The sequence below is a fragment of the Geodermatophilus sp. CPCC 205506 genome, assembly GCF_051383635.1.
Lineage (GTDB): Bacteria > Actinomycetota > Actinomycetes > Mycobacteriales > Geodermatophilaceae > Geodermatophilus.
The window spans coordinates 112635-157134 of the sequence record NZ_JALPKP010000005.1 but is presented as its reverse complement, the minus strand read 5'-3'; the positions used below and the strand labels follow the sequence as shown (position 1 = coordinate 157134).

Genomic DNA, 44500 nt, shown 5'->3' with positions numbered 1-44500 from the left:
AACCGCCGCCCCGGCCAGCGCGGCTTCCTGCACCACGCCTGACCGGCACCGCCTGACCGGCACCGCCTGATCGGCCGTTTCTCCCGCCACCCCGGTCCGCAGGTGCGGGCCCGGTTCCGCCCGGCCCGCACCTGCGCCACCACGTCGACAGCGAACCCCTGCGTTCGAGGTCGACCCCATCGGTCCCGTCACCGGACGGGCACCGACATCGACCTCGAATCGCGCACTGGAGCTCGTCATGACATCGCTGGTCACCGGGAGCAGGGTCGACGACACCGTCGTCGACCCTGCCTCCACGCAGGCCCCCACGAAGAAGGCCCGCCGGCTCTTCCCGTGGGTCGTCTTCACCCTCACGTTCGCCCTGCTGTTGTCGGACTACATGTCCCGGCAGGTCCTCTCGGCCGTGTTCCCCTTCCTCAAGCTGGAGTGGGCCCTCACCGACACGCAGCTCGGGGCGCTCACCAGCGTCGTCGCGCTGACGGTCGGGCTCCTGGCCGTTCCGCTGTCCCTGCTCGGCGACCGATGGGGCCGGGTCCGCTCGATCGTCCTCATGGCCGTCATCTGGAGCCTCGCCACGGCCGGCTCCGCGATCGCGGCCAACTACGAGCAGCTGATGCTGGCCCGCGTCTTCATCGGCGTCGGTGAGGCCGCCTACGGCAGCGTCGGCCTGGCCGTCGTCCTCGCCGTCTTCCCGGCCTACAAGCGGGCGTCCTTCACAGGTGCCTTCATGGCCGGCGGCTCGTTCGGCTCGGTGCTCGGTGTCGCCCTCGGTGGCGCCCTCGCCGTCCAGTTCGGCTGGCGCTGGTCCTTCGGCGCGATGGCCGTCCTCGGCTTCGTCCTGGTCCTGCTCTACCGCATGTTCATCAGCGACAAGAAGCTCGACGCGCACCGGGTCGACGACGCCGCCGAGGGCGAGCCGGTCTCCGTGCCCGGCAAGCGGGCCCCGCTGCGCACGCTGTTCAGCACCCCGTCGGTCATCGCCGCCTACGTCGGCAGCGGGCTGCAGCTGTTCCTCGCCGGCTCGCTGTTCGCCTGGCTGCCCAGCTACCTCAACCGCGCCTACGGCCTCGCGCCGGACCGGGCGGCCGCGCTGGCGGCCCTCGCCATCCTGCTCATGGGCACCGGCATGATCGTCTGCGGCTGGGTCACCGACCGGCTGAGCCGGCACGTGGCCATCCGCAAGTGGACGACGGCGATCGTCTACTCGCTGCTGTCGCTGGTCCTCCTCGGCGTGGGCTTCGCGCTGGAGCCGGGTGCCCCGCAGCTGCTGCTGCTCGGCGTCGGCATCTTCTTCGCCGCCGGCACCACCGGTCCGGCCGGTGCGATGGTGGCGAACCTGACCCACGAGTCGATCCGGGCGACCGCCTTCGGCACGCTCACGCTGGCCAACAACCTGCTCGGTCTCGCGGCCGGACCGGTCGTCACCGGCATGCTGGCCGACCGGCTCGGTCTGGAGAGCGCGATGAAGATCGTGCCGATGGTCGCGGTCGGTGCGCTCGTGGCGCTGATCCTGGGCCGCCGGGCGTACCCGAAGAGCCTCCTCAAGGTGAACGCCCCGGCGGTCACCCGATGAGCGCGGCGACCGTCGTCCTCGTCCCGGGCCTGCGCGGCCACGTCGGGGACCACTGGCAGACGCGGCTCGCCGCCGCGCTGCCGGGCGCGCGGACCGTCCCGCCGCTGGGGCGGACCGACGCCGGCCTGCTGGTGCGGGTGACCCTGCTCGACCAGGTCGTCGAGCAGGCCCCCGGGCCGGTGGTCCTCGTCGCCCACAGCGCCGGGGTGCTGGTCGCGGTGCACTGGGCGGCGCGGTACAACCCCACGCGGGTGGTCGGCGCCCTCCTGGCCACCCCGCCCGTGTTCGCGGCCGAGCTGCCCGCGGAGTACCCCTCGATCGACCGGCTGCGGGCCCACGGGTGGCTGCCGATCCCGAGGGAGCCGCTGCCCTTCCCCAGCATCGTCGCCGCGAGCAGCGACGACCCGCTCGGCAACCCCGTGCGGCTGCGCAGCCTCGCGGCGTCCTGGGGCAGCCACGTGCACGACCTCGGTGCCGTCGGCCACCTGAACCCGGCCTCCGGGTTCGGCGAGTGGCCGGAGGCGGTCGAGCTGATCGACCGGCTGGGCGGGAGCACGGTGGAGCGCGACCCGAACGGGTTCCGCTCCTGCCGCCTGCCCGAGCCCGCACGGGCATGACCACCGTCGAGCAGGCCCCGGCCGAGACCGTCCCGGTGGCCGGCAGGGGCCGGGCCGCGGACACGGCCACCGGCGCGGCGACGCCGCCGCGCCGGTGGCCGGGCCTCGTCGCCGCGGCCCTCGGGCTCGGCGGCGCACTCCTCGCGCACCGGTTCGTTCCGGCGGTCGGCGTCCTGACCTGGGCGGTCGCTCTGGGCATGGTCGCCGGCAACACCGGCCTGCTGCCCCGGGTGGCGAAGCAGGCCCTCGCGGCCGTGACCAGGCGGTTGCTGCGGATCGGCATCGTGCTGCTGGGGTTCGCCGTGTCGTTCGGCTCCATCATGGCGCTGGGCGTCGGGACGGTCGCACTCGTCGCCGGCACCCTGGTGGTCACGCTGGTCGTGACCACGTGGCTCGGGAACCGGCTGCAGCTCGGCGCGGCCCGCAGCCTGCTGATCGGCACCGGGTTCGCCATCTGCGGGGCCTCGGCCATCGCCGCGATGGAGGACACGGCCAGGGCCGACGAGGAGGACGTCGCGGTCGGGATCGCCATGGTCACCCTCTTCGGCACCGTGGCCATGGTGCTGCTGCCGTTGCTGGCGAACCCGCTGGGCCTCAGCGACGTGCAGTTCGGCATCTGGGCCGGGGCGAGCATCCACGAGGTCGGTCAGGTGGTCGCGGCCGCCGGCGCCGGAGGTGCCGCCGTCGTGGCGATCGCGGTCGTCGTCAAGCTGACCAGGGTGCTGCTGCTGGCGCCCGTCGTCGCAACGGTCAGTGTCCGGCGGCGGCTGGCCGGGTCGGATCAGGGCACGGCTGCCAAGCGGCCACCGATCGTGCCGCTGTTCGTGCTCGGGTTCGTCGCCTGCGTCGCCCTGCGCAGCACCGGTGTGATGCCCACAGGGGTGCTCGACGCGATCTCGCACGTGCAGGTCGCGGCGCTCGGCGCCGCTCTCTTCGGCATGGGCGCGGCGGTGCAGATCCGCTCGCTGCTCCGCGGCAGCGGACGGGTCCTCCTCGTGTCGACGCTGTCGACGCTGCTCGTCACGGGGGTCGCGCTGGCAGGGGTGCTGGTCCTCGGCTGAGCCGCCTGGCCGAAGCAGGGCCCGGCAGGGCCCAGCGGGGAGCCGGGTGCTGTCAGCCCAGGGCGAGCCCCTCGGTCGAGCTCGACGGGACGGGGTCGGGCAGCCGGGCCATGCGGAAGGAGTTGGCCAGGCCCAGGAGGCCCGCGAGGATGGGGATCACCAGGGCGATCTGCAGCGCCGGGGGCCGGGCCTCGGTGTTGATGCGGACGATCTCCTCGCGGGTCGCCGCGGGCTGGTCGGCGAGCAGCTGTTCGAGCCCGGCGTTGCTCATCAGCTGCGCGTCGTCCTCCAGCACCTCCGCCACCTGCTGCTGCTCGGCGGAGGACAGGACGTCGCTGTCCTCGGCGCGGGTGGTGAACGTGATCGCGAGCGCGGCGAGCATGATCGCGCCGGCGAACGCCAGGCCGAAGGACAGCCCGAACGACCCGGCGGCGGAGTTCACGCCGGCGGCCTCGCTGACGCGTTCGTCGGAGACCGGGCTCAGCGTGTAGTTGTTCAGCTGCGAGACCAGCAGCCCCAGCCCGCATCCGGCGATCAGCAGCGGGACCAGGAGGTACCAGCCGGAGTCCGCGCGGGGCACGACCGGGAGCAGGATCACCAGCCCGGCGGTGAAGAGCGCGAACCCCCATCGGACGATGGTGGACGGGCGCCGCCGCCCCGCGCGCTGGCCGGCGAGCAGGGCGATCCCGAACATGCTCAGCGACAGCGGGGCGATGGACAGGCCGGCCTGCAGCGCGTCGTACTCCAGCACCATCTGCAGGTAGATGGGCAGCACGATCATCGTGCCGCCCAGGGCGATCTGCTGGAGGAGCTGCTCGGAGACCCCGAGCCGGAAGTACTTGGACGAGAACAGGTCCGGGTCGAGCAGCGTCGGCCGACCCAGGCGCTTGCCGCGCCGCAGCCACCACACCAGTGCACCCATCGCGACCAGGCCGATCAGCAGCAGCCCGCCGACGGACTCACCGCCCTCCTGCCAGACGAGGATGCTCAGCACGATGCCGCCCATCCCGAGGACGGACAGGACCGAACCGACGACGTCGACGTGCCGGGGACCGGTGTAGGGGACGTCGCGGACGAGCCGGAGGCCCGACAGCACGACGGCGATGATCACGGCCTCGAGCAGGAACCCGACCCGCCACGACAGGAACGTCGTGATGACGCCGCCCAGCAGCGGCCCCACCGCCGCGGCGATCGCCGCGGCCGCCCCGACCAGCGCGTAGACCTTCCTCCGCGCCGGGCCCTCGAAGTTGCCGTGGATGAGCGACTGCATGGCCGGCAGGAGCAGCGAGGCGCCGAGCCCGCCGATGATCGCCCAGAACACGATGATCGCGGTGAGGTTCTGGGCGAGCGTCATGGCGACGGCGCCGACGGCGTAACCGAGCAGCCCCAGCGTGTACGCCAGCTTGCGACCGGCCAGGTCGCCGACCTTGCCGCCGATCAGGATGAACGCGGCGGAGACCAGTGCCTCGAGCGCGATCGCGGACTGCACGCCGGAGACGGTCGTGTCCAGGTCACGGACGACCGCCGAGATCGAGACGTTCATCAGCGACGTGTCGACGACGAGCACGAACATCGCCATCGCCAGCAGCACGGCGAGCAATCGGCTCCGCTTCCCCTCCGGGGGAGGAGACGTGTCCGCGCGATCGCTCACCATCGTGTCATCGTGGGCGGGACCGGTGCGGGTGGTCCTCATCCGCTCGTGGTGAACGGCCACAGCGACCGCGCACCAGGGGATCCCACCCGGCCACCCGCCGGAGGACTCCAGCGGGACGGCGCTCCACGGCCGGCTGTCCGATGGCGAGCGCCGTGGTCACCTGGCGGGGCTCTGCGGTGCGTGCACGGGGCCGTCCGGCGCCGGCGCCGGACGATCGGGCCGTCGGCGCTTCCAGACGAGGTCGAGGGCGATGCTCACCAGCAGGATGGCGACCAGGGTGACCGCGGTCGCCGGCTCCTCGACCAGCGTGGTGAACGCGAAGGTCACCAGGACGATCACCGCGGACCCGACGGCGAGCACCAGCAGCCACGTCTTGGCCCCCGTCTCGCCCCGGACCCGCAGGTGGCCCGCCGACACCAGCGCGAAGACGATCAGGGCGACCGCGCTGCCGATCGACGCGATGGCGGTGAGCGCGAAACCGACCGACAGGGCGATGGCCACCACTGCGGTCAGCAGGATCCCCGCGGGCGCGCGGTCCCGGAACCGACGACCGAGCACCGGCGGGAACTGGCCGGTCGAGGCCATGTGCTCGCACAACCCCGCCGCGGGGTAGAGCCCCGAGTTGGTGGCGCCGGCGGTCGCGAACAGCGCCGTCACGCTCATCAGCCAGTACCCGGCGTCGCCCAGGACGGGTTGTGCGGCCACCGCCAGCGCCGTCCCGCCGGAGGCGACCACCTCGTCGACGGTCAGGGTGCCGAAGACGCCCACCGCGACCGCGACGTAGACCGCCGTCGCGATGCCGAGCGCCAGGTACACCGCACGCGGCAGCTCGCGGGCCGGGTTGGCCAGGTCCTTCGCCGTGAACGTGATGACACCGAAGCCGAGGAAGGCGAAGAAGGTGAGCGCCACGCTCGACACGACGGCGCGCAGCGAGGGGTAGCCGGAGAACGCGAGCAGCGACGTGTCCAGGTTCCACAGTGTCGCGACCGCGAAGACGGTGAGGATGCCCACCACCACGACGACCACGATCGTCTGCGCCCGTGCCACTGCCTGGGAGCCCAGGATGTTGAGCACGGTCATCACGAGCACCACCAGGACGGCGAACGCCTTCGTCCAGCCGGCTCCTCCGTCGGCGAACGCGGCGGAGGCGTAGCTGCCGAACGACACGGCGACCATCGCGGTGATGATCGCGTTGGCGGCCAGCAGCAACCAGGCCACGACTCCCGTGACGTGCCCGTTGCCGAACCCCCGGACGACGTACTCCAGCAGCCCTCCGGCCGACGGGTAGCGGGCCCCGAACTTGGCGAACGAGTACCCCTGCAGGACGGCGACGGCGCCGGCGATGAGGAAGGAGAGCCAGACGGCGGCACCGGCGACCTCACCGGCAGCCCCGAGGAGCGCGAAGATGCCGGCGCCCACCATGGCCCCGACCCCGATGAAGGCCGCCTGCCGCACCGACAGCCGGGCGGCGGGCTGGTCGCTGACGGTCATGGTCCTGACTACCGCGCCGCCTGGCCTGCGACCTCATCCGCGACGGAGGAGTCGCGGACCTCCCGGACGGTTCAGGTCGCCTGCCCGTCCCCGATCGCAGCGGGGAGGGATCCGGCGCGTGCGTTTCGACGCCACTCGCTGGGACTGGTGCCGAACCGCGCCTGGAACCACCGGGTGAAGGCGCTGGGCGCGCCGAAACCCAGCAGCTGGGACACCTCGGTCACCGAGTACCCGTCATTGGGCAGGTAGCGCTCGACCAGCCGGGCCCGGGTGGCGTGCACGATCGCGGAGAAGCTGTGCCCGTCCTCGGCCAGGAGGGTCTGGAGAGCTCTCGGGCGCATCCCCAGGTACCGGCTCACCGTCTTCAGCGAGCACCGTCCCGCCGGCAGCAGCAACTCCACCGTCTCGGACACCTGGGTGGCGAACGTCGGGTACCCGGGGGCGACGACGTCGTCGAGGAACTGCCGGCTGTAGGGCCGCACGGACGCGTCGGACGTGAGGACGGGGGCGACCAGGTCGCGCACGAGCAGTTCCAGGCCGGTGAAGTCCTGGTCGAACCGCACACCCGGGCCGAACGTGCGGCGGTACGACGCCGGGTCGCGCGGGCGCGGATGGGCGAAGGAGGCGGACAGGGGCGCCCAGTCGTTCCCGATCAGCGCCCGGATGATGCCCACCACCGCCCCCATGACGAGGTCGAGTGCCTGCCCGGCTGGGGCGGGCTCGCCGAACTCCAGCCACACCGTGATCCTCGCCAGTTCGTCGTGCTCGTGGAGGCGCATGTGCAGCGCCTCGTTGTAGACCCGCTCGTACCGGATCAACAGGTCCACGGCGCTGCGGAGGTCCGGTTCGTCGCGGAGCACCACGCTGATCGGCCCGAGGGACCCGAGCCGCCGGCGTTCGGCCAGGCGCACGCCGAAGTCCTCGCACGGGGCGCGCCGGGCGGACAGCTCGAGCAGTCTGGCCGCGGGCGCCGCGGCGATCCACCGGTCCGGGGTGTCGAGGTCGGTGAGGGTCAGGCCCACGTCGCCCAACAGCTCGGTCGGGTCCAGCCCCAGCGATCGAGCCAGGTCGGCGTACCCGGTCAGCGCGGCAGTCCGCACGCGAGGCCGCATGAGCGGTCCCCCCTCCGCGATCACGGGAAACCTAGGCGGCACTCGGCAGAACCGCAAAGTGCAATCGGTGTCTCCCGCTGGCGCATCTCCCCGGAGGCCGCGAACCCCGGGATCTCTCCTGCTTCACCCGCTCCGGACGATGCTCCCGGCCGCAGGGCGCAGGAGCGTCGCGGGGAGCGACTCCAGGGGACCGGGCAGGCAGGCCATGACGTCGATCGACCGCCGGACACGCACGCGGCAGGTGTACTTCCACGATCCGTCGGCGCCGGCCGCGAGCCTCGTCGTCCCCTCGGTGTTCGTCGCAGTGCGGTGGCGTCAGAGGGCGCTGCTCCTCGTCCGCCGGTGTGACAGCGGTGCGTGGGAGTTGCCGGGCGGCCGCGTCGAGGTCGGTGAGACCGCCGTCGAGACCGCCGTTCGGGAGACCGCCGAGGAGTCCGGTGTGCAGGTGGTGGTGACCGGGTTCGTCGGCCTGTTCAGCGATCCCGGTCACGTCGTCCGCTCCGTCGGCGGCGAGGTGCGCCAGCAGTTCGCGCTGATCTTCCGGGGCAGTGCCGTGGGTGGGGTTCCGCGCGGTGATCAGCACGAGACCAGCGAGGCCGCCTGGGTTCAGGTCGCGGACCTCCCGGGGTTGCCGATCGAGCCGCCGGTGCGGCTCTGGATCGCCCAGGCCATCTCCGTCGGAGAGCCGGTGTACCTGGGCTGACCGCGGGCGACCGGTCGTCCCGCGGTCCCATCCGGAAGGGAGGATCCGAGACCGCCGTCAGCCTCGGAGCATTCGCCGCGTGCATCTCAGCGAGGGCCAGGCGACCGGAGGAGTCGAGGACCTCTGGAGGGGACCGTCCCCAGCACTCCTGAGCCGTACGTCGAAGCGTCGTCAACGGCATCAGCGCCCAGGTCGGGCACGCGGGGATCGGACGGATCTCGTCAGCCTGATCGGCCACGAAGCACGGGGGATGCCGGCCCACGCACCCACGGAGGAGAGCGGCTCCGTTCTGCCCCTCGCCGGCCGAGGAGCGTCGGGCGCCGCTGTCCTCCGTGCCGCGACGGCCGTGTCGGGTCGCCGTCCAGGGACGCCAGGGAACGCGTCAGCCGTCTGGAGGAGCTGTCATGGGTGATTCTGTGCGATCTCAGCCCCGACGTGGGCTGGTGATCGGTGCGGGTGCTGCCGTCGGCGGCGCCTGGGCCCTGGGAGTGCTCTGCGCGTTGTCCGACACGGAGGGCCCGGACGGGATGGCGTTCGAGGTCGTCGTCGGCACCTCCTCCGGGTCGGTGCTCGCGGCGCTGCTCGGCTCCGGCGTGCCGCCCCGGGTCATGGCCGAGACGTTGTCCTGTGGTCCCGTCCGAGCGGTCGAAGGTGACGCGGTCAGCCCCGTCGACGTGCCCGACCGGGTCCACCGCGCGCTCACCGACATCCCCTGGCCCGTGCCGTTCCCGGGCAACCTGCGGCTGGCCGCGCGGACCCTCGGCCAACCCGGACGCCACACCGTGCGGGCAACGGCCGCGGCGTTGGCCCCCCGCGGCCGGGGCAGCCTGGCGCCGGTCGGCGAGTTGATCGCGGAGGTGTGCGGTCACGGGGGATGGCCCGCCCGTCCCCGGACGTGGATGGTCGCGATGGACTTCGACTCCGGGCGACGCGTCGTCTTCGGAGCGGCGGGGCACCCGGTGACGTCGCTCCCCGAGGCGGTGATGGCCTCGTGCTCGATCCCCGGTGTGTTCCCGCCGCGGCTCATCGGTCACCGCCGCTACGTGGACGGGGGCGCGGTCTCGGTCACCAACGCGGACGTGCTGGCGGACGAACGACTGGACGAGGTGCTCGTACTGGCGCCCATGGCGACCACGGCACCGGGTCCGCGCAGGTCCGCGGCGGCCCGCCTGCGCCAGCACCCGAACCAGCGGTTGGAGTGGGAGGTGGCTCGGCTCACCGCTGCAGGAACGACCGTGCGCGTGGTCGCGCCCACCGCCGAGGACCTCGCCGTCATGGGCCCCGACGTGATGGACGCCCGGCGACGCCGCCACGTCTTCGAGACGGCGGTGCGAACAGGCACGACCCGGTTCGTCTCGGCCGCGCCGTCACCCGTCGATGGTGTCGCCTGACGCGCAGGGCCGTCGCTCCATCGACGATGGTCATGTCCCGCGCCGGCCGACGGCGCCGCCGTCGATCAGCCACGCCAGGGGCCTCGGCGGAGAGCGAGGTCCTGCCCGGGCGGCCCTGCCGGTGGTGGTCGGCGAGCGGGGTGCGGGGCGAACTGTGCGCCGGCTCAGCTGATGACGTGCTCGAGAGGTATCGGCGCCTCGCCTTCGGCTTCGTAGCGGCCGATCCAGGTCCGCACGCACGTGCGCGAGATGCCCATCGCCGCGGCGATGTGCGCCTGGCGCCAGCCGGCCCGATACGGGGCGACGATCAGCTTCCGGGCGTGAACGGTGGTGCGGGCATCACCGTGGGACGCGAGAACCTCCGAGCGGATGTGGGCCTTCGACAAGCCACAACCCACTCGGAGGTTCTCCTGCGTTCAAGGCGGACCGCTGTCACCAACGTCCCCGGGTACAGCCAGCCGGCAGGACGAGGATTCCAGGCCGCATCACCCGGGGCCCAACTGCTGTTGGATGGCCGCGAGATCGATCCAAGCGCTCTCCCGGCTGATCAGGCCGTCGCGGAAGTCGAAGATGTGCAAGAAGCGGGTCTGGACCGGTCGGCCGCGCCCGTCCAGTCCAAATGGGTGCCCCATCGCGGTGGCGTGCAGGACCGACTCGTCAACGACGTGGTCGGCGCCGTACCAACGGCGGACCGGTTCGAACCGGTCGATCCGCAAGTCGGCGAAGAGAGCCCGGTAGAAGTCCTCGATCTGCGCCGCACCGTGCAGCGTGGGGCCGGGGCGCCCGACGACGTCGTGCTCGGCATCGGGCTGGAATCCCGCAACGATCGCGGCCAGGTCGCCGGTCTCCTCCGCCCGGTAGTGGCCGTCGACGAGTTCGTCCATGCGCTCCCGGGACATCTGAGCTCCGGGCACGGGCGTCGTGGTGGTCATGCCGTCCTCCTTGGCAAGCCCTCGTTACCAGGACGTGGCCATGGTGGCCTCCTGAGCAGCTCGCGCCCAGTCCTCCGGGGCCAAGGTCGTGGATTGGTGAGGGAATCTCCCGCTCGGCCCAGCAGTGAGCGGCCTACTCGGCAGCGTCGAGTTCCGGGGCGGCGGCCTGTCCTGAGGCGGCGGTGAGCGCGGGGAGAGGTCGAGGCGAAGATCAGGTCGCCCCGTCACGCGAGACGACCTCCCGATGGACCTGGACGCGACCTCTCCGCACGGGGCTGGGTCCGGTAGCGGTACACGGCCATGCGGGAAGACTGCGGAGCGACGTCGCGGTGGTGTGGCCACCACGCACGGCTTTGGCGCCGGTCGGGGACGACCTCGAGCCGTGCTCGGAGCTACTCCTCGGGCTGCGCGACCTCGGGAGCGACTCGTTCGGCAGGGACTCGTCTGGAGACCGGGGCGTGACGTGTGCTCGGTTTTCGTCGGGGTGGTTCACACCGCGGTTCTCACTTGCCAGCGGGGGCGCCACGCCCGTGCCGACAGCTGTCAACGGCGGCCGAGGGTTGACCCCCTGGCGACGTGCGGGTTCTACGTCGCGTGGGGGTCAGTTTTCAGGCGTCGTCGACGACAGCAACGCAAGGCGTGCGAAGTACGCCTTGCGGGCGTGCCCGGCCCTACGGGCCCGCTCGGCCCTACGGGCCCGCTCGGCCGGTGACAACTGAAGACCGAACTGGGTTCCGCGGTCGACCACATCACCGAGGCAATTGCTCGGGGCAGTCGGTGGCTGGTCGGGCCGCACCGGTCGTTCGAGATGACAGCTGCTGGGCGCGCCTCACCCTGGCGGTCGGCTGCGACCGACACAATGCGCGACACCCGACCGAGGTCGGTGACCTGAGAGGAACGCCGGTGAGTGACCCTCGCGGCGGCCAGTTCTGGGCCGGTTCCGAACCGTCGGCAGTAGCCGCTGCCCTGGCGGCGTTGGCGGCGAGCTACACGGTGGCCATGGATAGACCGGTTACCACGCGGACGATGTGGCTGGACAGCTTCGACCTGCGGCTGTACCGCCGCGGGATGGCGCTGACGGCCGTCCAAGCCCCCGACGGCGACGGTTGCATGCTGGGGCTCAGCCGCACCGACGGTGCGACGGTCACGGCGGGGCCCGACACCCTCGGCTGGCCGCGCTTGCTGGCGCGTCTTCCCGACGACCTTCGCCCGCACCTCGAGCCGGTCCTCGGGGTGCGCGCTCTCCTGCCGATGGTCGAGGCATCGGGGACGTCCGTCACCGGCAGGTTGCTGGACGTCGAGGGCAAGACCGTCCTGCGGTTGATCCACGAACGTCCGGCCACCGTTTCCAGAAGCCGCGGCCGCCTGCCGGGGGGCCTGTGGTTGATCCCTCTGCGGGGGTACGACGCGGCCGGCGAGTGTGCCGCCCGTATCGCGCACCGGGCGGGGCTCGTTCCTGACACACCTTCGCGCTACCCGGCGGCGTTGCGCGCCGCGGGAGTCGATCCCGACGCGCCCTCGAGGCCCGTGATGGAGGCCGGTCTTCCCGCCCGCGTGGCGGTGGCCAGGGTGTTGCTGTCCTTTCTCGGCGAGCTGGAGGCCGCCGTGGACGGAACGGTCAGCGATGTCGACATCGAGTTCCTGCACGACCTCCGGGTCGCGGTGCGGCGCGCTCGCTCGGCGGTCAAGCTGCTCGGTGACGTCCTGCCGCCCTCCCTGGTCGCGTGGGTGACACCGCAGTTGAAGCTGCTCGGCGACCTCACGACGCCGTCGCGCGACCTCGACGTCCTTCTCGAGGAGCTCCCGTCCCTGACGGCTGGTCTTTCGACCGGCCGACGCGAGGACGTGGAACCCCTGGTGCTCCACCTGACCGGGCTCCGTGCGGACGAGCGGCGCAGGCTCGCGGCCGGCTTGCGGTCGCCGCGGTTCGAGCGGTTCCGTGCACGATGGCGCGCCTCGCTGCTGGCGCTGGCGACCTGGGACGGGCAGCCCTGTGCGGGACCGATCGCGGCCGAGGTGGTCGTGGAACGGCTCGATCGCGCGCATCGTCGTGTACTCCGCCTCGGCTCGCGGATCACCGACGCGTCGCCTGCCGAGGACCTGCACGACCTGCGCAAGCGGGCCAAGGAGCTGCGCTACCTGCTGGAGACCTTTCCCCCGACGACGGATCCGGCCGACGCTCGCGTCGCCATCAAGGAGTTGAAGGCCTTGCAGGATGTGCTCGGGACGTTCCAGGACAGCGAGGCCCAGCGCGAGGCGCTGTACTCACTCGCCACCGACATGATGGCCAACGACGGCGCCTCCGCCCGGACGATGTTCGCGATGGGGGAGATCGCGGCCCGGCTGCAGGAGGACCAGGACACGTCGCGCGCGCAGTTCGCCGCCATGTTCGAGCAGTTCTGCCGGCGGTCGGCGCAGCGTCGGACGGCCCCACCAGGACCGCGCCGAACGGCGCCGGCCACCGCAATGGCAGGAGCGGCGTCATGAAGGTCCTGGCCACGTACAACATCAAGGGGGGCGTCGGGAAGACGTCAGCCGCGGTCAACATCGCCTACTTCGCGGCCCGCGACGGTCTGCGCACCCTCCTCTGGGACCTCGATCCGCAGGGCTCGGCCACGTACCTGTTCAGGGTCAAACCCAAGGTGAAGGGTGGCGGTAACGCCTTGGTCAGGGGAAAGCGCACACTGGACGACGGGATCAAGGGAACCGATTTCGACCAGCTCGACCTGATGCCTGCCGACTTCAGCTACCGCAACCTCGATCTGGACCTGGACTCGGCGAAGCGCCCCACGGATCGGATCCGCCGCCTGCTCGGGCCCCTGAAGAAGGAGTACGACCTGGTCGTCCTCGACTGCCCGCCGAGCGTGTCCCTGGTGTCGGAGAACGTCGTCCACGCCTGCGACGTGCTGCTCGTCCCCCTGATCCCCGCCATGCTCTCGGTGCGCACCTACGACCAGCTCATCGACTTCGTCGACATGATGCCGGGGCGGAAGCCGCAGGTGGTCGGCTTTCTGTCGATGGTCGACCGCCGCAAGAAGGCCCATCGCGATTTCACCGAACGGCTGCCCAACGATCACGCGTCCGTCGTCCCCGAGGCGATCCCGAGTCGGGTGGCGATCGAGCAGATGGCCGAAGAGCGCGCACCGGTGCCGGCGTTCGCGCCGGCCAGCTCTGCGACCGCCGCCTACGAGGCGCTCTGGGCACGGGTGCAGTCTTGCCTGATCGGCACCGGCTGACGCCCACAGCACGAATCACGTGGATGCCCGTCGGCGATCACCGCCAGCACCGCCAGATGGCGCTGCTCCGTAACGCTCATCTGCCTCATCGAGGGAGCGTCAAGGATCAGCCGGAACAGCTGTCAACCATCAGCCGCACCACTGTTGCGGAGCACCCCAAGCTCCGTGGTCAAGCATCAGGCGAAACAACACACGAACACCGGTGGGGCGGGTGGGGCTCGAACCCACGACCCAGGGATTGTGAGGTATTCCAGGACGTCTTTCCAACCTGCACGCTTACCATCAACTCAGCGCCTGACCTGCGATTTCACAGATGGCGGTCGATGGCTGTCGACGGCCTGAAACGGCCCTTCTGTGGGCATCGTGTGGGCACGGTGTGGGCACGGCTGATACGTACACGGGGCAGGGGTAACGGTCCCGGCGTTTCAGGCGAGAAGCGCTGTCAGCGCAGGACGCGGATGGCGCACCGCGGGCCGGGAGCGGCGGCCAGCCGACCGTCCGCGGTGATCAACTCGCACTCCAACCGCTCGGCCAGGGCCACGTAACAGGCGTCGTAGGCGCTGACGTTGGCGCGCAGCTCGGAGGCGCGCCGCATCAGTCGCAGCGTCGGGACGCGCTCGAACCGCAGCTGCTGAAGGTGCCCGACGGCGGCCTCGAAACGCTGGTCGGTCAGCGTGCGAGCCAGCCAGCGCTTGCGGAGCACCGACACGGTCTCGACGTCGACCAGATCGGGCGCGGCGACCTGGTCGGCGGCGCGCAGCGCACCGCGGGCGGCCGTCCCGGCCGCCTGGTCGTCGGCGAGGGCGTTGGCCAGGATGGAGGCGTCGACGACGATCACTGCGCGCTCGCCTGGAAGATCAGCGCCGGGAGCGTTCTTCGTCCAGGTCGGCCACGGCCGCCTGCAAGCCGACGCGACCGCCGTGCTGCGCTTCGACCTCGTCGAGGACCTCGCTGACCGAGCGTTGCTCGGCGAGGTGACGCAGCTCGACAGCAAGGTACTGCTGCAGCGACTGGTGGCGGCGCTCAGCCTTCCGCTGCAAGGCGGCGTGCACGTCCTCGGGGACATCCCGGACCAGTACATGCGGCATGCTTGCATAATGCTTACAGATGCTGGTCACTGCAAGGAGTCGCCATCTCGCTCGAGGGTCGTTTGCGGTAATTGCCGTAGTCGGCACGGGAGTCGTGGCCGTTGTCGCTTCAGCCTGCGACCGTGGCGTGAGGTACTGACCTGAACCGGCCGCGGTGCCGTGTGGCCCGCTGCCTGGACGGCGCCCCGCCGTCGAACGGCCGTCCGGTCAGCTGTCACTGCCCGCGTCCTCGCGCAACGGCTCCGGCTGCAGGCGCCGCGCGACAGCTCGCGGCCGTCGGCGTCCTCGAAGATCAACGTCTTGCGCAACCGCAGCGCCTTGCCGTTCACCCTGTAGGCCCGCTGCCCGCTTTCGGTCTCGATCCAGAAGTCGTCGCCGATCGACACGAGCCGCTGACGCATCCGGTAGTGCACCGCATCGCTGTCACGTCGATCCTCTCGTCGCTCCTCGCGTCGTTCCGCCCGTCGACCTCGCAACATCGCCGGTCACCCTCCGTCGGCAGGACCTCCAACCTCTTCCCCGGACACGGGCCTCACCTCCGCTCCGAGCGACTTCCGGACCGGGCACAGGCGGCGACGACGACGAACATCCGCTGACCAATGCCGCGTTCCGCCGCTTCGTCAAGGCCACTGGGTATGTCGTCCTCGCCGGCCGCACGTGGGCAGCGCCCGAACAGTGGGGTGCGGCGGCCACGCTGGCGGCCGCCACCGTGCCGTTGCCGGCGATGGCCGAGCTCACCTGAAGCGCCTGGGCACCCCTCGGGTCGGTTGGACGAACTCATCTATCCGAGGTGAGGCACGGCTGCCGGGAGATCGGGAGAGTCGCCACCTGACCGTCGCGGAGCTGGGGGTTTCTCATGGTGATCACGGAGAACCGGCCGGGCGCCGTGACCATGTCGGCGCCCGCGCGCCTCCGGGTGCCGCGTTCGGCAGGGGGCGCAGGGTGACCGGCGTCGGACTGGCCGTCGTCGGCCTGCTGCTCTGCTTCGTCGGTCTGCGCTCGATCCACCTGGCGCTGCTGGCGTGCGGCTTCGCCCTCGGTTGGCTGGTGGCGGAGGGACTCGGCGCATCGGTTGCGGTCGCGGCCATCGTCGCCGCCTGCGCCGCGGTGGTGGGCTGGGTTCTCGCGCGCGTGGTCTTCCGGGCGGCACTGTTCGTCGTCGGGGGGCTCGCCGGCGGGGTGATCGGGGCGAAGCTGTTCGGGCTGCTGGAAGGGGACGACGGCAACGTCCTGCTCGCCGTCATCTTTGTGGTGGCGGTCGCCGTGCTTACTGGCCTGGCGGCGCAGCGGTACCACGAGACAGCCGCCATCTGGGCCTGCGCGTTCGGTGGCGCCGGGCTCGCCCTCAGCGGCCTGGGCCGGATCTGGCCGAACACGCTGGGCTTCCTGCGCACGCCGGACACGACCGCCGAAGCGGTCCTCAGCGCCGCCGCATGGCTCGTGCTCGGCGCTCTCGGCTGGACGGTCCAGCGGCGACTGGTGCAGCAGCCCAGGCAGGCCCCGGTCTAGGCGGAGCTTGTCCCGCTACAAGCGGGGATCATCGCCGACGGGCGCTGAAGTCGGCGCAGTTCCGGCGGGGCTTCCGGGTGCGCCTGTGGGTTGCGCACCGCCCTGAAGAGACACCGCGGCTCTCATCCTGACCACGGAGGATGGGTTCAGGTTTCACGCAGGCGTGCTCATCCACCGGAGCATTTCGCCGGGCTGGACCTACTCGTCCGGCACACCGCAGGTCGGTTGAAGTGGTGCTGTGCGCCGACGCCGATCCACCGCTGCCGTTGGCCGAGTACCGACGCACCGGCCTGCTGACCGAGATCCGGGACGACGATCTGGCGCGTTCACCGTTGCGGAAACGCACGCCCTGCTGGCAGGCCTGGCCGCACCCGTGACGCCCGCGGCGGCCGCTGCGTTGTCGGCGGCCACTGGGGCTGGGCCGTGGCCCTGCGGCTGGCCGCCGGATGCCTGCGGGGGGCGCCTCCCCGGAGCGGCCCGCCCCGTCGCGACCGGCGACGATGGCAGTCCGGTGTAGTACCTGTCGGCTCGGCCGGTCGACGACCACCCCGCCGAAACGCGCCGGCTGCTCCTGCGGGTCAGCGTGACCGGTGAGCTGGGGGCCGGAGTGGGTCGCCGTCTCACCGGTGACGTCGCCGACGGGTTCCATGCCGGGCTGGCGCACGCCGGCGCCTTCGCCCGAGGACGCGCCCGCGGCCCCCGGCGGCTACCAGATCCCTCCGCTTCTGCGGCAGCTCCTGCCCGCCCAGTTGCGGCTGGCGCGGCCGTACATGGTCAGGGCGCTGCACTGGATCTGCGCTGGCGTGGTTCGCCCGCACTGGTCGACTCCCCGAGGCCGTCGCGCACGCCATCAGCGCCGACCGACTTTCGGGCCATGGAGGGTTCTGTGGCTGGCCGACCTCGTCAAGTTCCTGATCTCGCACCCGCTGGACTGAGCTGCGCCTGACCGGGCGATGTCGGCAGCCGCTCGCCGCGCTCGACGACCGGGCCTGCTCGGCTGCCCGACCTTCACCCTGCTCGGGGCTCCCCGACCGGTGACGGGGGGGACGGTGGGGACCTCACCCCTCCCGCGGTCAGACTCCCTCGAGTGCTCGGAGCCGCCCGGATCGCACCGCCCGCACGAAGGCCTGGAAGTCCTGCTCGTTCTGGTCGGCGTAGCGGGCGGAGAAGTCGGTGATTGCCCGGTCGAACGCGTCGCCGTCGCCCAGGTACTCCGCGAGCGCCACCGGGTCTCCCGAGCGGGCGTGCGCTCGAGCGAGCGTCCAGCCGCAGATGCCGGCGTAGTACCTGAGCCCGGTGGGGACCATCGCCTCGACCTCCGCCGAGCCCTTCATGTCACGCAGCTGACGCCAGTACAGGTGGCGGTCGGCCTGGGCGCCGGCGGTCCAGCCGAGGAAGATGTCGCTGGCGGCCTGCATCATCCGCTGTCCCTGCACCACCCGTTCGCCGGGCTGCTTGTACCGGCTGCGGGGCAGGTACTTCTCCAGCACGGATGCGGTGGCTTCCTTGATCTGCAGGAACAGTGGGTCGTGTTCGTCGCGTCCCTGCAGCAGGACGATGAAGGCCCGGGTGCCGACGCTGCCGACGCCGACGACCTTGCGCGCCGCGTCGACAATCTGGAAGCGCTCCAGCAGGTGTCGTCGGTCGGCCTGGAGCGTGGCGCGGTAGGCGCGGAACTGATCCCGGATGATCTGATCGGTCTCATCCGCGGAGAACCCGTAGGTCGCGGTGACCTCGCGCAACGGCACCACGATCGGTGGGTCGCTGATGATCCGGTATGCGCCGTCGACCTGCTCGGCGAGCTTCGACAGCGCCTGCAGGCTGTCGCGGGAGTGCGCCTTCTGTAGCGTCTTCTCTGCGGTCTTCGCCGCCTTGTGCAGCGCGCGGTCGGCCTTCCCGTCATTCCCGGACTTGTCCTTCGCGCTCTTTCCGGCGTTGCCCTTCGCGCCCTTCTTGCCTGTCTTGTCGTGGTGCCCGGCGGTGGCGACGGAGTCCCGAAGCGAGGTCATGATGTCGTCCTCGTCAAGGTGGGCGTACCAGACGTCCAACGTGCCCATCTGCCCGAAGCCGGCCATCGCCTCGCGATAGGCGGTCACCGCGGCCATCGTCGCTTCGCGGGTGTCAGTCTTCGAGAAGCCGTTGTTGCGGGCCGCGATCGTGAAGCTGGCCGCCATGCGCTTCACGTCGTACTCAAACGGCCCGGGCAGCGTCTCGTCGAAGTCGTTGAGGTCGAAGAGCAGCTTGCGCTCGGGTGAGGCGAACGCACCGAAGTTGGACAGGTGCGCATCACCGCACAGCTGTGCATCGAGCCCGGCGGTTGGGGTGTCCTTGAGGTCCGCCGCCATGACTGCGGCCGCACCGCGGTAGAAGGTGAACGGCGACGCCATCATCCGGCCGTGCCGGACCGGCACCAGGTCGGGCTCGCGTGTCCGGTTCTGTTCGTCCAGCACGGCGACTGCATCGGGCCGGTCCGTTGCCGGTCGCCAGCCGATGTGGCTGTCCAGCGGCGTGTGTTCCCGTGCCTGCCTGCCGTGCTGGGCCCGCTCGTCCCGGCTCGGATGTGCGATGTGCAGAACGGTCATCTCGACTCGCCTTTCCGGGACCCCGTCGGATCGAGCACGCGGTCACTTCCGCGTACCTGCGGCAGGGGAGCTCGTGCTCGATGCTCACGACCCGCGCGAGTGCCCGAGACGCAGCCTCGGACGCTGACGCCTCACCGAGCCGGGCGCATCACCCCCTCTGTAGTACGCCGATACTCGACCGTGACCGCCGGGCGCCGGTGACGGCGTTCAGCCCGGGTCCCGTCGACGCGGACCGCCTGCGCGCGGACAACGACGCCATCGTCGACCAGCGCCTCCCCGGCGCAGAGGGTGCAAGGGGCGCCATAGGAGGTCGGTCGCGGCGCCCTGCTGCGGCGGTCACCCGTAGCTCGCCCGCCTGATTCAGCGCCCCGGTGCTCGGGCGGTGAGTCGCAACGGATCCCGTCTGAACCCCGACGGCCTGGCCTGTACCCGCCGTCCTCCTCGAGCCGTTGGCCCAGCGGTCCGCCGGCAAGCGCGCCGACGACCTGGTGCTGACCTCACCCGAGGGCGGCGTGCTCCGGTCCGGCACCTTCCGGCGCCGAGTCTTCGCCCCGGCCGCTACTGCAGCGGGACGGGAGGATCTCAGTCCCCACGATCTCCGCCACACCGCGGCGAGCCTCCTCGTGGCGAGCGGCGCGAACGTCAAGGCGGTCCCGCGGATGCTCGGCCACGCCTCCGCCGCGATGACCCTGGACGTCTACTCCGGCCTCTTCGACGACGACCTCGGCGCCCTCGCCGAACGCATGGATGCCGCCCACGCCGCCCACATCTCGGCGCATCCTGTGGGCGTCTTGTGGGCGCGGGACAAGAGCCCCGATCTGACACCGACGCCAACAAGGCGCTGACCAGCACGACCACCGGTGGGGCGGGTGGGGCTCGAACCCACGACCCAGGGATTATGAGTCCCATGCTCTGACCGGCTGAGCTACCGCCCCGATGTGCGGCCGACCCCAACTCAGCGTCGACCGGGCACCGCACTCGATCGGCCACGCATCGCCTGTCCACGCCGCGTGCACGCGCCCGAACGAGTGCTTCCAGGATAGGGGCACCGCTCCCGGCGACCCGCACCTGCGGGAGCACCGGCGGCGGACGCGCCGCCGTCCCCTGACACGGCGCACCATCCGGGGGACGGCCGGCGTTCCGACACCGCCACCTGCGCCCGCCCGGCCACTCCGCGCGTCTCACTCACCGACGCCTGCGCCCCGCGGTCATGACGCGAGATCGACGAGGAGTTCGGCGTCGTTGCACGCGTGTTCGCTCCTCGTGGGCCTCGTCGCGCCGCAGCGATCCGAGCGTCTTCATACCGAGTTCACGAACAACGAACTCGCGCCACGATCCGGCGCTCACAAGAAGTGCCTCCGCGTGCTGGTCACGCCACCAGGTACTTCTGCGCACCGCACGGTGCGCTGAGAAGGGACAGATCATGCACACTCGCACTCTCGCCGCGGCCGCCACGCTCGCGCTCGGCGCGACGGTCGGACTTGCGTCCCCCGCGGCCGCTCAGCCGAATCAGCAGGGCCTGATCAACGTCAACATCTCCGACCTCGTGGTCCAGATACCGGTCGCAATCGCCGCCAACATCTGCGACGTCAACATCGCCGTGCTGGTCGCGGATCTGGTCGACGACGCGGCGACCTGCAACGCCGAGGCCACCCCCGACGCTGATGCCGAGATCACGACCACCGACGGCGGAGCCCCCCCAACTCAGGACGGTCTGGTCAACGTCAACGTCTCCAGCATCAACGTGCAGGCCCCCATCGGCGTCGTCGCCAACGTGTGCGACGTGAACGCCGCAGTCCTCGTGAACCTCGTTGCCGACGATTCAGCACCGTGCGAGGGAAGCGCCGACCCGGATTCGACGATCACCCTGAACTGATCGACATTGTCTCGTCAGACATGCGCACCGTTCGTGACCGGGCGGTGTGGCCCAGCGTCTGCTGAGGACGGCGGGATGGTCCGGTCGACCGGAGGGTCGGCCGGACCATCCCGCCCCAGCGGTGGTCGACCAGGCTGCCCTGGGCGTCCGGCGCGGGCGCGGTCGAGTGGGAACAGCCGACAACCGGTCGCTGGGGCGGTGTGTCCGCCTCAGGAGGCGGTCCCGATCGCGTCGATCGCTGTCATGGCCTGGTCGCGCTGCGCGTCGGAGATCGGAGCCGAGCCGGCCACCTCGGCCGCGGCGTCCTGCCCCTCCTCGCTCACCACGTAGCCCATGAAGTCCGCGACCAGCTCCGCGGTCCGCGCGTCGGCGTACTCGACGCAGCCGAGGTGGTAGCTGACCAGGACGATGGGGTACCGGCCGGCCTCGGTCGTGGTGCGGTCGAGCTCGACGGCGAAGGAGAACTCGCCGCGGCCCTCCAGGCGGGAGGCGTTCTCCACCACGGCGGCGGCGGCCTCGGGGGAGGGGGCGACGAACTCCTCGCCGACCCCGATCCGCGCGACGCCGAGGTCACCGGCCTGGGAGAGGTCCGCGTACCCGATGGTGCCGACGCCGCTGCGCACCGCGGCCACGACGCCGGAGTTGCCCTGGGCGGCCTCCCCGCCGGCCACCGGCCACTCGCCGTCGGGCTCGTGCGGCCAGGCGTCCCCGCCCGTGGCCGCCAGGTACTCGGTGAAGTTCTCCGTGGTGCCGGACTCGTCGCTGCGGTGAACCGGCGTCACGGCCAGGTCGGGCAGCGGTGCGCCCGGGTTGTCGGCGGCGATGGCCGGGTCGTCCCAGCGGGTGATCCGCCCGGCGAAGACGGCCGCCAGCGTGGTGGGGGAGAGGGCGAGCTCGTCGAGGCCCGGAGCGGTGTGGACGACGGCGATCGGCGAGATGTAGTTGGGCAGCTCGAACACCCCCGCGGGGCCGCAGCGGGCCGCGGCCTCGGCGAGCTCCTCGTCGTCCAGTGCGGCGTCCGACCCCGCGAAGTCGATGCCGCCGGTCAGGAACTGTTCCCGCCCGCCGCCGGAGCCGACCGGGTCGTAGTCGACGGTCACCCCCGGCTGGACGGCGGAGTAGCCCGCGGTCCAGCCCTGCATGGCCGCCTGCTGGCTGCTCGCTCCCGCACCGACGATCGCACCCGCCAGGTCGCCGGCCGCGGCGCCGGCCCGGTCGCGCTCGTTCGGCGGCACGTACCCGGCGACGGCGACGACGGCGGCTCCGACCGCCAGCGCGCCGATCCCGGCCGCGACCTTCCTCCGGGCAGTCACACACGCCTTCCGCGATCCGGGGCCCGGGCGATCGTCCCCGGGGCGCTGTCGCCGACCCTAGGCGGTCGGCTCCGGGTCCACTCGCCGGCGACCGGAGTCGGGCCGCTCGCCCGGGCGTGGCGGCCAGACGTGTCCGGGATCTCACCGGGGGGTGCCGACGCGCACTGTCGGTGACGACGCGGCCGCGCAGCCTCCTCCCTTCCGCCGGGCTCCGCCACCCGTGTCGGGGCAGGTGGGTGGTGCGGTCCCGGCAGGAGTGACGGGTGTGGCACCGTGATCACCCGTCAGCAGTCAGGCTGTGACCGCACGTAGTCGATCCTCACCCCTTCGGGCAAGGAGGCGCACCGTGTGTGTTACCCGATCGTGACCGGTGGCCCTCACGCGTAGTAGCTTTCCTGACGGCCCAGCCGGGCTCCGCCTCCCGACAACCGGGGGGCCTCGGCCGGGCCCCGCCGAACCGCCCGACGTCCCTCCGGGGATCGAGGGGGGACCGGGGACCCACCGTTCCACTGGGGTGAGTCCTGCCTGCGCACGGGGCGCAGGCGGGTAGGGCGCCGTCCGGCCCGAACCCGTCAGCTAACTCGGTAGGCGGCCGCGAGGATGGGAGAACCGTCGCCTTGGCGACCCTGCACCGCCTGCACACCGAGCTCGACCGACCGACCTCCGTCCGCCGTCGCCTGCGCTCTCCGCGCCGGGCCCTCGTCGTCGGCGCCGTCCTCGCCGGCCTCCTGGTCGGCGCGCCCGCGGCCGTCGCCGCCCCCGTCACCCCCGCAGCCTCCGAGCAGGAGCAACTCGCGGCTGACGTCGCCCGCATCGAGGGCGAGGTCAAGGCCGCCGAGGAGCAGCTGCAGCGCATGACGGTCGAGGCCGAGGCCGCCGCCGACGCCGCCCTCGTCGCCCGTGCCGAGCTCGCCGCCGGCCAGGCCGAGGCCGAGGCCACCGCGGCCGAGCTGGCCGAGGCCCGGGCCGCGGTCGCCGGTGCCGAGGAGGCCATCGCCGACCTCAGCCGCCAGGCCTACATGGGCGGCGACCAGCGCTACGGCGACGTCGAGCTGCTGCTCGACGCCGAGAGCCCCACCGAGCTGCTGCAGCAGGCCGCCACCATGGAGGTCATCGGCGACCACCGGTCCGACCGGCTGGCCGAGTTCCTCTCCGTCGAGCAGCGGGTCGCCGACGCCGACCGTGCCGCGCAGGCCGCCGTCGTCCGGCTCGACGAGCTCGCCCGCGCCGCCGACCAGGCCGAGGCGGCGGCGAACACCCACCTCGCCGAGGCGCAGGCCGAGTTCGACGCCCGCGCCGCCGAGAAGGCCCGCCTCGAGGAGGAGCTCCGCCAGGCCGGTGAGCGGATGCTGGCCGCCCAGGGTGCCGCCGACCCGGGCGCCGCCTGGGGCGAGCGCCAGGCGCAGGCGCAGACCCTCGCCAGCGCCGCCACGACGTCCGGCATGCCGACCTCCGGGCGCCTCACCTCCTGCTACGGCGCGCGCTGGGGCACCATGCACCAGGGCGTCGACATCGCCGCCCCTATCGGCACCCCGATCTACGTCCCCGAGGGCGGCGTCGTCCTGCAGGCCGGCCCGGCCAGCGGCTTCGGCCAGGCGGTCTACGTCCAGCACGGCGACGGTCAGATCACCCTCTACGGCCACGTGAACCGGTTCTTCGTCAGCGCCGGCCAGGTGGTCACCGCCGGGCAGCAGATCGCCGAGGTCGGCAACAAGGGCCAGTCCACCGGACCCCACCTGCACTTCGAGGTGCACCAGGGCGGTCTGTACGAGAACCGGGTGAACCCGATGCCGTGGCTCAGCGCCCACGGCATCGACCTCGGCGGCTCCTGCTGAGCCCGACCGCATGACGGAGGGCCCCGCACCGATCAGTCGGTGCGGGGCCCTCCGTCGTCGCGGGACCAGCCGGGTCAGGCGGCGTCGAAGCCGGCCCGGTCGACCCTGCGGTGGTACCGGGTGCCGAGCCGTCCGCCGAGGACCGCACCGAGCAGCGTGGCGAGCAGGACCGCCACGAGGGCGATGATCCCCGCCGTGGTGGCCGTTCCCTCGTCGATCGGGATCCGCGGCAGGTTCAACTGCTGCAGCACGTTGTACTCCGACCCGAGCACGACCCCGGCGACCGACAGGGCGATCACGACCAGGAGTCCGATGACCCAGACTGCGATCCCCTGCCGGACGCCGTCGAACCGGGCCATGCGGCCGGCCACGTAGCCGCCGGCGAGGTACGCGAGGAAGAGGACCACCAGCAGTGCGATGCCGCCGGCGATGCCGATGGTGTCGGCCTGCTGGGTGGCCTCCTCGGTGCTGGGGATGCCCTGGGTGAGGCCGAGGGCGACGCCTGCGGCAGAGAGCAGCGCGACGAGCAGGACGGCGAGGCCGTTGGCGGACAGCCAGCCGAAGAAGGCCGCGCCCCACTTGATGCCGCCGAAGCGGTCGTGCTGGGCGTCGACGGCGTTGCGCGCCGGGCCGCGCGTGGCCGACGCGCCGTGGTCAGTGGTGGACATGGGTCTCCTGGGAGGGGTGGGAGCGGGAGGTCGTGCACCGGGGGGCCGGGTGGGGTGTGCTGCCACCCGGCCCCGAGGGTCGGTCAGTGGCGGCGGGTCTCCTCGACGCCGTCCGCCTCGATCCGCTCCTCGCGCACCTGCTCGCTCACCGTCTGCTGCTCGGTCACGGTCTCGGTGTCCAGGCGCACCCGCTCGACCGGCACGGCCTCCTTCGCCACGACCGGGCGCTCGGCGTGGAGGGTGACCTCGTGCTCCTCCTCGCTGATGGCGGGGCCGTCCATGGCGTTGCCGACGTTGCCCTCGGTGATCGGCTCGCGCTCGACCCGGACCTCCTCGCGGGAGACCGGCACGGTCTCGGTCACGTTCTCGGTGACGACGTACTTGCGCAGCCGGGCGCGGCCGACCTCCTCGGTGCGCGTGCCGACGGTGAGCCGCTCCTCGGAACGGGTCATCGCGTCGTCCGTGGTCGGGCCGGAGGTGTCGTGGCCGACCGGGTGGTCGACCACGCCGTCACCGTCGACGTCCCGGCCCCCGGCCGCGGGCGTGCCGGTGTCGCCGATGCCGTAGTGGCGGTACAGCTCCGACTCCTCGGTGGCCGAGAGGTGCCCCGAGGCGACGTCGACGTGCGGGGCGTTCTTGACCCGGTCCTTGTCGAAGGGCACGCGGAGGTCCTCGCCCGCGAGCTCCGCCTGCGCCAGGGGGACGAAGGCCTCCTTCGTGCCGAACAGGCCGGTCCGAACGCTGGCCCACTCGGGGCGGCCGGTCTCGTCGTCGAGGAAGACCTCCCCGACCGTGCCGAGCTTGCTGCCGTCCGTGGCGTACGCCGTGCTGCCGATCACGCGTCGAACGTCCTGGTCCGTGATCATGGGGGGCTCCTCGGCCGTGGTGAAAGGTGCGCCGCAGAATTGCGGTCAATGAGATGCGACGCCGTGAAGTTGTTCGCAACAGCGTCTGCGATGGTGGTGCCCCGGGTGATTACGACGTAAACCGACCTCGTCGGGGATGTCGTCGTGTCAGCGCCGGCCGCGCAGCCGCCCGAGCAGTCCGCCCACGCCGCCGAGGGTCTGGGCGGCGAGCTGCAGGATCGGCCCGCCGGGGATGCCGGGCGCGGCCTGCACGATCGGCGCGAGGGTCAGCAGGCCGCCGAGCTCGTGCACCTTCAGCCGCCGTCGGGCCAGCGCCACGACGGGGTTCACCCGCCCGGACGCCGCCTCGAGCAGCAGGTCGGCCGCCGCCTCCACCGCGGTGCCGCTCGCCTCGCCCGGGGCCACCCGGCGCACGGTCCAGCCGTCGCCGTCCGCGGCGAACCGCCAGCCGCCCTCCGGCGTCGCGAGGGTGGCGCCACCGGTGATCCCCTCGGCCGCCGCCAGTGCCCCGGTGACGTCCGCCAGAGCCGCCAGGCCGGCCTGCAGGACCGGGGCCTGCACCGGGGGAGCGCCCAGGGGTACCAGGTCCAGTCCGTGCACCGCCAGCTCGTACGCCTGTCCCAGGACGACGCTGAGCAGCGGCAGCCGGCCCACCACGGCCAGGGCCGGGGCGGTGTCGAGCTCGCGCGGCTCCTCGGCGAGGTAGCGGGCGGTCGCCTCGCGGTTGCGCCGCAGCGCGTCGAGCACCTCCTCCCGGGAGGCGTCGCGGTGCGCCGCGGTCACGCGCGCGTTGGTCGCGTCGACGTCCGGGGGAGTGCCCCCGCCGCCCGCGCGGGCAGAGGCGATGAGGTCGGCCAGGGCGGTGTGGTCGTCCCAGCAGCCGAGGTGCACGCAGACCTCGTGCGCCCGCCAGCCCGGTAGCCGGGTCGGCCGGTCGAGGTCGACGGCGGCGGCCTGGTCGAGGAAGGCGTCCCACGCGGGCAGCACCATCCCCGACACCTGGTCGCGGCCGGCGTCGGCCATCCCCTGGGAGCTCGGCATGCGCCGCCCCTACCCGGCCGCGTCGACGGGCAGGCATGACGTGCGTCGCACGCCGCGCTCTTGTCCGGCGACGGCGGTCCGCGCCAGCCTGACCGCATGACACGGAGCGGCACCACCCGCGGCACCGTCATCCGCTGGGACGACGACCGGCGAGCCGGGCTGATCGAGGCACCGGACCTCCCCGGCGACTGCTGGGTCGACGCCGCCGTCGTCCACGGGCCGACCAGCACCCTGCGGGCCGGTCAGGTCGTCGACGTGGACTGGAGCGAGCCCGGCGTCGAGGGGCTGCCGTTCCGGGCGACCCGGGTGGTGCCGCGCGAGGACCTCCAGGCCTCGTTCGGCGCCTGACCCGCGTCCGGTGCGGCGTGTCGAACTCGTCACGCACCGTGGCTGTCGTTACCGTGTGTCACAACCGGTCTGCGGGTGTGGACGTCGACCGGCCGCGTCGCGGGGTCCCGAGCGTGCGCTCCGAACGCGGGCACGGAAGCCGCGGCGGATGGGTGGACGGCGGTGTCGTCACCGTGGTATGGCCGCTGACCAGCACATAGTGGTCACTCCCGTGACCAAGCGTCACATGTGACCCATCCGCCTCCTCCGCACTGGCGCGAGGGGGTGACCATCGTGCAGACTGTTGACGGGACCCCTGGTCCGAGGCCGCCGAACACAGCCTGTCACCGAATCGATCGTCCGTTGGGGAAGACGAGACCGATCGAGTCGATGGAGGTGCCCCGTGCAACGACGGTCTACCCAGGGTGTCGTCTTCGTGCACGCGTGCCCGAAGGCGCTCTGCCAGCACGTCGAGTGGGCGCTGGAACGCGTCGTCGGCGCGCCGGTCTCCCTGTCGTGGGCCGACCAGCCCGCGGCACACGGTTCCTACCGTGCCGAGGTCGCCTGGACCGGTTCGCCCGGGACAGGCGCCAAGCTCGTCGCTGCGCTCCGCGCGTGGCCGATGCTGCGCTTCGAGGTGACCGAGGAAGCCAGCCACGGCAACGACGGTGAGCGCATGTCGTACGTGCCCGGCCACGGTGTCTTCCGCGCGCCCATGAGCGCCAACGGTGATCTCGTCGTCAGCGAGCAGCAGTTGCGCCACCTCGCTGCCACGGCCGGCTCCATCGAGGCGTTCCGCCACGGCGTGGACGAGCTGCTCGGTGCCGCCTGGGACGCCGATCTCGAGGTCTACCGCCATGCCGGCGACGGCAGTCCGGTCACCTGGCTGCACCAGGTGGTCTAGGTCACGATCCGACTACGACGGCCGGGTGCCCCCCGCACTCCCGTCGTAGGCTGAGGCCGGTCCGTCCGGACGTCGTCGGGGAAGCGGCGTCCGGGCGGCCCAGCGCACAGAAGAAGCAGCGGGCCCGGCTCCTCCGCGGAGGTGCCGGGCCCCGTCGCGTCCCGGTGTGTCAGAGAGGGATGTTGCCGTGCGCCCCGCGGCCGGCGGGGGCGGCGGCCAGTGCGGTGACCAGCCGGCGCCGGGTCCGCGACGGGTCGACGACCTCGTCCACGACGCCGATCTGCAGCGCCCGGTTCACGCCGCCGGCGATCCGCTCGTGCTCGGCGGCGAGGTGCGCGTGCAGCGCCTCGCGCTCGGCCGGGGGGACGGCCGCCAGTTTCTTGCGGTGCAGGATGCCGACGGCGGCCTTGGCGCCCATGACGGCGACCTCGGCGCCCGGCCAGGCGAACACCGCGGTCGCGCCCAGCGAGCGGGCGTTCATCGCGATGTACGCCCCGCCGTAGGACTTGCGGGTCACCAGCGTCACCCGCGGCACCACAGCCTCGGCGAACGCGTGCAGCAGCTTCGCGCCCCGGCGGACCACGCCGTCCCACTCCTGACCGACGCCGGGCAGGTACCCGGGCACGTCGACCAGCACCACCAGGGGGACCCCGAAGGCGTCGCACATCCGCACGAAGCGGGCGGCCTTCTCGGCCGAGGAGGAGTCCAGGCAGCCGCCCAGGCGCAGCGGGTTGTTGGCGATCACGCCGACCGTGCGCCCGGCCAGCCGGCCGAGCGTGGTGACGACGTTGGGCGCCCAGCGCGGGTGCAGCTCCAGGCCGGCGCCGTCCAGGACGGCGGCGACCAGCGGCTTGACGTCGTAGGCCCGCTGCGGCTGCTCGGGCAGCAGGGCGCGCAGGTCGACGTCCGGCTCGCCGTCGGCCGGGGCGAACCTCCCCTGGGCGGCGAGGAGGCCGACCGCCTCGCGGGCGGTGTCGAGGGCACCCTGCTCGGAGTCGGCGACCACGTGGACGACGCCGCTGCGCCGGCCGTGCGTGTCCGGACCGCCGAGCCGCTCCATGTCGACGTCCTCGCCGGTGACCGAGCGGACCACCTCGGGGCCGGTGACGAACACCCGGCCGGCCGGGCCCATGATCACCAGGTCGGTGAGCGCCGGGCCGTACGCGGCGCCCCCTGCGGCCGGCCCGAGGACGACGGAGATCTGCGGGACCCGGCCCGACGCCCGCACCATCGCCGCGAACACCTCGCCCACCGCGTGCAGCGCCGTGACCCCCTCGGCCAGGCGCGCACCCCCCGAGTGCCAGACCCCGACCACCGGCAGCCGCTCGCGCAGCGCGGTGTCGATCGTGTCGACGATGTGCCGGCAGCCGTCGAGGCCCATGGCGCCGCCCATGACGGTCGCGTCGGTGCAGTACGCGACGGCCGGGCTCCCCGACACCGTGCCCCGGGCGGCCAGGACACCCGAGTCGTCCCGCGGGATCAGCAGCGACAGGGAGCCGGGGTCGAACAGGCGCCCGAGGCGGTCGGCCGGATCCCGCGGGTCGGGGGCGGTCGGGGCGGGGACGACGGACAGGGCAGTCACGGGACCTCCGGGGCCTCGGGCGCGCGGGATCGGGGGGTCTGGGCAGGCGGCACCGCTGGGCCGGCCCGGTCGGGCCGACCCAGGAGACGGTGCTCGGGGTCCTTCTTCAGGCGGTGGTGAAGACCAGCGCGATGTTGTGGCCGCCGAAGCCGAAGGAGTCGTTCACCGCGGCGGTGAGCTGGGCGCGCCTGGGCTCCCGGCGCACGATGTCGAGGGCCTGGACGGAGGCGTCGTCGTCCGGGTCGTCGAGGTTCGCCGTCGCCGGCACCACCTGCTCGCGCAGGGCGAGGATGGTGAAGACCGACTCCAGTGCCCCCGCCGCGCCGAGCAGGTGGCCGGTCTGGCTCTTGGTGGCCGTGACGAGGACGTGCTCGCCGATGGTGTTGCGGATGGCGGCGGCCTCTGCTGTGTCACCGACCGGGGTGGACGTGGCATGCGCGTTCACGTGGCCGATGTCGGCCGCGGTGAGTCCGGCGTCGCGGATGGCCGCGGCGATCGCCCGGCCGGCACCCTCGCCCTCCGGGTGCGGGGCGACCAGGTCGTAGCCGTCGGCGGTGCCGCCGGCGCCGGCCAGGCGGGCGTGCACCCGGGCCCCGCGGGCCTTCGCGGCGTCGGCGCGCTCCAGGACCAGGGCGGCCGCGCCCTCGCCGAGCACGAAGCCGTCGCGGGCCTTGTCGAACGGGCGCGAGGCGCGCTCCGGCTCGTCGTTGCGGGTGCTCATCGCGCGCATGGCCGCGAACCCGGCCATGGGCAGCGGGTGCACGCAGGCCTCCGCGCCGCCCACCAGCACGACGTCGGCGCGGTCGAAGCGGATCAGGTCCAGGCCCCACCGGATGGCCTCGGCGCCGGACGCGCAGGCGCTGACCGGTGCGTGCACGCCGCCCTTGGCGCCGATGGACAGGCCGACCGCGGCGGCCGGGCCGTTGGGCATGAGCATGGGGATGGTGAAGGGGGAGACCCGCTTGGGCCCCTTCTCCTCCAGGACGTCGTCCTGGCCGAGCAGGGTCAGCGCCCCACCGATGCCGGTGCCGAAGACGACGGCGACCCGCTCGGGGGCCACCCCGGCGTCGGCGGCGCCGGAGTGCCGCCACGCCTCCTCGGCGGCGACGACGGCCACCTGCTGGCTGCGGTCGAGCCGGCGGGCCCGCACGCGGTCGAGCCCCTCCACGGGGTCGGCCGCGAGCCGGGCGACCAGCTGGGCCGGGAACTCCTTGATCCAGTCGTCGGTGATCCGGCTGACCCCCGACCGCCCGGCCAGCAGGGCGTCCCAGGTGCTGGCCACGTCGCCACCCAGTGGTGTGGTGGCGCCGAGGCCGGTGACGACGACGTCGCCGACGGGCGTGCTCATGGGGATTCCTCCTGGGACGTGCGGCCGGGGGTGCCGGGTCGAGGCCCCCTGCAGGGTCCCGCCGCGAGCGTGCGAGCGGTGGGGGGCAGGGGGGTCCTTCTACTGGTTCTTCTGGATGAAGCTGATGGCGTCGCCGACGGTCTTGATGTTGCCGAGCTCGTCGTCGGGGATGGCGACGCCGAACTTGTCCTCGACCGCGGTGGCGATCTCGACCATCGACAGGGAGTCGACGTCGAGGTCCTCCGTGAACGACTTCTCCGGGGTGGCGTCGGCGGGGGCGACGCCCGCGACCTCCTCCAGGATCTCGGCCAGACCGGTCTGGATGTCCTCGCTCACGCGCGGTCCTCTCTCTCGGGTAGGCGGGAACTCCGCCGTCGGGCCCTGGTGGCCCGGTGCATGGTGGGTGCCCCTCAGGGCAGGCGGAACACCTGTCCGGCGAAGGTGAGTCCGGCGCCGTAGCCGAGGACGAGGGTCAGGTCGCCGCTCTTGGCCTCACCGGACTCCATCAACGCGGTCAGCGCCAGCGGGACGGAGGCGGCCGACGTGTTGCCGGCCTGCACGATGTCGCGGGCGACGACGGTCCGCTCGCCGAACCCGAGCCGCTTGGTCATCGACTCGATGATCCGCAGGTTGGCCTGGTGCGGGGCGAAGACGTCGATGTCCTGCGGGCCGACGCCCGCGGCCTCCATCGCCTCGACGAGGGTCTCGGTGAGCTTGGTGGTGGCCCAGCGGTACACCGCCTGGCCGGCCATGGTCATCGTCGAGCTGCCCGCGGCGATCTCGATCGCGTTGTGCTGGTCGCCGTCGCTGCCCCAGATCACCGGGCCGATCTGCGGCTCGTCGGAGGGACCGAGCACCGCGGCCCCCGCGCCGTCGGCGAAGATCACCGCCGTCGAGCGGTCGGTCAGGTCGGTGACGTCGGTCAGCCGCTCGACCCCGACGACGAGCGCGTGCCCGGCCGACCCGGTGCGGATCGCGTCCGCGGCCACGCCGAGGGCGTAGCAGAACCCGGCACAGCCGGCGTTGAGGTCGAACGAGCCGGGCCGCGGGATGCCCAGCCGGAAGGCCACCTGCGGGCCGATGCCCGGGATGGGAGCCCGCAGGCTCGCGCTGGCCACGATCACCAGGTCGACCTGGTCGGGGGACAGGCCGCTGGCGGCCAGCGCCTTGCCGCCGGCCGCCACGGCCATGTCGACCAGCGACTCGTCCTCCGACGCCCACCGGCGCTCGGCGATGCCGACCCGGCTGCGGATCCACTCGTCGTTGGTCTCCATGACCTGGGCGAGCTCGTCGTTGGTCACCCGCCGGCGGGGCCGGTAGGCGCCCAGGCCCAGCAGTCGCGCGCCGGGCGCGCCCTCACGCAGGTTGATGCTCACTCCGCCCTCGTTCCGCTCCTCGGTCGCCGGCGCTCGTTCGGGCGTCGCGTTGGTCATTCCGCCACCTCCGGGTAGAGCCGGGCGATCGGATCCCCTGCGTCGACCAGGTCGCCGTCCTGCACCAGCCACTCGGCCAGTACCCCGTCGTAGCCCGCTGAGACCTTGACCTCCTCGCGGCGGCCGCGGATGAGGCCCAGCGGGGTCCCGGCCGGCAGCCGGCTGCCCTCGCTGACGTCGGCCGGGCTGACCGTGCCGCGCGCCGGGGAGACGACGACCCGCCAGTCGGGCAGGTGCTCGGCCTCGGCCCGGCCGCGCTCGGTCGCGATGAGGTCGCGGGCGCGGTCGAGGTCGGCCGGGCCGGTGACGGCGAGGATCTCGACGTCGGACCCCTTCCACTCCCGCTTCGCCAGCCCGGCGAGCGCCCCGGCCGGAGGCAGCTCGATGGCGGCGGTGACGCCGAGCTCCTTCATCGTGGCCAGGCAGGCGTCGAACCGCACCGGGCTGGTGACCTGGCTGACCAGCCGGTCGAGGACCGCGGCCCCGGAGGTGACCGCCGCGCCGTCGGCGTTGGAGAGCAGCAGGCGGCTCGGGTCCGCCGGCCGCAGCCCGCCGACCAGGCCCTCCAGCTCGGTCCGGGCCGGCGCCATGTACTCGGTGTGGAAGGCGCCGGCCACCGACAGCGGCACGATCCGCGCCTTGGCCGGCGGCTCGGCCTTGAGCGCGGCCAGCTCGTCGAGCGAGCCGGCGACGACGACCTGGCCGCCACCGTTGATGTTCGCGGCCACCAGGCCGTGCCGCTCCAGCGCCGCGGCCAGCTCGTCGGGGTCACCCCCGAGGACGGCGGACATCCCGGTCGGCGTCATCGCGCACGCGGCGGCCATCGCCCGGCCGCGGACGGCGGTCAGCGCGATCGCCGCCTCGACGCTCAGCACCCCCGCCAGGGCGGCCGCGGTGAGCTCCCCGACGCTGTGGCCGGCGATGACGACGTCCCGGCCGCCCTGCGGCGTGTGCGCCACGGGGCCGGGGAGCCCGCCGAGCTCGCGGGCGATGAACAGGCTCATCGCGACCACGAGCGGCTGGGTCACCGCGGTGTCCTTGATGGCCTCCGCATCGCCGGTGGTGCCCAGCGACAGGAGGTCGGCGTCGGCGATCGCGCCGGCCCACCGGAAGAAGGACTCGGCACCGGGGAGCTCGAGCCAGTCGGTCAGCATCCCGGGTTTCTGCGCACCCTGACCAGGGGCGAGGACGGCCAGCACGTCCCTCACCGTGCCAGGGATCGTCGTCGCGCGCGGGTCGGAGCGGAACGAAAGCACACGGGTGCTCTTTGGAGGGTTCCTACAAGCGGACCGGGTTCACGGGGGGCGCCGTGGGGGTTCCGGTGGTGGGTGTCACACTGCCCGCGCCCGCGGGTGCGCGGGCTCAGTGCCAGAGGGAACGGTCCTGGTCGAGCGCGGCGAGGGCCAGGGCGACCTGCAGGGTCCACCCACCCCGCGGGTCGGTCGCGGACAGCCCGGTGAGCTCGAGTGCCCGCTTCAGCCGGTACCGCACGGTGTTGGGGTGGACGAACAACGCGCGGGCGCTGGCCTCCAGGTTGCCGCCGCTGGCGAGCACCGCGCGCACCGTCTCGAGCACCTCGCCGCCGGCCGCCTGCAGCCGCGCCGCCACCCGCTCGTTGAGCGTCGCCCGGGCCACCGGGTCGCCGTCCAGCGCCCGCTCGGGCAGCAGCGCGTCGGCCGGTACCGGCCGCGGTGCGCCGGGCCAGGCGGGCGCGGCGCGCAGGCCGGCGAGCGCGGCGGCCGCGGAGTCGCCAGCCTGGTCGAGCCGGTCGACGACCGGGCCGGTGACGACCGGCCCGGGCCCGAACTCGTCGCTGACGCGGTCGGCGACCGCCTCCAGCTCGTCGGACCCGCCGAGGACCACGACCAGCTGGTCGGCGTGCACCCCCACGAGCACCTCGCTGCGCAGTTGCCGGGCTGCCCGGCGGATGGCGGCGTGCGCGTCGCGGTCCGGCGGGGCGGTGCCGACCACGACGGTGACCGGGCTCATCGCCGCCCAGCCCAGTGCCGACGCGCGTCCCGACAGCTCCTCGGTGCGCTCGCCGCGGACGAGCGCGTCGACCACGAGCGCCTCCAGCCGGGCGTCCCACGCGCCCCGGCTCTCGGCGAAGCTGGCGTACACGTGCGCGGTCGCGAAGGCGACCTCGCGGCTGAACTGCAGGACCGCCACGCGCAGCGCGTCGGCGTCGCCCGGCTCGGCGACGCTGTCGACGAAGTCGTCCATCACCTCGACGGTGACCCGGATGAGGTCGACCGTGTGCTTGAGCGGCACGACGCGGGCCAGCTCGCGGGGCGCGGCGCCGAAGACCCCGCCGGTCAGCCGGGGCGGCCGGTCGGGGCTGCGGCACCACTCCACGAGCGAGGCGATCCCGGCCTGGGCGACGAGCATGACCCACGAGCGCTGGTCGGCCGGCATGGTGCGGAACCAGGGGAGGTCGTCGTCCATGCGGGCCACGGCGCGGGTGGCCAGGGAGCCCGAGGCGCGCTCCAGTCGCCGGAGGGTCCCGGCGGACGGTGGGTGGCGGTCGCCCCGGTCGGACACACCCCCAACCCTTCCACGCGACTGTCCGCCGCGGGCGGGGCGCTGGGAGAGTGGGCGGGTGGACGTGCTGCGACGGGAGCGGGCGGCTTCCGCCCGCCGGAGGGCGGTCGCCGCGATCGCCGCGGGCCTGGGCGTCCTCGGCGCGCTGGGCGCCGGGGTGCTCACCGGCTTCGCGCCGCAGGTCCGCCTGGACGAGTCGGTCAGCGAGGCGCTCTACGCCGGGGACGACCGGGCGACCGGGCACGACCTGCTGCTCGACGTCCTGACCACCCCGGGGGTCACCTGGTTCCGGGTGCTGGTGTTCCTGCCGGTGCTGTTCTGGCTGGGCACCCGCCGGGCGTGGTGGACCGCGGCCTGGGTGACCGTCGCGATCGTGACCGTCGCCCCGATCACCGTGTCGCTCAAGGAGCTGGTCGGCCGGGTCCGCCCGGCGTTCGAGGACGGCGGCCTGAGCTACGGCGGCCTCAGCTACCCCAGCGGGCACTCCTCGGGCATCGCCGCCCTGGTCACCGTCGCGCTGGTGCTGGCCTGGCCGCGCCTGGCGCCGCGGTGGCGCCGGCCGGCCGTCGTCGCCGGGGTGGCGCTGGTCGTCCTCGTGGGGCTGACCCGGATGTGGCTGGGCGTGCACTTCCTCTCCGACGTCCTCGGCGGGTGGTCGCTCGGGGTCGCATGGGCGCTGGCCGTCGCCCTCGTCTTCGGCGCGCTGCCCGGCGGCCGCGCCGCGCTGCCGCCCCGGGAGGCGCCGTGAGCGGGCTGGTGTCCGACGTCGTGCTGGAGCCGGACGACGGCTCGCTCGGACCGCTGCTGCGGATCGCCGACGACCGGCTGGCGCCCGGCACCGGCTACGGGCGGCACCGGCACCGCGCGGTCGACGTCGTCGCGGTGGTGCTGGACGGGTCGCTGCGTCACGCCTGGGGGAGCGGCGCGGTCCTGGCCGCCGGGGACGTCGCCGTCCTCCGCGCCGGCACCGGCCTCGCGCACGACGAGATCGCGGGGGACGACGGCGCGCACGTGCTGCAGACGTACCTGCGCAGCGCGATGCCCGGCGAGCCCGCGGCCCACGAGGTCCACCCCAACGCCGACGGCTGGCTGCCCCTCGACCGTCCGGACGCCCGGCTGTGGACCGAGGTGGTGGAGGCGGGGACGTGGACGACCGTGCCGCCGGGGCTGCTCGTGCTGACGGGTCCGGAGGGGACGCGGGTCGAGCGGCAGGACGGCGGCCCGGTGCACGGCCCCGCGACCGCGGTGGTGTGGCAGCTGGACGTCGGCCGGCCGGACTGGGCATCCGGGTGACGGCCGGCGAGCTGGGAGAGTGAGGTCCATGCCCACGCCCGACCTGCTCGCAGCGGCGCACGCCGACGCCGACCGGATCGTCGACCTGCGCCGCCGGCTGCACCGCCACCCGGAGATCGGGCTGCAGCTGCCTCGCACCCAGGCCACCGTGCTGGAGGAGCTGGCCGCGCTGCCGGTGGAGGTGACCGTCGGGACGACGACCACCTCCGCCGTCGGCGTCCTGCGCGGCGCCCGGCCCGGCCCGACCTACCTGCTGCGCGCCGACATGGACGCCCTGCCGGTGCACGAGGACTCCGGTCTGCCGTTCGCCTCGGAGGTGCCCGGGGCGATGCACGCCTGCGGGCACGACCTGCACGTGGCGATGCTGCTGGGCGCCGCCCGCCTGCTGGCCGAGCGCCGCGACGAGCTCGCCGGCCAGGTCGTGCTCATGCTCCAGCCGGGGGAGGAGGGCCACCACGGCGCCCGGTACATGCTCGAGGAGGGCCTGCTGCACGCCGTCCCGGAGGCACCGGTCAGCGGGGCGTTCGCGCTGCACGTCTTCGCCACCCAGCCCAGCGGCGTGGTGACCGTGCGGCCCGGGCCCATGATGGCCGCCGCCGACCACTGGCTGGTGACCGTCTGTGGCCGCGGCGGGCACGCCTCGATGCCGCACTCGGCGGCCGATCCGGTGCCGGTCGCCGCCGAGATCGTGCTGGCGCTGCAGACGATGGTGACCCGGCGGGCGCCGGTCTTCGACCCGGCCGTGCTCACCGTCGCGCACCTCACCGCCGGCTCCACCGACAACGTCATCCCCGACACCGCGTTCCTCGAGGGGACGATCCGCACGCTGTCGGCCGAGCGGCGGGCCGACATGGTGGCCGGGGTGGAGCGGGTGGCCCGGCACGTCGCCGCGGCGCACGAGCTGACGGTGGAGTTCGAGCACCGGCAGGGCTACCCGGTCACGGTCAACGACGCCGGTGTGGCCGAGGCGGTGAGCGCGACGGCCGCGGCGCTGTTCGGCGCCGAGCGCACCGCGACCGCCCGGGAACCGCTCATGGGCGCGGAGGACTTCGCCTACGTGCTGCAGCAGGTGCCCGGCGCCATGGCCTTCCTGGGGGCCTGCTCACCGGGACAGGACCCGGCGACGGCGGCCGGCAACCACTCGAACCTCGTGGTGTTCGACGAGGCGGTGCTGCCCGACGGCGCGGCCCTCTACGCGGCGATGGCGCTGCGGGCCCTGGCCGGCTGAGCGCAGGGGATCCGTCGGGGTCACGCCTCCGGATCCACTCCGGTCAGACGAGGGCCACGACGTCCGCGGCGCAGCCCCAGGAGAGCGTGACCCCGGCGCCGCCGTGCCCGTAGCAGGCCACCACCGGGCGGCCGTCCCGCTCGAACCGCTCCAGCCGGACGGTGGGCCGCCCCGGCCGCAGCCCCACCGCGCGCGACAGCACGGGGGCGTCCCGCAGCCCGGGGACCAGTGCGCGCGCCCGCGCCAGCACCGCCGCCTCGATCGCCGGATCGGGCTCGGTGCCGGTCGCCCCCTCCACGGCGGTGCCGCCGCAGACGACGTCCGAGCCGCGGGGCACCACGTAGGTCAGCCCGTCCGGGTGCTCCTCGTCCAGCAGCCAGCTGGTCAGGCCGGGGTCGGCCAGCCGCACGACCTGCCCCTGCACCGGCGTGAGGGTGTCGTCGCCGACCAGCGGACCGGAGGCCAGCCCGGCGGCCACCACGACGACGTCGCCGGGGACGTCGGCCAGCCGGTCGACCTGCCCGGGGACGACCGTCACGCCTGCGGCCCGCCCGGCCGCGGCCAGCCACGGCAGGTATCGGCGCATGTCGACCACCGGCAGCGTGCAGCGGGTGCCGGCCGGGGCGCCCGGCGGCAGCTCCGCGGAGGTCGCCGGGCGGAACCCGGGCACGCCCGGCGCCCACCAGAGGTCCGGCTCGGCGGTGCGGTGGACGACGGTCCCCGGCCGCAGGGCGATGCCGGTGGCCGCGTCGCGGGCGAGCTCGGTGAAGGTGGCGAACGAGGCGGCTCCCCAGCGCAGCACGGCGTCCTGCGGCGCCGCCCGGTAGGGGAACCAGATGGCGGCGGCCACCGCCGAGGTCGTCGCCTCGGGCGGGTCGGCGGTGTGCAGGCGCACCCGGGCGCCGGCGCGGGCCAGCGCCAGTGCGCAGGTCAGCCCGACGACCCCGCCGCCGACGACGGCCACGGACGGGCCGTCGTCGGCCGGCCCCACTGCAGGGTCCCGCCGCGAGCTTGCGAGTGGCGGGGGGCAGTGGGGTCCTTCATCAGGTGGCCGGCTGGGTGTCGGGATCGGTCTCGTCCTCCGGCGCCGCCTGCACGTCGTTGACCTGGTACTTCTCGACCGCCTGCCGCACGAGGTCGCCGTCGACCTGGCCGAGCTTGGCCAGCGACGCCAGCGTCCGGACGACGACCGACTCGGCGTCGACGTGGAAGTACCGGCGCAGCGCCGGGCGGGTGTCGGAGAGACCGAACCCGTCGGTGCCCAGCGTGGCCATCCCGCCGGGGACGAACGGCGCGATCAGGTCGGGGACGGCCTTCATCCAGTCCGACACCGCGACGACCGGCCCGGGGGCGTCCTGCAGCCGCTGGGTCACGTACGGGACCCGCCGCTCGTCGCCAGGGTGGAACAGGTTCCACTCCTCGGCGTCGTCGGCCTCCCGGCGCAGCTCGGTCCACGACGTCACCGACCACACGTCGGCCGAGACGCCCCAGTCGTTGGCGAGCAGCTCCTGTGCGCGCAGCGCCCACGGCACCGCGACGCCCGAGGCCAGCACCTGCGCCTTCGGGCCGTCGCCCTGGCCGGGGGCGTAGAGGTACATGCCGGCCAGCAGGCCCTGGACGTCGACGCCCTCGGGCTCGGCCGGCTGCGGGAACGGCTCGTTGTAGACCGTCAGGTAGTAGATGACGTCCGGCGAGCGCGAGCCGCCCAGCGGGGCGCCGGGGTCCTCGCCGTACATCCGGCGCAGCGCGTCCTTGGTGATGTGCCCGACCTCGTAGGAGAAGGCCGGGTCATAGGTGACGACCGCCGGGTTGGTGTGCGCCAGTAGGATCGAGTGGCCGTCCTCGTGCTGCAGGCCCTCGCCGTTGAGCGTCGTCCGGCCGGCGGTTGCGCCGAGCAGGAAGCCGCGGGCCATCTGGTCGCTCGCGGCCCAGAAGGCGTCGCCGGTCCGCTGGAACCCGAACATCGAGTAGAAGATGTAGATCGGGATCATCGGCTCGCCGTGCGTGGCGTACGACGTGCCGACGGCGGTGAACGACGCCGCGGAACCGGCCTCGTTGATGCCCTCGTGCAGGATCTGGCCCTGCTCGGACTCCTTGTAGGCGAGGATCAGCTCACGGTCGACGGACGTGTAGCGCTGCCCGTGCGGCGAGTAGATCTTCTGCGTCGGGAACATCGCGTCCATGCCGAAGGTGCGGGCCTCGTCGGGGATGACCGGCACGAACCGCGGGCCGAGCTCCGGATCCTTGAGCAGCTCCTTGAGCAGCCGGACGAACGCCATCGTCGTCGCCACGTCCTGCTTGCCCGACCCGCGGCGCAGGACGTCGAACGCCTTGTCCTCCGGGGCCTTGAGCGTCTTGAACTCCGACCGGCGGCGGGGGACCGCGCCACCGAGGGTCTTCCGCCGCTCGAGCATGTACTGCATCTCGTCGGAGCCGGCGTCGGGCCGGTAGTACGGCGGCATGGTCTTGTCGAGCGCCTCGTCGGGGATCGGCAGGTACAGCCGGTCGCGGAAGGCGGCGAGGTCCTCGGCGGTCAGCTTCTTCATCTGGTGGGTCGAGTTGCGGCCCTCGAAGTGACTGCCCAGCGTCCAGCCCTTGATGGTCTTGGCGAGGATGACCGTCGGCTGGCCCTTGTGCTCGGTGGCGGCCTTGTAGGCGGCGTAGAGCTTCCGGTAGTCGTGCCCGCCGCGGGACAGGTCCCAGACGTCCTTGTCGCTCATGTTCTCCACGAGCTTGCGGGTGCGCGGGTCACGGCCGAAGAAGTGCTCGCGCACGAAGGCGCCGTCCTCGGCCTTGTAGGTCTGGTAGTCGCCGTCGGGGGTGACGTTCATGAGGTTGACCAGCGCGCCGTCGCGGTCGGCGGCCAGCAGCGGGTCCCACTCCCGGCCCCAGATCACCTTGATGACGTTCCAGCCGGCGCCGCGGAAGAAGGACTCCAGCTCCTGGATCACCTTGCCGTTGCCGCGCACGGGGCCGTCGAGCCGCTGCAGGTTGCAGTTGACGACAAAGGTGAGGTTGTCCAGCTCCTCGCGAGCGGCCAGGCCGATGGCGCCGAGCGACTCGGGCTCGTCCATCTCCCCGTCGCCCAGGAACGCCCAGACGTGCTGGTCGGAGGTGTCCTTGATGCCGCGCGAGTGCAGGTAGCGGTTGAACCGCGCCTGGTAGATCGCGTTGATCGGGCCCAGCCCCATCGAGACGGTGGGGAACTCCCAGAAGTCGGGCATCAGCCGCGGGTGCGGGTAGCTCGACAGCCCGCCGCCGGGGTGGCTGACCTCCTGCCGGAAGCCGTCCATCTGCTGCTCGCTCAGCCGGCCCTCGAGGAAGGCCCGCGCGTAGATGCCGGGGGAGGCGTGCCCCTGGAACCAGATGAGGTCGCCGCCGCCGGGGTGGTCCTTGCCGCGGAAGAAGTGGTTGAAGCCGACCTCGTACAGCGAGGCGGAGCTGGCGTAGGACGAGATGTGCCCGCCGACGGCGATCCCGGGCCGCTGCGCGCGGTGGACCATGATCGCGGCGTTCCACCGGATGTAGGAGCGGATCCGCCGCTCCACGTGCTCGTCGCCGGGGAACCACGGCTCCCGCTCCGGCGGGATCGTGTTGATGTAGTCGGTGCTGCGCAGGGCCGGCACGCCGACCTGCTGCTCCCGGCTGCGCTCCAGCATGCGCAGCATCAGGTACCGGGCCCGGCCGCGGCCGGCGTGGTCGACGACGGCGTCCAGCGACTCGAGCCACTCCTGGGTCTCGTCGGGATCGGTGTCGACCAGTTGGCTGGGGAGCCCGTCGGTGATGACCGCGCGGGCCTTGCCTGCATCGCGGGCGGGATCCCCGTCCGACTGCTGCGGTGCGCTCATGGGCACATCGTCCCCCGCCGGTCCGTCCGGCGTCACCCGTGGGCCCACATGTCGGGACGGCGGGTGTGCGCAGCGCCGTCCGCGGAGCGCTTGCGCCTGACCAGCCATGCCCTACGCTTCCGCCAACGCCGACCGGGGCCACCGGCCGGACGGGGCCTCGAGGACCGAGGCGGGACGACAGGCGTGGACGGAAGGGGTGACATGACCAGGCTGCGGGGGAACGCTCCCGCTGGTCGTGTCCGGCCCGGCCGCCGCCGGTCCCCCTCGCGGCACGGCACGGCCGCGCCCGGGGCTCCTCCCCCAGCAGCGCGCCGCCGGACAGGGCACGATCGTGCCCACCGCTGGTCAGCCGCACCGGAACCCATGGAGGAACAGCAGGGATGAGCGTCGACTCGGGCAGCGCCAGCATGGCGGCCCGGTTGGGCATCAAGCCGGGCATGGTCGTGCAGGAGCTCGGCTGGGACGAGGACGCCGACGAGGACCTGCGCGACTCCATCGTCGAGGCCTCCGGCAGCGACATGGTCGACGAGGACACCGACGAGGTGGCCGACGTCGTCATCCTGTGGTGGCGCGAGGACGACGGCGACCTGTTCGACGCCCTCACCGACGCGCTGACCTCCCTGGCCGACGAGGGCGTCGTGTGGCTGCTGGTGCCCAAGTCGGGCCGGCCGGGTCACGTGGAGCCCGGGGACGTCACCGAGGTCGCGCCGACCGCGGGTCTGTCCCAGACCAGCAGCATCTCCGCGGCGAAGGACTGGTCCGGGATCCGCCTGGTGACCCCGAAGGCCGCGCGCTCCCGCCGCTGAAGAAGGATCCCTCGCCCCCACCGCTCGCTAGCTCGCGGTAGGCCCCTGCGAGGGGGCCGTCGCCGGTGGGGCACCATCGGGCGCATGACCCTCTCCGTCGGCGACGTCGCCCCCGAGTTCAGCCTCCCCGACCAGGACAAGCAGGTGGTCTCCCTGGCCGACCTGCGCGGTACGCCGGTCCTGCTCGTCTTCTACCCGTTCGCGTTCTCCGGCATCTGCACCGGTGAGCTGTGCCAGCTGCGCGACGAGCTCACCAACTACACCGACGCCGGCGTCCGCGTGCTGGCGATCAGCACCGACCCGGTCTTCAGCCTCAAGGCGTTCAAGTCGCAGGAGGGCTTCGACTTCACGCTGCTGTCGGACTTCTGGCCGCACGGTGCCGTCGCCCAGGCCTATGGCGTGTTCAACGAGAAGGCGGGCATGGCCGTGCGCGGCACCTTCCTCGTCGACGCCGAGGGGCGGATCGCCTTCACCGAGGTGAACGGCCCCGGCGACGCCCGCGAGCAGCAGGGCTGGAAGGACGCGGTCACCAAGCTGGCCGCCTGAGGAAGGACCCCGTCCTCCCCACCCCTCGCACGCTCGGGGCGGTGCCCTGGACGGGGCCGCGTGCGCGCAGGGCCATACCCTGGGCGCGCGGGGCGCGTAGCTCAGCGGGAGAGCTCTCGCCTTACAAGCGAGCGGTCGCAGGTTCGATCCCTGCCGCGCCCACCGTCGTCCGGTCCTCGTACCGGCCGCCTCCCCGGTCGCATACTCGGGCGCGGAGGCCCGCCGTGCTGAGGATCAACCTGCTCGGTCCGTTCCGCGTCCAGGTGGAGGAGCGGACGGTCGGCGAGCACGACTGGCCGCGCCGGGACGCCGCCGCGCTGGTGAAGCTGCTCGCCCTGCAGCAGGGCCGGCGACTGCACCGCGAGCGGGTCATGGACCTTCTGTGGCCCGACCTCGGCGTGGGCGACACGGCCCCGCGGTTGCACAAGGCCGCGCACTACGCACGCCGGGCGCTGGGCCGGTCCGACGCCGTCGTCCTCCGGGACGACATGGTCGCGCTGGCCCCGGGGACGCCAGTCGCGGTGGACGTCGAGGAGTTCGAGGCCGGCGCGCAGGCGGCCCTGACCGAGCGCTCGCCCGGAGCCGCGGCGGCGGTCCTCGACCGGTATCCGGCGGAGCTCCTGCCGGCCGACGTCTACGCACCCTGGTCCGAGGAGCCCCGCGAGCGGCTGTGCGGGCTGCGCGACCAGCTGCTGCGGCAGGCCCGCCGGTGGAGCCGGCTGGTGGAGCTGCACCCGCTCGACGAGGACGCCCACCTGGGACTGGTGCGCCAGCTCGCCGAGCACGGCGACCGGCGCGGTGCGCTGCGGCAGCTGGAGGTGCTCGACCGGACGCTGCGCCGGGAGCTGGGCACCGGTCCCGGCCCCGAGGCGCGCCGGATCCGGGCGGGGCTGATGGCGGCCCTGACCGACGACGGTGCCCTGACCCCCGCCGACCAGGGGCGGCTTGAGCAGGAGATCCGCTTCTGCCGGACCGCCGACGGGGTGACCCTCGCCTATGCCTGCTCGGGCGCCGGGCCGCCGCTGGTGAAGGCGGCGAACTGGCTGACCCACGTCGACCACGACTGGCGCAGCCCCGTGTGGCGGCACTGGCTGGTGGAGCTCTCCCGGCGGCACCGGCTCATCCGCTACGACGAGCGGGGGTGCGGGCTGTCGGACTGGCAGGTCCCACCGCTCACGTTCGACAGCTGGGTGGCCGACCTGGAGGCGGTCGTGGACGCCGCCGGCCTGGACCGGTTCCCGCTGCTGGGCATCTCGCAGGGCGCTCCGGTCGCCATCACCTACGCCGCGCGCCACCCGGAACGGGTGACCAAGCTGGTCCTCTACGGCGGCTACCTGCAGGGCCGGTTGGCCCGGGCGACCTCCGACGAGCAGCGGCGAGAGCACCAGCTGCAGGTGGAGCTGGCCCGGCTCGGCTGGGGCCGGGACGAGCCGGCGTTCCGGCAGGTGTTCACGTCGCAGTTCATGCCGCAGGGGTCCCGCCCGCTCTGGGACGCCTTCAACGAGCTCCAGCGCGCCAGCACCTCGGCGGAGAACGCGGCGGGCGTGCTCGAGCTGACGGGGGCGATCGACGTCGTGGACCAAGCGGCCCTGGTGCGCGCGCCGACGCTGGTCCTGCACGCCCGGCACGACCAGCGGCCGCCGTTCGAGCAGGGCCGGCTGACCGCGTCCTGCATCCCCGGGAGCCGGTTCGTGGCCCTCGACAGCTGCAACCACGTCCTGCTCGCCGACGAGCCCGCCTGGCGGGTGTTCCTCCGGGAGGTCGAGACGTTCCTGGCCGGGTGACCCGGCTCAGGCGGCGGTGCTGGACAGCGGGTGCTCGCCGGCAGGGAGGTCCGGGCGCGGGAACACCGGGCGGAGGAACAGCGGCGGGCGGAACGGCGTCCAGGTGCCCTCGCGCTGGGCCAGCCGGTCGGCGATCGCCCAGATGGCGGCCGGGTGGTACCCCAGCCCGAGGTGGCTGGCCAGGACGGCGATGTTCTCGCAGCGCTCGCCCGGGGTGTCCAGGCAGGTCTGCCAGTGCACGATCCCGTCGAGGTGCGAGTAGATGGAGGTCGCCGGCACGGGCAGCGGGCTGCCGTCGGGTTCCAGCGGCAG

General features: G+C 73.2%; 41 protein-coding genes, 2 tRNA genes and 1 riboswitch (1 of these 44 running past the window's edge). Of the genes, 20 read left to right on the top strand and 23 right to left on the bottom strand.

Annotation, left to right across the window (positions count from 1 at the left end):
- On the bottom strand, positions 1 to 255 hold a 255-nt coding region (locus MY520_RS04800), incomplete at its 3' end, for a hypothetical protein (RefSeq protein WP_436690620.1).
- Between MY520_RS04800 and MY520_RS04795 the strand changes: the two genes are divergently transcribed.
- From MY520_RS04795 to MY520_RS04785, 3 genes are read left to right on the top strand one after another with little or no spacing between them, the layout of a single operon-like run.
- Positions 239 to 1573 (top strand): MFS transporter, encoded by a 1335-nt coding sequence (locus MY520_RS04795; RefSeq protein WP_436690618.1) that lies wholly within the window; start codon positions 239 to 241, stop codon positions 1571 to 1573. The two genes, MY520_RS04800 and MY520_RS04795, sit on opposite strands and share 17 nt — an antisense overlap.
- Positions 1570 to 2190: an RBBP9/YdeN family alpha/beta hydrolase gene (locus MY520_RS04790; protein ID WP_436690617.1), complete on the top strand. Its 621-nt coding sequence runs from the start codon at positions 1570 to 1572 to the stop codon at positions 2188 to 2190. Before MY520_RS04795 ends, MY520_RS04790 begins: the two co-directional genes overlap by 4 nt.
- Positions 2187 to 3251: a YeiH family protein gene (locus tag MY520_RS04785; protein ID WP_436690615.1), complete on the top strand. Its 1065-nt coding sequence runs from the start codon at positions 2187 to 2189 to the stop codon at positions 3249 to 3251. The genes MY520_RS04790 and MY520_RS04785 overlap by 4 nt, the downstream gene beginning before the upstream one ends.
- Positions 3252 to 3303: 52 nt before the next feature.
- On the opposite strand, the gene MY520_RS04780 is transcribed toward MY520_RS04785, so the two are convergent.
- The 3 genes from MY520_RS04780 to MY520_RS04770 all read right to left on the bottom strand — a co-directional run bounded on the left by MY520_RS04780 (position 3304) and on the right by MY520_RS04770 (position 7508).
- A complete protein-coding gene (locus MY520_RS04780; RefSeq protein WP_436690613.1) occupies positions 3304 to 4905 on the bottom strand; it encodes an MFS transporter in 1602 nt (533 codons plus the stop codon).
- Between the two features lie 156 nt (positions 4906 to 5061).
- Complete coding sequence (locus tag MY520_RS04775) at positions 5062 to 6396, bottom strand: APC family permease (protein WP_436690612.1); 1335 nt, start codon at positions 6394 to 6396, stop codon at positions 5062 to 5064.
- A gap of 71 nt (positions 6397 to 6467) precedes the next feature.
- Complete coding sequence (locus MY520_RS04770) at positions 6468 to 7508, bottom strand: AraC family transcriptional regulator (RefSeq protein WP_436690610.1); 1041 nt, start codon at positions 7506 to 7508, stop codon at positions 6468 to 6470.
- A 205-nt stretch (positions 7509 to 7713) separates the two neighbouring features.
- Between MY520_RS04770 and MY520_RS04765 the strand changes: the two genes are divergently transcribed.
- Both MY520_RS04765 and MY520_RS04760 read left to right on the top strand, forming a co-directional pair.
- Positions 7714 to 8211, top strand: coding sequence for an NUDIX hydrolase (locus MY520_RS04765; protein ID WP_436690608.1), 498 nt, complete (start codon positions 7714 to 7716; stop codon positions 8209 to 8211).
- Positions 8212 to 8615: 404 nt separating this feature from the next.
- Positions 8616 to 9602, top strand: coding sequence for a patatin-like phospholipase family protein (locus MY520_RS04760; RefSeq protein ID WP_436690606.1), 987 nt, complete (start codon positions 8616 to 8618; stop codon positions 9600 to 9602).
- A 164-nt stretch (positions 9603 to 9766) separates the two neighbouring features.
- Here MY520_RS04760 and MY520_RS04755 read toward each other — a convergent pair whose 3' ends face one another.
- Together MY520_RS04755 and MY520_RS04750 are read right to left on the bottom strand one after the other, a co-directional pair.
- Positions 9767 to 9988, bottom strand: a complete 222-nt coding sequence (locus tag MY520_RS04755) for a helix-turn-helix domain-containing protein (RefSeq protein ID WP_436690604.1) — start codon at positions 9986 to 9988, stop codon at positions 9767 to 9769.
- Between the two features lie 99 nt (positions 9989 to 10087).
- A complete protein-coding gene (locus MY520_RS04750) occupies positions 10088 to 10534 on the bottom strand; it encodes a nuclear transport factor 2 family protein (protein WP_436690602.1) in 447 nt (148 codons plus the stop codon).
- Between the two features lie 903 nt (positions 10535 to 11437).
- On the opposite strand from MY520_RS04750, the gene MY520_RS04745 reads away from it, so the two are divergent.
- Both MY520_RS04745 and MY520_RS04740 read left to right on the top strand, forming a co-directional pair.
- Positions 11438 to 13021, top strand: a complete 1584-nt coding sequence (locus tag MY520_RS04745) for a CHAD domain-containing protein (RefSeq protein WP_436690600.1) — start codon at positions 11438 to 11440, stop codon at positions 13019 to 13021.
- Complete coding sequence (locus MY520_RS04740; protein ID WP_436690599.1) at positions 13018 to 13770, top strand: ParA family protein; 753 nt, start codon at positions 13018 to 13020, stop codon at positions 13768 to 13770. The genes MY520_RS04745 and MY520_RS04740 overlap by 4 nt, the downstream gene beginning before the upstream one ends.
- 442 nt (positions 13771 to 14212) lie before the next feature.
- Here MY520_RS04740 and MY520_RS04735 read toward each other — a convergent pair whose 3' ends face one another.
- Together MY520_RS04735 and MY520_RS04730 are read right to left on the bottom strand one after the other, a co-directional pair.
- Positions 14213 to 14608, bottom strand: coding sequence for a type II toxin-antitoxin system VapC family toxin (locus tag MY520_RS04735; protein ID WP_436690597.1), 396 nt, complete (start codon positions 14606 to 14608; stop codon positions 14213 to 14215).
- A gap of 19 nt (positions 14609 to 14627) precedes the next feature.
- On the bottom strand, positions 14628 to 14858 hold the full coding sequence (locus MY520_RS04730; protein ID WP_436690595.1) for a FitA-like ribbon-helix-helix domain-containing protein: 231 nt from the start codon (positions 14856 to 14858) through the stop codon (positions 14628 to 14630).
- 942 nt (positions 14859 to 15800) lie between these two features.
- Between MY520_RS04730 and MY520_RS04725 the strand changes: the two genes are divergently transcribed.
- Entirely contained in the window at positions 15801 to 16367 is a 567-nt protein-coding gene (locus tag MY520_RS04725) for a hypothetical protein (RefSeq protein WP_436690593.1), read from the top strand.
- Positions 16368 to 17440: 1073 nt separating this feature from the next.
- Here the strand turns inward: MY520_RS04725 and MY520_RS04720 are convergent.
- Complete coding sequence (locus MY520_RS04720; protein WP_436690591.1) at positions 17441 to 18949, bottom strand: DUF2252 domain-containing protein; 1509 nt, start codon at positions 18947 to 18949, stop codon at positions 17441 to 17443.
- A gap of 449 nt (positions 18950 to 19398) precedes the next feature.
- On the opposite strand from MY520_RS04720, the gene MY520_RS04715 reads away from it, so the two are divergent.
- On the top strand, positions 19399 to 19794 hold the full coding sequence (locus MY520_RS04715) for a tyrosine-type recombinase/integrase (protein WP_436690589.1): 396 nt from the start codon (positions 19399 to 19401) through the stop codon (positions 19792 to 19794).
- A gap of 16 nt (positions 19795 to 19810) precedes the next feature.
- On the opposite strand, the gene MY520_RS04710 is transcribed toward MY520_RS04715, so the two are convergent.
- Positions 19811 to 19884: transfer RNA gene (locus MY520_RS04710), tRNA-Ile, on the bottom strand.
- Between the two features lie 488 nt (positions 19885 to 20372).
- On the opposite strand from MY520_RS04710, the gene MY520_RS04705 reads away from it, so the two are divergent.
- On the top strand, positions 20373 to 20825 hold the full coding sequence (locus MY520_RS04705; protein WP_436690587.1) for a hypothetical protein: 453 nt from the start codon (positions 20373 to 20375) through the stop codon (positions 20823 to 20825).
- A 209-nt stretch (positions 20826 to 21034) separates the two neighbouring features.
- Here MY520_RS04705 and pstS read toward each other — a convergent pair whose 3' ends face one another.
- Positions 21035 to 22138 (bottom strand): phosphate ABC transporter substrate-binding protein PstS, encoded by a 1104-nt coding sequence (gene pstS / locus MY520_RS04700; RefSeq protein ID WP_436690585.1) that lies wholly within the window; start codon positions 22136 to 22138, stop codon positions 21035 to 21037.
- A gap of 489 nt (positions 22139 to 22627) precedes the next feature.
- Positions 22628 to 22724, top strand: a riboswitch (cyclic di-AMP (ydaO/yuaA leader).
- 31 nt (positions 22725 to 22755) lie between these two features.
- Here pstS and MY520_RS04695 point away from each other — a divergent pair.
- The gene (locus MY520_RS04695) at positions 22756 to 23973 is read left to right on the top strand and encodes a M23 family metallopeptidase (RefSeq protein ID WP_436690583.1); all 1218 of its coding nucleotides are present in this window, start codon (positions 22756 to 22758) and stop codon (positions 23971 to 23973) included.
- A gap of 74 nt (positions 23974 to 24047) precedes the next feature.
- Here the strand turns inward: MY520_RS04695 and MY520_RS04690 are convergent, their stop codons facing one another.
- From MY520_RS04690 to MY520_RS04680, 3 genes are all read right to left on the bottom strand, one after another.
- On the bottom strand, positions 24048 to 24641 hold the full coding sequence (locus tag MY520_RS04690; protein WP_436690581.1) for a hypothetical protein: 594 nt from the start codon (positions 24639 to 24641) through the stop codon (positions 24048 to 24050).
- A gap of 83 nt (positions 24642 to 24724) precedes the next feature.
- Complete coding sequence (locus tag MY520_RS04685) at positions 24725 to 25507, bottom strand: DUF2382 domain-containing protein (protein ID WP_436690579.1); 783 nt, start codon at positions 25505 to 25507, stop codon at positions 24725 to 24727.
- Positions 25508 to 25654: 147 nt separating this feature from the next.
- Positions 25655 to 26548, bottom strand: coding sequence for a maleylpyruvate isomerase N-terminal domain-containing protein (locus MY520_RS04680; protein WP_436690577.1), 894 nt, complete (start codon positions 26546 to 26548; stop codon positions 25655 to 25657).
- Positions 26549 to 26644: 96 nt separating this feature from the next.
- Between MY520_RS04680 and MY520_RS04675 the strand changes: the two genes are divergently transcribed.
- Together MY520_RS04675 and MY520_RS04670 are read left to right on the top strand one after the other, a co-directional pair.
- Positions 26645 to 26896: a hypothetical protein gene (locus MY520_RS04675; protein ID WP_436690575.1), complete on the top strand. Its 252-nt coding sequence runs from the start codon at positions 26645 to 26647 to the stop codon at positions 26894 to 26896.
- 382 nt (positions 26897 to 27278) lie between these two features.
- A complete protein-coding gene (locus tag MY520_RS04670) occupies positions 27279 to 27779 on the top strand; it encodes a DUF3145 domain-containing protein (protein ID WP_436690573.1) in 501 nt (166 codons plus the stop codon).
- A 169-nt stretch (positions 27780 to 27948) separates the two neighbouring features.
- Here the strand turns inward: MY520_RS04670 and MY520_RS04665 are convergent, their stop codons facing one another.
- The 6 genes from MY520_RS04665 to MY520_RS04640 form a co-directional block, all read right to left on the bottom strand.
- Positions 27949 to 29361 (bottom strand): acyl-CoA carboxylase subunit beta, encoded by a 1413-nt coding sequence (locus MY520_RS04665; RefSeq protein ID WP_436690571.1) that lies wholly within the window; start codon positions 29359 to 29361, stop codon positions 27949 to 27951.
- 106 nt (positions 29362 to 29467) lie between these two features.
- Complete coding sequence (locus MY520_RS04660; RefSeq protein WP_436690570.1) at positions 29468 to 30709, bottom strand: beta-ketoacyl-[acyl-carrier-protein] synthase family protein; 1242 nt, start codon at positions 30707 to 30709, stop codon at positions 29468 to 29470.
- Between the two features lie 99 nt (positions 30710 to 30808).
- Positions 30809 to 31045, bottom strand: a complete 237-nt coding sequence (locus MY520_RS04655) for an acyl carrier protein (RefSeq protein ID WP_163482755.1) — start codon at positions 31043 to 31045, stop codon at positions 30809 to 30811.
- Positions 31046 to 31119: 74 nt separating this feature from the next.
- The gene (locus tag MY520_RS04650; RefSeq protein ID WP_436690568.1) at positions 31120 to 32142 is read right to left on the bottom strand and encodes a beta-ketoacyl-ACP synthase III; all 1023 of its coding nucleotides are present in this window, start codon (positions 32140 to 32142) and stop codon (positions 31120 to 31122) included.
- On the bottom strand, positions 32139 to 33350 hold the full coding sequence (locus MY520_RS04645; RefSeq protein ID WP_436690566.1) for an acyltransferase domain-containing protein: 1212 nt from the start codon (positions 33348 to 33350) through the stop codon (positions 32139 to 32141). The genes MY520_RS04650 and MY520_RS04645 overlap by 4 nt, the downstream gene beginning before the upstream one ends.
- 154 nt (positions 33351 to 33504) lie before the next feature.
- Complete coding sequence (locus MY520_RS04640) at positions 33505 to 34683, bottom strand: PucR family transcriptional regulator (RefSeq protein ID WP_436690564.1); 1179 nt, start codon at positions 34681 to 34683, stop codon at positions 33505 to 33507.
- A 58-nt stretch (positions 34684 to 34741) separates the two neighbouring features.
- On the opposite strand from MY520_RS04640, the gene MY520_RS04635 reads away from it, so the two are divergent.
- The 3 genes from MY520_RS04635 to MY520_RS04625 are packed head-to-tail and all read left to right on the top strand — an operon-like array spanning position 34742 to position 37204.
- A complete protein-coding gene (locus MY520_RS04635) occupies positions 34742 to 35431 on the top strand; it encodes a phosphatase PAP2 family protein (RefSeq protein WP_436690562.1) in 690 nt (229 codons plus the stop codon).
- A complete protein-coding gene (locus tag MY520_RS04630) occupies positions 35428 to 35976 on the top strand; it encodes a pirin family protein (protein WP_436690560.1) in 549 nt (182 codons plus the stop codon). The genes MY520_RS04635 and MY520_RS04630 overlap by 4 nt, the downstream gene beginning before the upstream one ends.
- Before the next feature lie 28 nt (positions 35977 to 36004).
- Entirely contained in the window at positions 36005 to 37204 is a 1200-nt protein-coding gene (locus MY520_RS04625) for a M20 metallopeptidase family protein (protein WP_436690558.1), read from the top strand.
- A gap of 43 nt (positions 37205 to 37247) precedes the next feature.
- Here the strand turns inward: MY520_RS04625 and MY520_RS04620 are convergent, their stop codons facing one another.
- Together MY520_RS04620 and aceE are read right to left on the bottom strand one after the other, a co-directional pair.
- Positions 37248 to 38168 (bottom strand): FAD-dependent oxidoreductase, encoded by a 921-nt coding sequence (locus MY520_RS04620; RefSeq protein WP_436690556.1) that lies wholly within the window; start codon positions 38166 to 38168, stop codon positions 37248 to 37250.
- A 79-nt stretch (positions 38169 to 38247) separates the two neighbouring features.
- Entirely contained in the window at positions 38248 to 41052 is a 2805-nt protein-coding gene (aceE, locus tag MY520_RS04615; RefSeq protein WP_436690554.1) for a pyruvate dehydrogenase (acetyl-transferring), homodimeric type, read from the bottom strand.
- 380 nt (positions 41053 to 41432) lie between these two features.
- On the opposite strand from aceE, the gene MY520_RS04610 reads away from it, so the two are divergent.
- The 4 genes from MY520_RS04610 to MY520_RS04595 all read left to right on the top strand — a co-directional run bounded on the left by MY520_RS04610 (position 41433) and on the right by MY520_RS04595 (position 44188).
- Positions 41433 to 41858, top strand: coding sequence for a DUF3052 domain-containing protein (locus MY520_RS04610; protein WP_436690552.1), 426 nt, complete (start codon positions 41433 to 41435; stop codon positions 41856 to 41858).
- A gap of 84 nt (positions 41859 to 41942) precedes the next feature.
- Positions 41943 to 42404 (top strand): peroxiredoxin, encoded by a 462-nt coding sequence (locus tag MY520_RS04605; protein ID WP_436690550.1) that lies wholly within the window; start codon positions 41943 to 41945, stop codon positions 42402 to 42404.
- A 90-nt stretch (positions 42405 to 42494) separates the two neighbouring features.
- A tRNA-Val gene (locus MY520_RS04600) sits at positions 42495 to 42566 on the top strand.
- Positions 42567 to 42628: 62 nt separating this feature from the next.
- Positions 42629 to 44188: an alpha/beta fold hydrolase gene (locus tag MY520_RS04595; protein ID WP_436690548.1), complete on the top strand. Its 1560-nt coding sequence runs from the start codon at positions 42629 to 42631 to the stop codon at positions 44186 to 44188.
- 6 nt (positions 44189 to 44194) lie between these two features.
- On the opposite strand, the gene MY520_RS04590 is transcribed toward MY520_RS04595, so the two are convergent.
- Positions 44195 to 44500: the end of an esterase/lipase family protein gene (locus MY520_RS04590; RefSeq protein WP_436690546.1), read on the bottom strand. It continues 513 nt past the right edge of the window; only the last 306 of its 819 coding nucleotides appear in the window; its start codon lies beyond the right edge, outside the window; its stop codon occupies positions 44195 to 44197.

Bases quoted from the DNA above. Each gene is read 5' to 3' on its own strand.
- MY520_RS04795 (WP_436690618.1), top strand. From the start codon at position 239: ATGACATCGCTGGTCACCGGGAGCAGGGTCGACGACACCGTCGTCGAC.
- MY520_RS04790 (WP_436690617.1), top strand. From the start codon at position 1,570: ATGAGCGCGGCGACCGTCGTCCTCGTCCCGGGCCTGCGCGGCCACGTC.
- MY520_RS04785 (WP_436690615.1), top strand. From the start codon at position 2,187: ATGACCACCGTCGAGCAGGCCCCGGCCGAGACCGTCCCGGTGGCCGGC.
- MY520_RS04780 (WP_436690613.1), bottom strand. From the start codon at position 4,905: ATGGTGAGCGATCGCGCGGACACGTCTCCTCCCCCGGAGGGGAAGCGG.
- MY520_RS04775 (WP_436690612.1), bottom strand. From the start codon at position 6,396: ATGACCGTCAGCGACCAGCCCGCCGCCCGGCTGTCGGTGCGGCAGGCG.
- MY520_RS04770 (WP_436690610.1), bottom strand. From the start codon at position 7,508: ATGCGGCCTCGCGTGCGGACTGCCGCGCTGACCGGGTACGCCGACCTG.
- MY520_RS04765 (WP_436690608.1), top strand. From the start codon at position 7,714: ATGACGTCGATCGACCGCCGGACACGCACGCGGCAGGTGTACTTCCAC.
- MY520_RS04760 (WP_436690606.1), top strand. From the start codon at position 8,616: ATGGGTGATTCTGTGCGATCTCAGCCCCGACGTGGGCTGGTGATCGGT.
- MY520_RS04750 (WP_436690602.1), bottom strand. From the start codon at position 10,534: ATGACCACCACGACGCCCGTGCCCGGAGCTCAGATGTCCCGGGAGCGC.
- MY520_RS04740 (WP_436690599.1), top strand. From the start codon at position 13,018: ATGAAGGTCCTGGCCACGTACAACATCAAGGGGGGCGTCGGGAAGACG.
- MY520_RS04730 (WP_436690595.1), bottom strand. From the start codon at position 14,858: ATGCCGCATGTACTGGTCCGGGATGTCCCCGAGGACGTGCACGCCGCC.
- MY520_RS04720 (WP_436690591.1), bottom strand. From the start codon at position 18,949: ATGACCGTTCTGCACATCGCACATCCGAGCCGGGACGAGCGGGCCCAG.
- MY520_RS04705 (WP_436690587.1), top strand. From the start codon at position 20,373: ATGCACACTCGCACTCTCGCCGCGGCCGCCACGCTCGCGCTCGGCGCG.
- MY520_RS04690 (WP_436690581.1), bottom strand. From the start codon at position 24,641: ATGTCCACCACTGACCACGGCGCGTCGGCCACGCGCGGCCCGGCGCGC.
- MY520_RS04685 (WP_436690579.1), bottom strand. From the start codon at position 25,507: ATGATCACGGACCAGGACGTTCGACGCGTGATCGGCAGCACGGCGTAC.
- MY520_RS04680 (WP_436690577.1), bottom strand. From the start codon at position 26,548: ATGCCGAGCTCCCAGGGGATGGCCGACGCCGGCCGCGACCAGGTGTCG.
- MY520_RS04675 (WP_436690575.1), top strand. From the start codon at position 26,645: ATGACACGGAGCGGCACCACCCGCGGCACCGTCATCCGCTGGGACGAC.
- MY520_RS04660 (WP_436690570.1), bottom strand. From the start codon at position 30,709: ATGAGCACGCCCGTCGGCGACGTCGTCGTCACCGGCCTCGGCGCCACC.
- MY520_RS04650 (WP_436690568.1), bottom strand. From the start codon at position 32,142: ATGACCAACGCGACGCCCGAACGAGCGCCGGCGACCGAGGAGCGGAAC.
- MY520_RS04625 (WP_436690558.1), top strand. From the start codon at position 36,005: ATGCCCACGCCCGACCTGCTCGCAGCGGCGCACGCCGACGCCGACCGG.
- aceE (WP_436690554.1), bottom strand. From the start codon at position 41,052: ATGAGCGCACCGCAGCAGTCGGACGGGGATCCCGCCCGCGATGCAGGC.
- MY520_RS04610 (WP_436690552.1), top strand. From the start codon at position 41,433: ATGAGCGTCGACTCGGGCAGCGCCAGCATGGCGGCCCGGTTGGGCATC.
- MY520_RS04605 (WP_436690550.1), top strand. From the start codon at position 41,943: ATGACCCTCTCCGTCGGCGACGTCGCCCCCGAGTTCAGCCTCCCCGAC.